Source organism: Haliea sp. E1-2-M8, assembly GCF_030649675.1.
GTDB lineage: Bacteria > Pseudomonadota > Gammaproteobacteria > Pseudomonadales > Halieaceae > Haliea.
Window position 1 is genome coordinate 57140 of the sequence record NZ_JAUTDR010000011.1, and the last position, 55500, is coordinate 112639.

Here is a 55500-nt window from a genome sequence, read left to right on the forward strand (position 1 = left end):
AGTCATCGCCGCTGAAGGGCAGGTCGTAGTTGATAACCGTGTCGATACCTTCGATATCGAGGCCGCGAGCCGCCAGATCACTCGCCGTGACAATGTCGATGACACCCTGGGTGAAGCGGCTGACTACCACCTTGCGCTCCTCGGTACTCATCTCTCCGTGCAGGCACGCAGCGCGCACGCCGTGATGCTGCAACAGTCCGGCCAGACGAGCGGCGGTGGTGCGCTTGTTGGCGAATATCAGCTGCTTGCGGCCCCGGCTGTCGGCCAGCAGGGCCAGCAGCAGTTTGTCCTTGTGCTCCTGGCTGTCGGCGAGGATGCGCTGGTGAAAGATGTCCTTGTGCGCGGCGCGGATTTCGCCGCAGTTCACCGATTCCGGTTCATGCTGCAGGCTGGCGCTGATCTCGCCGAGGCCGCGCGCATGCAGGGTGGCGGAGAGCATCAGGGTCTGGCGGTCGGCGGAGCTGTAGCTGGCGATTTTCAACACATCCTCGCGGAAGCCCATCTCCAGCATGCGGTCCGCCTCGTCCAGCACCAGGATCCGCAGGCCACCGAGGTCGGCGCTTTTGCGTTCACAGTGTTCGAGCAGACGCCCGGGGGTGGCGATGATCACTTCCGGATTCTTGCGCAGCAGCGATTTCTGGTACTTGAAATCGGCGCCGCCGGTTAGCGCGTCGGCACGCAGGGTGCTTTTCCCCAGCAGTTGACGGCACTCCTTCAGCACCTGGCGCGCCAGCTCCCGGGTCGGCACCAGTACCAGGGCCAGGGTTCCGGCCTTGGGGGGCAGTGGCCTGGTCAACAGTTGCTGCACCACCGGCAGCAGGTAAGCCAGGGTCTTGCCGCTGCCCGTCGGCGCACTGACCCGAAGGTCCCTGCCGGCCAGTGCCAGCGGAATGACCTGCTCCTGGACAGCGGTGGCTTCGGTGTGGGCCAGCTCAGCCAGGGCGAGCTGCAGGCTGTGGTCGAGTTCCAGTTGTTCAAGCACGGGGCGGGGTTCCAGAGTGATGAGAGGCAGTTTTCGCGGGCAGGTGCAGTGTAACACGGTCGCGGAGGCTTCTTGCCGGCGAGTGGTCGAGGTGCGGCGACCGTGCCTCCCTTGCCCGTGATGTGGCACACTGGCGGCTTATCTGGCGAGGGCGTTTGCCCGGGGAGGCGGGGCATGGTCAAGGCGGTACGGATAACAGCAACGGGTGGTCCCGAAATCATGCAGGTGGTGGATGTAGATCCCGGTCCACCCGGGCCGGGCATGGTGACGGTGGCCAATCGTGCCATTGGGCTCAACTTCATCGACACCTACCATCGCAGCGGCCTGTACCCCATTGCCCTGCCCAGCGGGCTTGGCATGGAGGGAGCTGGCGTGGTCGCGGCGGTGGGAGAGGGGGTCGAGTTTGCCGTCGGGGACCGCATCGCCTATTGCTCCGCCGGGTTCGGTGCCTATGCCGAGGCACTCAACCTGCCCGCGGCGCGGCTGGTGCCGGTTCCCGTGGAGATTGACTTTGAAACCGCAGCAGCGGCACTGCTCAAGGGCCAGACTGTCGAGTACCTGTTGCAGCGGACCTTTCCCCTGCAAGCCGGCCAGACCTGCCTGTTCCACGCGGCGGCGGGGGGTGTCGGCCTGCTGTTCGGGCAGTGGGCCCACAGCCTCGGCGTCACCGTCATCGGTACCGTGGGCTCCGGGGAGAAAGCGGAGCTGGCCCGCGCCCACGGCTATCACCATGTCATCAATTACCGGCAGGAGGATGTGGCCGCACGGGTCCGGGAGTTGACCGACGGCGTGGGAGTGCCGGTGGTATACGACGGCATAGGTCGCGACACGTTCGAGGCCTCTCTCGCCAGCCTGCAACCCCGGGGCCTGCTGGTCAGCTTCGGCAACAGCTCCGGCAAGCCGGAGCCGCTGGACCTGCAGGTGCTGGCGGCGGGCGGATCTCTCTATGTCACCCGGCCCACCCTGATTACCTACACCGCGACCACGGCAGAGCTGCGCGCTTCGGCGGCCGCGGTGTTTGAGCGCATCCAGGCGGGCAGCCTGCGGGTTGAGATCAACCAGCGCTTTGCCCTGGCCGATATCGCGGCGGCCCATGTTGCGCTGGAAGGGCGCGCCACGACTGGATCTACGGTGGTGCTGCCGTGACCCTGCCGGCAGAGCCTCAGGTGGGAGCCCGCAGTTTGCGCGGTGCGCATATCCGCCTTGAACCCCTGTCCCGGGATCACGCCCAGGGGCTGTTCAATCGCGGTCGCCACGCCCCGGACTGGCAGTACATGCCGCGCAGCTGTTTTATCGACCTCGCGGACACCCGGCAATGGATAGATGAGGCCCTGGCGGCCGGGGACCAGCAACCCTGGGCGATCGTGGAAAACGGCAAGAACAAGATTGTGGGCAGCACCCGTTACCTGAACATCCGGCCCGAGCATCGCAGCCTGGAGATAGGCTGGACCTGGCTGGGTCAGGAGTGGCAGCGCACCGGCGTCAACACCGAGGCCAAGGCCCTGCTGCTGGCCAACGCATTTGAGCGCCTGCACTGCCTGCGGGTGGAGTTCAAGGTCGACGCCCGCAATCTGCGCTCGCAGCGCGCGCTGGAGCGCATCGGCGCGATCCGCGAGGGTGTTTTGCGCAAGCACATGGTGGTGCAGCGGGATTTCGCCCGGGATTCGGTGTACTTCAGCGTCATTGATACCGAGTGGGAGGACGTCAAGCGCCGCCTGGCGCTGTTGCAGGAGGGCCGCTGATCGCCCTCCCTGCCGTTCACTGCACCAGTTCGTTGTCGCTGAATGTGCCCTCGAACAGTGGCGCACTGAGGTAGCGTTCGCCGGAATCCGGCAATACCACCACCACCATCTTGCCCGCGTATTCCGGTTCCCGCGACACCCGGTCGGCGACCGCCATGGCGGCACCGCAGGATACCCCGGCCAGGATGCCTTCCCCCTGCATGAGTTTGTGCGCCCAGGCCATGGCGTCCTCGTTGCTTACCTGTTCCACCCGGTCGACCATTGCCAGGTCGAGATTGCGGGGCAGGAAGCCGGCACCGATACCCTGGATCTTGTGCGGCCCGTGGGTGGGCTCCTCGCCGGCCTTGGCCGCCGTGATCACGGTGCTGCTGGCGGGTTCCACGGCGACGGTCAAAATGGCCTTGCCCTCGGTGTGCTTGATATAGCGGGACACGCCGGTAAGCGTGCCCCCGGTGCCTACCCCGGCGACCAGAATGTCGACCTGGCCGTCGGTATCCTGCCAGATCTCGGGGCCGGTGGTGGTTTCGTGGATAGCCGGGTTGGCCGGATTCTCGAATTGCCGCGCACCCCAGTGCTTTGCCGGCTCGGAGGCGATGATTTCCTCGGCCTTGTCAATCGCGGCCGGCATGCCCTTGGCGCCGTCTGTCAGGACGATATCGGCCCCCAGTGCCTTCATCAGCTTGCGCCGCTCCAGGCTCATGGTGTTCGGCATGGTAAGGGTGCAACCGTAACCCCGCGCGGCAGCGACAAAGGCGAGAGCGATGCCGGTATTGCCGCTGGTCGGCTCGACAATGGTCATTCCCGGACGCAGGCTGCCGTCCCGCTCGGCCGCCAGTACCATACTGGTACCTATGCGGCACTTCACTGACATGGCCGGGTTGCGGTTCTCCAGCTTGGCGTAGACATTGCCCGTGCTGATACGATTGATCCGGACCAGCGGCGTACCGCCAATGGTCGCGGAATTGTCCTCGAAAATGTGACTCATGGGCACCTCCTGCGGGGTGGGGTCGCGTGCTCGCAAGCGTAGACAAGTGGGGCTTCCATGTCCATGGGCCGGCACTGGCGGAATATTTTTTACCGCCAAGGGAACTTGCGGTAAAAGTGGCGTGTCTCAATCGCTACAGACAGTGTAGTGCGGGCAATGGAGGTCGGCACTCGTAATACAGCACTGTCCTTGATTGTTACCGTTCAGGTCCTCAATCCCCCTTGTAGAGACTCCATCTCTAGACCGGCTTCCGAGCCGGTTTTTTTTACCCCGGATTCGGCACTGTCACACGACTGTCACATAAATGCCACGAGAGTGTCACGGTTTTATCTTTTAATGGCGCACCCTATAATCGGGTCACTCCAGCATCCGCATCGCGCCCCACGGGCGCTCATAATCAGGAGAGTGCCTTGGCCGCTGATCGGCTCAGTTACCGCAGTGTCGCGACCCGGGCTCCGGAATGGCTACAGGTTGGCGTGACGTCCCTGGCGGAGCCCGCCAACAGCCGCCGATTGCGTTGGGCGCTGGTGGTGCTGCTATCTGTCTGGCTGTTGTCCGCACTGGCCCAGCTGATGTGGGCACTGTTCCCACAGGCCGCTTCCCAGCCTGCTGATGGGCGCATTATCAACCCGCCAGTGCTGAGTGTTGGCGGTACCGCGTCCGACCCGGTTGATATCGACGCCCTGCGCGGCTGGCCCCTGTTCGGCGAACCCGGCGCGGCCATGACCGTGGAGCCCGAACTCGAGCCCATTGCGGCGAGCACCGAGCGGGAGGGGATTGAGAAAGGCGCCAGGGAGACCCGCCTGGACCTGACGCTGCGCGGTATTATCGCTTTCAACGACGACGGCGCGGGCAGTGCAATCATCGAGCACCGGGGTCGGCAGGATGTATATTCGGTGGACGACACGCTGCCGGTCTCCGCCCGGGTGACCCTGGCCAAGGTCATGCCCTCCCAGGTAGTGCTGGATAACGGCGGCACCTACGAGCTGCTGTTGCTGCACCAGCCCAGCGATCTGGACGCACAGCTGGCGGGCTCGCGCCAGGCGTCAGCCGTGCCCCCCCGGACCGCACAGCCCGCATCGGCCGCCGTCCAGGTGGTGGACAAGCGCGCAGACGCCGACGCCACCGCGCTGGCACGGGGCTATCGTGAGCAGCTGTATCAGGATCCGCAATCCCTGGCCGAGCTGGTGCGGATCGCGGCGGTGCGGGATGGGGGCGAGTTGCAGGGTTATCGCCTGACTCCCGGCCGCGACCGGGAGCAGTTCGAACGGCTGGGCTTCCGCAGCGGCGACCTGGTGGTGGCCGTCAATGGCATGCCCCTGTCCGACCCGGCCAATACCATGCGACTCTACCAGGCCATGCGTTCCGCCAGCGAAGCCTCATTCGATTTGCTGCGCAGCGGCGAGGCTGTCGCCGTCAACGTCAGTCTGGGTGCTGCCGCCGGTGATCAGTGATAGAGTCACGACACTTCAGCAGAGGATAGTTATACAGTGAGAATCACGTCGCGGGCGCTTCGGGCCCCCCTGCTAGTTTTGCTCGTCGCGCTGGGTTCTGGTGGTGCCAATGCCCAGGAATTCTCTGGCGGTAACAATGCCCAAAAATTCACTGTAAATCTAAAAGAAACCGATATCCAGGAGCTGATCAAGTTCGTTGCCGAGGCCACGGAGACCACGATCGTGGTAGACCCCGCGGTCAAGGGCAAGGTCATGGTGGTGTCGGCCAAGCCTGTATCCCGCAGCGAGCTCTACGACCTGTTCCTCTCCATTCTGGAAGTCCACGGCTACACCGCGGTCCGCTCCGGCGGCGTGGTGCGGGTGATCCAGAGCAAGGATGCCCGCTCGGCACCGGTGACGGTGCGCGACGATGAGGGTCAGCGGGGCAATGACGAATACGTCACCCAGGTCATGCGGCTAAAGAATATCTCCGCGGCTAAACTGATCCCGGTGCTGCGCCCGCTGGTGCCCCAGCAGGCTCACATGGCGGCCTATGCCCCCAGCAACGCCATCATCATTTCCGATGTCGCCTCGAACATCGACCGAATCGCCGCGATCATTGAACGCATGGACCGCACCGCGGTGCAGGAGGCCGAGGTTATCAAGCTCAAGTACGGTGTCGCCGAGGATGTGGTGCGCATGCTGGAGCAGCTTAACAAGTCCGAGGCCCAGCAGGGCACCGAGGTGGAGGTGCTGCTGGTGGCGGACTCCCGCACCAACAGTGTCCTGGTGAGCGCCGATGAACTGGAGCGGGCCCGCATGACGCGCCTGATTCGCTACCTGGATACGCCGCTGGAGCAGAGTGGCAATGTCAAGGTGATCTACCTGCAATATGCCAAGGCCGAAGATATCGCCGAAGTCCTGACCCGGGTGATGCAGAATATCACCCAGGGTGAGGGCGCCGAGGGCGGGCGGCCACAGCGCAGCAACAGCAACAGCGCCATGATCGAAGCGGACAAGCACACCAACGCCCTCATCATCACCGCGCCCACCGATGAAATGGCATCGCTGGAGGCGGTCATTACCCGGCTGGATATACGCCGGGCCCAGGTGCTGGTAGAGGCAATCATCGTCGAACTGGAGGTCCGTGACGGCCAGGATCTCGGCCTGCAGTGGCTGTTTGCCAACGACGACGGCTTCTATGGCGGCAATATCAATCCCAACGACCCCCGGGCCGCCCGGATAGCCGGGGCGATCTTGCCGGAGGATGGCGGCGGCGAGGACAGTGACGGCGGTACCACCACGGGCGACTTCAATGTCGGCGCCCTGGCGGGAGCCATCGCCGGGTCCCCGGGCCTGTCCCTGGGCTGGGGCGTGGTCGACGATGACTTGTCCATGACGGTCATTCTCAATGCCCTCAATCGACAGTCCAATGCCAATATCCTGTCCACACCCAGCCTGCTGACCCTGGACAATCAGGAGGCCTACATCACCGTGGGCCAGAACGTGCCCTTTGTGACCGGCTCCTTCACCAGCACCGGAACCGGCGACGGCGCCCAGAACCCGTTCCAGACTATTGAACGCCAGAACGTGGGCATTACCCTGAAAGTCACGCCACACATCAACGAAGGCGATTCGGTGGTACTGGATATTTCCCAGGAGGTGTCCAGCCTGAGCAACACCTCCGCGGCGCTGGATGCTTCGGATCTGATTACCAACGAGCGCATCCTGCAGACCAAGGTACTGGCGGCAAATGGGCGCATGGTGGTGCTGGGTGGCCTGATCAAGGACGACGTCCAGGACGGCAGCCAGAAAGTGCCGCTGCTGGGCGATATTCCGCTGCTGGGCCGTCTGTTTCGTAGCGATGCGGTGTCGGTGGTGAAGACCAACCTGCTGATCTTTATTCGCCCGACCATCATCCGCGATGACCAGCAACTCGCCGGCGCCACCGCGGAGAAATACCGTTTCATCCGCGATCAGCAGGTGCTGCGACGCGAGCGCGGCCTGATGTTCCTGGACGACGAATACGTGCCGGTGCTGCCGGAATGGGAAGACGAGATCCGGCAGCTGGAGCAAATCCGGGACGAAGCGCAGAACACTCCCGCCCCGGCGGGGGGCAGCTGATGGTAGTGGCGACAGCATCGCCGGCGGCCAGTCCTGAGCCACTGCGGGTGCTGCCGTTCGGGTTTGCCAAGCAGTACGGGGTGCTGGTGCACGCTCGCCCGGAGGGCGTTGTGGTCAGTTACCGCGCCGAGCCCGGCCCCCAGGTATTGCTGGAGTTGCGGCGCTGGCTGGGCGGCCCCTTTGCCCTCGAGGCGGTGTCCGAGGGCGAATTCCAGCGCCGCCTGTCCCTGGCCTACCAGCGCGACAACAACGCGGCGGTACAGATGGCGGAGGACATCAGCGCCGACGTCGACCTGAGCCGCCTGGCTGACGAGATTCCCGACGCCGGCGACCTGATGGACGCGGAGGATGATGCCCCCATCATCCGCCTGATCAACGCCATCCTGTCCCAGGCGGTGCGCGAGCAGGCCTCGGATATCCACATAGAAACCTTTGAGGACCGCCTCAGCGTGCGTTACCGCATCGACGGCATACTGGCTGAAATCCTGTCCCCCAAGCGGATGCTGGCGCCGCTGCTGGTGTCCCGGCTCAAGGTCATGGCCCGACTCGATATCGCCGAGAAACGCGTACCCCAGGACGGCCGCATCTCGGTGCGTATCGCCGGACACGCAGTGGACATCCGCATGTCGACCATGCCCTCCGCGCACGGTGAGCGGGTTGTGCTGCGCCTGCTCGACAAACAGGCGGGCCAATTGGAATTGAAGCAACTGGCGATGAACGAACAGGTGCTGGCGAGCTACGAAAAAGCCCTGCGCAGCCCCCACGGCATCATTCTGGTGACCGGCCCTACCGGCTCCGGCAAGACCACGACCCTGTACGCGGGGTTGTCGCATATCAACCAGACCACCCGCAATATCCTCACTATCGAAGACCCGATTGAATACATGCTGCCCGGCGTCGGCCAGACCCAGGTCAACCCCAAGGTCGACATGACCTTTGCCCGGGGCCTGCGCGCCATCTTGCGCCAGGATCCGGATGTGGTGATGGTGGGCGAAATCCGCGACCTGGAGACGGCGGAGATTGCGGTGCAGGCTTCTCTCACCGGGCACCTGGTGCTGTCTACCCTGCACACCAACACCGCCATCGGTGCAGTCACCCGGCTGCAGGACATGGGTATCGAACCTTTTCTCCTGTCGTCCAGCCTGATTGGTGTAATGGCCCAGCGGCTGGTGCGCCTGCTGTGCAAGGACTGCAAGCTGGCCTATGAACCGCCGATGTCGGAGCGGACGCTGTTGGGTGTCGACCAGGACGCGGGCGACCGGCTGGAAATCTGCCGGGCAGTGGGCTGCGAGCACTGCAACTACGGCGGCTATCGCGGCCGCACCGGCATCTATGAGTTGATCGAGGTCAACGACGCCCTGCGCCTGATGATCCACGAAGGCGCCAGCGAACAGCAGATGCTGCAGGAGGCGCGCAAGCTGTACCCCGGCATTCAGGAAGATGGCCGCCGCCGGATTCTGGCGGGTGACACCAGCATCGAAGAAGTACTGCGCGTCACCGCAGTCACCTGAGAGCGGTAGCGGGCGATGACGGCGTATCGATATCGGGCACTCAACCCTGGCGGCAAGCTGGTCAAGGGGGTACTGGAGGGCGACTCCGAACGGCAGGTGCGCAGCCAGCTGCGCAGCCAGAAGCTGCGGCCGGTGGAAGTGGAGGTGGCCAACCGCCAGGCGGCCAATCAACCCCGCTTCAACTTTTCGTTTCTACAGCCGCGGATCAGCGTATCCGAACTGGCCCTGGTCACGCGCCAGCTGGCGACCCTGGTGCAGTCGAACCTGCCGTTGGACGAATGCCTGCAGGCCGCCGCCGAGCAGAGCCGCAAGGGTCGCACCAAGGGCCTGCTGTTGCAGGTGCGCTCCCGGGTCGCGGAGGGGCACACGCTGGCCTACGCCATGGGCGAGTTTCCCCTGGTGTTCAACGAGATGTACCGGGCCATGGTGAATGCCGGCGAGCATGCGGGCTACCTGGGCCCGGTGCTGGCGCAGCTGGCGGACTACAACGAGCAGCGCCAGTACACGGCGCAGAAAATGAAGATGGCGATGATCTACCCCTTTATCCTGGTGGGGGTGGCCGTCGCCGTGGTGGTGGCGCTGATGGTCTTCGTGGTGCCGGAGCTGATCGGGATTTTCGCCCACACCAACCGCGAGCTGCCGCTGCTGACCCGCGGCCTGATCGCCGCCAGCGACTTTTCCCGGGACTATGCCCTGTGGGTTCTGCTGGCAGTGGTCACCCTGGTAATCGGCCTGCGCCGCTGGCTGCGCCCGCCCGCCCGGCGCAAGCGCTGGCACGGCCTGCTGCTGCGCCTGCCCGGGATATCCCGGCTGGTCATTGCTGTGGATACCGCCCGCTTTGCCTCCACCCTCAGCATTCTGATGGCCAGCGGTGTGCCCCTGCTGCAGTCCTTGCATATCGCCGGCCAGGTCTTGACCAACCTGGTATTGCGGGATGACAGTGCCCGGGTGGCGGAGCGGGTGCAGGAAGGCAGCAGCCTGCACCGCGCCCTGCGCGAAAACGGCCGCTTTCCGCCGATGATGGTGCATATGGTGGCCAGCGGCGAAACCAGCGGCGAGCTGGAAACCATGCTGCAGCGCTCCGCCACCAATCAGGAGCGCGAGCTGGAAATGACCCTGGGTACGATGATGAGCCTGCTGGAACCCCTGCTGGTCGTCTTCATGGGGGCAATGGTGCTGGTCATTGTCATGGCCATCCTGCTGCCTATTTTTGATCTCAACACAATGGTGCGATAGCGATATGAATATCCCGAAAAAGACGGCACAGGCCGGCTTCTCGCTGGTTGAAATTCTGGTGGTGCTGGTGATCATGGGGCTGCTGATCAGCGTGGTGGCGCCAACAGTGCTGAACCGGGCCGATGAAGCCCGCATCCAGAAGGCCTACGCCGATTTCAAGGCCATTGAGACTGCGCTCAAGATCTACCGGCTCGACAACTATGTGTATCCCACGACCGAGCAGGGCCTGGACGCGCTGGTCTCTCCCAGCAATCTCGATCCGCAACCGCGGAATTTCAAGGACGGTGGTTACCTGCAGGAAGTTCCGCTGGACCCCTGGGGTCGTCCCTATCTGTACATGAGCCCCGGCGAGAACAGCGAGGTGGATATCTACACCCTGGGTGCCGACGGCCTGTCTGGCGGTGAGGGCCAGAATGCGGATATCGGCAACTGGAAAGAGGAGGGCTGAGCCAGTGAGCCGCCCGCTGCCGGCGGCTTTGGTCGGTGTTGGCGCCCTTCGCGGGAGGGCGCCCGACGGATCGCCGCCCGACGGATCGCCGCCCGACGGATCGCCGCCCGACGGAAGGCCGCCCCGCGGATCGCCGCCCGAAGGCTTCAGCCTGCTGGAGTTGCTGGTGGTGCTGTTCGTGGTGGTGCTGGTCACCTCGCTGGCCACTTTGAATGTCGGCTCGGGCAATCAGGATCTGCGGCTGGAAGCCCAGGTACGCGAGATTCAGAATATCGCCCTGTTTGCCCTCGATGAGGCCCAGATGTCTGGTCGCGACATGGGGCTGCTGCTGTTTCTTGACGCTCGCGGTCCGGAAACCACCTTTGGTTACGCCTGGCGGGAGCGGCGGCCCGAGGGCTGGCGCCAGCCCCAGGTGGCCAGCGAAGTTTTCGCCGGGCAAACGCTGCCGCCGGAGGTGGATCTGTCCCTGATGCTGGAAGACGTCACGGCAACCGATTTGCTGCCCGCGCCGGTGCCGCCGGATGCTGCCCCGCAAGTGGTGTTCTACGCCAGCGGCGAGGTGGTTCCCGGTGAGTTGGAACTGCGCCGCCGCGACAATGGCGAGGTGCTGTGGCGTCTGCAGTGGGACCTGCTGGGGCGAATGACCTTGCTGCGGCGCGGCGAGGTAGCTGATGACTTTGACCGTAGCTAAGCGGCAGCGCCAGCCCGGTTTCACCCTGGTGGAGGTCATGGTGGCGCTGGCGGTGGTCGCCCTGGCACTGCCGGCCCTGATGTTTGCCCTGTACCAGCAGGTGGACGGCACCGGCTACCTGCGCGACAAGTCCCTGGCACAGATGGTGGCCAGCAACAAGCTGGTGGAATTGCGGCTGCTGACCGCGGCCCGGTCCGGGCTCTTCAGCGGTGTCGACAGCGGCGTCGAAGAACTGGCGGGAAGGCAGTGGCACTGGCGCCTTGCCAGCAGTGCCACCCAGGTCCAGTCCTTCTATCGGGTGGAGATTGCAGTGCGCGAAGGGGAGGAGGAGAGCGGTCTGCCGCTGTACACCCTGGTCGCTTTCATGTTTCAGGATCCGCGCCAGGCTGCGGAGGTGCCGGGTGAAGAGTAGCGGTTTTACCCTGGTGGAAGTCCTGATCGCCCTGGCGATCACCGCCTTCGTGGCGGCGATTTCCTATACCGGATTGTCGACGGTGATCAGCGGTGTGGAAAGCACGCGAGCTGTGGCCGAGCGCACCTGGGAGGTCAACCGCGCCCTGATGATCCTCAACCGCGACCTGCGGCACTTTGTCGACCGCCCGGTGCGGGACGAGTTTGGCGAGGAGGAGCCGGCGCTGATCGGCGGCCGGGCGGCACGTTTCATGCTGAGTTTCACCCGCAGCGGCTGGCACAATTCTGCCGGGCACCCGAGGAGCAACCTGCAGCGCGTCAACTACCTGTGGCTGGAGGACAGCCTGTGGCGGGAGAGTTACCCGGTGTTGGACCGCGCCTCGGTGACAGAACCGCAGCGGGTATTGTTGCTGGAAGGGGTCACGCATCTGCGCCTGCTATTCCTCGACTCCCCGGATTCTCTGCGCCCGGGTGCCCGTGGCACAGTGGTGGACACCCGCAACTGGCCGGAGAACTGGGTCGCGGACACCAGCCAGCCCGGTGTGGAGCTACCGCCACCGGCGGCCCTTGAACTGGTTATTGAACTGGAGGACCTCGGCGAACTGAGGAGCCTGCATGCACTGCCGCCTCTCTGAACCGCGCCACCCCGACGCCCAGCGCGGTGTGGCGCTGGTGGTGGCCCTGCTGGTGTTCGGCCTGTCTGCGGCCCTGCTGGTCGCCATGCAAAGTGAGTTCACCCTGTTCTACCAGCGCGGGTCCAACCTGTTTCTGGCCGAGCAGGGCCATGCCTACCTGCGCGGTGCAGAGGAACTGGCAACGCTGGTTCTGGTAACGGACTACGATGCCGACCAGTCCCGGGAGCAGCCGCGGGATGACCTCGGCGAAATCTGGGCCCAGCAGGCAACGCCCTATCCGCTGGACGAGGGCGGCTGGTTGCTAGGCTCCCTGCAGGACCTGCAGGGGCGCTTTAACCTCAACTGGCTGGCGACATCGACCGCGGATGTCGATGAGAGCGGGGAGGATAGCGCCCGCTTCACGCCCGCGCAGGCCTTTTTCATCCGCTTGTTGCAGGCCCTGCCGGAAGTGCCGCTCGGGTCGCAGGAGGCAATTGCGGTAACCCAGGCCATCGGCGACTGGCTGGACCCGGATACCATCACCCGCCCGCTCGGGGCCGAGGATGATTTTTACAGCGGTCAAAGCCCTTCCTACCGCAGCGCCAACCGGCCCATGGCCAGCGTCAGCGAGCTGCGCGCAGTGGCGAATATGACCCCGGAGTTGTACCACGCTTTGGCGCCGCTGGTGACGGTTTGGCCGCAAACCCCCGCGCCGCTGAATGTTCACACAGCGGCATTGCCGTTGTTGCGGGCAGTCAATGGCGATGGCGAACTGCTGCCTCTGGGCGAAGTGGAGGGTGAGTCCCTGTTCCAGCGCCAGCGCAGTGAAGGCGGTTTTGTCAGCCTCGAGGACTTGCTGGAGGATCCGGTCTTCACCGACAAGAATATGCAGGGAGTGAGCAGCCTGCTGGGGGAAAGCTCTGCCTGGTTTCTGCTGTCGGCGGAGGTCGAAGTTGCCGATCGCAACATGCGCTTGTACAGTGTGCTGCACCGCGACGGGCGCACGGTGCGGGCAGTTGCCCGCGCATCCGGCAGTCTGTGAATTGAGGACTGCGGGATGTTCGCAATAGTGACAACAACGGAGAACACGGTTTGCAGAATCTAGCCGTCGTGCGCTTGCTTGACGACGTCCTCGCCTGGTACCCACCGGGTGCCGGTGAGCAGCCGCGCCTGCTCGACAGCCCGGAAGCAGTAGCCCGGTTCAGGGAAACCCTCAAAGGCTCGCGCCTGCAGGCCTGCTTTGCCGCGCCAGGCACAGAAGTACGCCTGCTGCAGTTGACCGTGAGCCCGGAGGAAAAAAAGCATCTGCAACAGGCGCTGCCTTTCCTGCTGGAAGAGCAGCTCGCCGAGGATATCGAGCAGCTGCATTTCGCGACCTGCCCACTGGACAAAAACACCTTCGGTGTCGCGCTGTGTCGGAACACGACCATGGCGGCCTGGGAGGACCTGTTGGCGGACCTGCCCGACCTGCCGCAGTGGTTGCCGGAACCGTTGCTGCTACCCTGGCAGCCGGGTGAATGGTGCCTGGTGTTGGCCGCCGATGCCGTGATTGTGCGCAGCGGCAAATGCGAGGGCTACACGGTTGAGCCCGAACTGCTGCCCATGCTGCTGGCGGCGGCAGCCGAAGACGCGCCACCGCAGGTGGTGGTGGTTTACGGCAGCGACCAGGAACGCGACCTGGCCCTGATACCGGCGTCGCTGCAGGACCGGGTGCAGTGGCGCCAGGGCAATCTGTGCAGCGCGCTGATGCTGGCGCAGGATGAGCACCCGTTGAATCTGCGCCAGGGCCCCTACGCAGCCCGGCTGCCGCTGGCGCGCTGGTGGCAGCAGTGGCGCGTCGCCGCCGCAGTGCTGGGGGTGGCATTTGCCCTGCAGCTGGCGGCAACCTGGGCAGATTACCGGGCGCTCAGCAGAGAAAACCTGGCGCTGCGGGCGGCCATTGAGTCCAGCTACCGACAGGCCATGCCCGAGGGCGCCCTGGTGGACGCCGAGCGCCAGCTGCGGCGGCAACTGGATGGCCTGCGCGGTGGTGCCGGAGGCGGAGGCTTTGTGCGCCTGCTGGAACAGGCCGGGAGCATCATCGCCCAGCGCCCTGGTACCAGCGTTGTCAGTATCAATTACAGCCAGCGGGGCGGTGAAATGCGGCTCAATATTGTCGCCAGGGACTTCGCGGCGGTGGAGCAGCTCCGTGCGGGCCTGGCGGGCGCCGGCCTGGCCGCGGTAATGGAGAGCAGCAGCGCCCAGGGTGACGGCGTCCGCGCCCGGATCCGGGTAGGGGGCGCCTGATGCAGGCCTGGTTTGCGCGCCTTGACCGGCGCGAGCAGTTGAGCCTGCTGGTGCTGGCCGTAGTGGTCGGTCTGTACCTGGTGTGGGTATTGCTGTGGTCACCGCTTGCGGCGATGCGGGATCGCATGGCGGAGCAGAACACGGCGACGGCCGCAGCCCTGGTGCGGGTCGATACCCTGGTCGCTGAATTGCAGCAGGCGCGCACAGCGGCGGGTCCCGGCGGGCAGCAGCGCAGCAACCTGACGGCGCTGGTAAACCAGAGCACCGGGCGCTTTGGCCTGTCGGTGAATCGCCTGCAACCCGGCAGCAGGGGCGACCTGCAGGTGCGGCTGGAAAATGCCCGCTTTGCCGACCTGATAGCCTGGCTGCACCAACTGGAGCTGGGGGAGGGCTTGCTGCTGGAGGAAGTGGCGATTACCCAGGCCGGCAGTGCCGGCTTCGTCAACGCCACCATCCGGATCGGGCAGGGCCTGTGACCGGCGGCCGCTGGCTGGCCGGCGTGCTGGCTCTGGTGTTGCTGTTGCTGCTGCTGGCCATCAGTGCGCCAGCCCATCTGCTGCTGCGGCTGCTGGAAAACACGCCGGTTACGGCTGAGGGCCTGCAGGGTACGGTCTGGCGGGGCAGCGCCGGCAGGGTACTGGTGGCTACTGATGTCGGCCTGCTGCACCTGGGCGAAGTCAGTTGGTCGCTGCAGCCCTGGTCGCTGTTGACACTGGCGCCCCGGCTCGAAGTGGAGAGCCACTGGGGCGGCCAGCGCCTGCAGGCAGAGGTGCAGCTGCGCGGGCGCGATGACATCAGTCTGGAGCACCTCGACGCCAGCTTCGATGCGGCGCTGATACGCCACCTGGCCCCGGTAGCCCTGCAGGGTGTGGTCTCGCTACAGGCGCAGCAGCTGCACCTGCGCGATGGTCTGCCAGTGCAGGCGCAGGGCCGCGTGCTATGGCAGCAGGCGGTGTGGGACTCGCCCCGGGGCATGCTGCCGTTGGGCAGCTATGTACTGGAGATTGCCCAGCCCCGCGGCGGCGAGCTGACCGGCGAGGTGCTGACTTTGGAAGGCCCGGTGCGGGCCACGGGTCAGTTGCAGTTGGCGCGGTCGAGTTATAGCATCGCGGTTTTGATCTCTAATGACGGCAACTGGGATCCGCAGTTGCAGGAAGCACTTTCGCTGCTGGCGCGGCCGGTGGCCGAGGGCTACGACTTGCGCCTGGAGGGTCAGCTGCCGGTACCCGGCACCTGAGTGCAGGTGCCATCTCTTTCCAATCCCGACGAGGAATCTGCGCCGATGAGCGACGCTGACTACCGCAAATACGAATGTGTAATCTGTGGCTTCATCTACGACGAAGCAGTGGGCATCCCGGACGATGGTATCCCCCCGGGTACGCGCTGGGAGGATTTGCCCGAAACCTGGGAGTGCCCGGACTGCGGTATCTCCAAATCCGATTTTGACCTGATGGAAGACTGAGTTCTCCCACCCCACCGGACACTGAACATGACAACAGCCGAACGGCTTACCGCCCTGCGCCAACTGCTGGCGGAGCGGGACTATGACGCCCTCGTGATCCCCCGGGCGGACGAGCACCTGGGCGAATATATTCCCCTGCACAACGAGCGCCTGCTGTGGGCGACAGGCTTTACCGGTTCTGCCGGCATGGCCGTGGTCCGGCGCGAGGGCGCCGGAATTTTTGTCGATGGCCGCTATACCGTACAGGTCCGGCAGCAAGTGCCGGCCGCGGACTTCAGCTACCACCATCTGCTGGAGGAGCCGCCATTGCAGTGGCTGCTGGCCCGCCTGCAGCCCGGTGCCCGGGTGGCGGTAGACCCGCGCCTGCACAACCTGCAGTGGCTGCGGCAGGCCGAGGCCGAGCTTGCGGCGGGGGGGTTGGTGGTGTGTCTGGATACCGACAACCTGGTGGACCGCTGCTGGCAGGATCGCCCGGCCGCGCAGATCGAGCCCGCCCTGCTATTGGACGAATCGCATACCGGCGAATCCAGTGTCAGCAAAAGGACCCGTATCGGTGCCGCAGTCAAGGCGCAGGGCGCGGACGGCGCCTTGGTGTTTGCCCCCGATTCCGTGTCCTGGCTACTCAACCTGCGCGGGCGCGATGTTCCCTGCCTCCCGGTGCTGCAGTCCCTGGCGCTGCTGTGGGCAGACGGTTCGGTGGACCTGGTGGTGGAGTCGGCGCGGATGCCGGCCGGTTGGCAACAGCACTGTGGCGGTGAGGTGCGCCTGCACGCCCCGGCGGAAGCCGAAGCGCTGCTCGGCGCACAGGCGGGCAAACGGGTGCTGGCGGACCCGGTTACCGCGAATGCCTGGTCACAGCGGCTGCTGGAGCAGGGCGGCGCAACGCTGGTGGCGGGCACTGACCCGGCACTCATGCCCAAGGCGTGCAAGAATCCCGTGGAGATTGCCGGCGCCCGGGCCGCCCACATCCGCGACGGGGCGGCGGTAATACGTTTCCTGGCCTGGCTGGATGCCGAGCAGGCTGCCGGGCGCCTTTACGATGAGGCCGAGCTGGCGGACCGCTTGCTGGGGTTCAGGTCCGGAGGGGAGCACTTCCAGGGTCCTTCCTTTGACACTATCTCCGCCGCCGGCAGCAATGCCGCCATGTGCCACTACAACCACCGCAATGGCACCCCCGCCAGGCTGCCGCCGGATTCGGCCTACCTGGTCGATTCCGGTGCCCAGTACACTGACGGCACCACCGATATTACCCGCACCGTGGCCATCGGCGATCCCGGTGCCGAGGTGCGGCGCCTGTTCACGCTGGTGCTGAAAGGTCACATCGCCCTGGATCAGGCGCGGTTTCCCAAGGGAACCACCGGCACTCATCTCGATGTGCTGGCACGCCAGTATCTGTGGCGGGAGGGTCACGACTACGACCACGGCACCGGCCACGGAGTCGGCGCCTTCCTCAGCGTACACGAGGGCCCCCAGCGCATTGCCAAGGCCTGGGCGCCGGTGCCCCTGCAGCCGGGCATGATCGTCAGCAACGAGCCCGGTTATTACCGGGACGGCGCCTTTGGTATCCGCTGCGAGAATCTGGTTGTGGTGACAGAGGTGGCGGGGGAGCTGGAAACGCCGATGTACGGTTTCGAGGCATTGACCCTGGTCCCCTTCGACCGCCGCCTGCTCGACCTGGCGCTGCTGGATGCGCGGGAGCAGCAGTGGCTGGATGCCTATCATGTACGGGTCGCCAGCGCGGTGGGGCCGCTGTTATCGGCCACAGACCGGGCCTGGCTGCAGCAGGCCTGCGCACCGTTGGCCGCCGATAGCTGATCCGCGGCGGGCTTTTGTGTACACTGCCGAGAATAATGACAACAGCTGGAGTTTGACCCTATGGCAATAGCGGCAGCAGACCACTGGTCCTCGCGCTTTGCTTTTCTCATGGCCGCGGTTGGCTTCGCGGTCGGTCTTGGCAATATCTGGCGCTTTCCCTATATCACCGGTGAAAACGGTGGCGCCGCCTTTGTCATCATCTACCTGGTCTGCGCGTTCGGTATCGGTGTCCCCATTCTTATCGCCGAGCTGATGGTCGGCCGCAGGGGTCAGTCCAGCCCGCCGGAGTCGCTGGCGGTGGTTGCGGTGGAAAGCCGGCGCAGCCGCCAGTGGCAGTGGGTAGGGGGCATGGGGCTGTTGGCTGCCTACAGCATCGAAATTGTCTACGCGGCCATAGTCGGCTGGGTGCTGTGGTACCTGTTCAAGGCGATCACCACCGGGTTTGCCGATGTCGACGCGCTCAACGCCAGCAGCCAGTTCGCGGCGGTGCTGGATGATACCGCGGGCATGTTGTTCTGGACCCTGGTCGGGCTGCTGATTACCGGGCTGATCATCTATGCGGGGGTCAAGGAGGGCATCGAGCGCGCCGTGGTGGTGATGATGCCGCTGATGTTTCTGCTGCTTGTCGGGCTTGCTACCTACAATTATTTCGTCGGTGGTTTCAGCGAGGCGGTCACCTGGCTGTTCACCCCGGATTTCACCAAGATCGGCCCGGAAGTGTTCCTGGTGGCGATCGGCCAGGCATTTTTCTCCATCGGCGTCGCCATGGGCGGGATGTTGATCTACGGCTCCTACCTGCCAAAGTCCATTTCCATCGGCCAGTCCGTGCTGATCATCGTGGTGGCTGATACCGCAGTGGCGCTGCTCGCTGGGCTGGTGATTTTCCCTGCCGTTTTCCACCACGGCCTGGATCCGGCGGCCGGCGCGGGCCTGATTTTCCAGACCCTGCCGGTGGCGTTTGCGCAGATGCCCGGCGGCCACCTGTTCAGTGTCCTGTTCTTCACCATGCTCGCGGTGGCAGGCATCACCTCCATGGTCGGGCTGGTAGAGTGCGTCAACGCCTGGATTGAGGAGCGCTTTGGCATGCCGCGGCACCACAGTGCGGTGCTGGTGATAGGCTCGGTGGCGGTCCTCAGCATCATCAGTATTCTCTCCTATAACGTGCTCGGGGAGATCAGCTTCGGTGGCCGCAATTTCAATGACACCATGGACTATTTCTCCAACCAGATCCTGTTGCCTTTGGGCGGCCTGTTTATCGCGGTGTTTGCCGGTTGGGTAATGACCCGGGATGCCAGCCGCGATGAGCTCAGTGGCATGGGCAACGGCAGTTATGTCCTCTGGCGTTTCATGATCCGCTTCGTGGTGCCGCCGGCGCTGATCATCATCTTTGCCTCGGGCATTGGCGGCTGAGTCACGCCGCCGCCGGGCGCCACCCCAACTGATTCCGGAGCCTCCATGCTGACTATCGTCAATGATTTTCTCTGGAGCCAGATCCTGATCGTGGTTCTGGTCGGCGTCGGGCTACTGTTTACTCTCGGGTCCCGCGGCGTGCAGTTCCGCTATTTCGGCCGCATGTTCAGCGTGTTGCGCGGTGGCCTGCACCATGAGCGCGGCCGTATCAGCTCCTTCCAGGCACTGGTGGTGTCCGTTGCCGGCCGGGTCGGCAGCGGCAATATCGCGGGGGTTGCGGTCGCCATCACCCTGGGCGGTCCCGGCGCGGTGTTCTGGATGTGGGTTATCGGGCTGATGGGCATGGCCACCAGCTTCTTCGAATGCTCCCTGGCCCAGCTGTTCAAGCGCGCCGAGCCCGACGGGACCTACCGCGGCGGACCGGCCTACTACCTCACCCACGGTATTCGCCAGCGCGGCCTCGCGGCGGTGTATTCGGTGCTGCTGCTGGTCACGTTCGGTCTGGGGTTCAATGCCGTCCAGTCCTATGTGGTGGCGACCTCGCTACAGGCGTCCTTCGGCGTCTCGACCTGGGTGACCGGGCTGGTGATGGTGGCCTTCCTCGGGGTAGTCATTTTTGGTGGGATCCGGCGCATCGCCCTGGTGGCGGAGGTGATCGTGCCGCTGATGGCGCTGCTCTACTTTCTCGCCGCGCTGCTGGTGATTGTGCTCAATATCAGCGCGGTGCCGGCAGCGCTCTGGTATATCGTCGAAAGCGCTTTCGGTCTGGAACAGGCGGTGGGTGGCGGCCTCGGCGCGGTGATCATGCAGGGGGTCAAGCGCGGCCTGTTCAGCAACGAAGCAGGGCTGGGCAGCGCTCCCAATGTGGCCGCCGTTGCCCATGTGCCGCATCCGGCCAACCAGGGTATCGTGCAGGCTTTCAGCGTATTCATCGACACCGTGATCATGTGTACCTGCACCGCGGTTATCATCCTGCTCTCGGATGTCTATCAGCCGGGGGCTGCGGGTGTCGACGGCGTCATTCTTACCCAGTCGGCGATGGGCAGTCATGTCGGTGCCTGGGGCGCGAGCTTTGTATCGGTCGCGCTGGTACTGTTTGCTTTCAGCTCCATCATGTACAACTACTATCTGGGTGACAACAGCCTCAGCTTCTTCAGCCACGACAATCCCGCGGTTGCCAACGTGTTCCGGGTCGCGGTGCTGGGCCTGGTGTTCTGGGGTTCACTGCAGGATCTGAGCACCGTGTTTGGCTTTGCCGAGCTCACCATGGGCCTGCTGGCGCTGGTCAACCTGGTTGGCCTGGTGTGGATGTACAAGATCGGGATGCGGCTGTTGCGGGATTACGATGCCCAGCTGCGCGCAGGAGCGGAGCCGCGCCTGCGGCTGGAGGACTGGCGCGACCTTGATATTGACGAGCAGGCCTGGCGGGACTAGACCGGCGGCGAAGGAATGAACTGGATGATGGCGAATGCCAGCAGGACGGCGGCCCCCAGGAGTTGTAACCAGGTTTTGCGGGACATACGGAGTTCCTCGGCCGGCGGCCCTCTAGTCGAGTAGTTCTGGGTGCGAACAGTGTAAACCTTTTCCCGGTGCCTGTTGTGCGCTGCTGGCTTTTGTATATTATGAAAACCTAATATAATTGCGCTAGAATAAGCTTGGAAGACGATCAGAAGCTAGCGATGATGGATGCCGATGCCATGGCCCTGCGCGCGGGAGAGGCCGCGCAGCTGCTCAAGCAGCTGGCCAATGAAAAGCGCCTGATGATTCTCTGCGCGCTGGTGGAGGGAGAGCAATCCGTGGGCGCACTCAATGCCGCCGTGGCCCTGTCCCAGTCCGCCCTGTCGCAGCATCTTGCGCGCCTGCGGGAAGCCGGGTTGGTAACCACCCGCCGCGACGGCCAGCTCATCTACTATGCGCTGGCGGGGGACAAGGTGCCGGCCATTCTGCACGTGCTGCACACAGTCTACTGCGCTGACTGATGGTGACCCGATGACACATCCCCTGGACAGGCTGGTTGCGCACACGCTCGGGGGAGGCCTGCCCAAGGCCCTGTTCTTTGTCGGCCTGCTGGTAGGGGTTCTCTCCCTGCTGTACACCCCGCGCGAGGAAGAGCCACAGATCGTGGTGCCGGTGGTGGATGTGTTTGTCGAAGCCCCCGGCCTGGATGCCAGTCAGGTCGAGCGCCAGGTTGCCATTCCGCTGGAAAAGCTGCTCGCCCAGATCCCCGGGGTGGAGCATGTGTACTCCACCACGACGCCGGGGCACACGGCGGTCACCCTGGCGTTCCATGTTGGAGAGGACCGCGAGGAGTCGCTGCTCAACACCTATAACAAGCTGTATTCCAACCAGCACCAGATTCCGGCCGTGGTGAGCAACTGGCATCTCCGCCCGGTGGAAGTCGATGACGTCGCGATTGTGGTACTCGCCCTCTGGTCCAGTGCCCCGGAGCGGTACAGCGACCATGACCTGCGGCGAGTGGCAGATGAACTCTCCACCCATCTGCAGCGGATTCCGGATTCGGGTGCAGTGACGGTGACCGGTGGGCGCGCACGGCAGGTGCAGATTTTGCTGGATCCGGAGGCCCTCGCGTCCCGCAGGACCACCGCCGCGGATATTGTTTCAGCGCTGAGTGTATCGAACCAGCTGCAACCCGCTGGCCGCTGGTCTTTCAATAACGAATCGATTCTGCTGGAGAGTGGCGACGCTCTGCGCAGCCCCGCTGACCTCCCCGGCCTGGTAGTCAACGTGATCGATGGCGCCCCGGTCTACCTGCAGGATGTGGGGCGCATCGTCGACGGCCCCGAAGAGCCGACCGCCTACACCTGGATTGCGTTCTCTGAGAGCGAATCGAGGGCGCTGGTGACCAGCGGCCAGCGCTATCCCATGGTTACCCTGAACGTGGCCAAGAAGCCCGGGACCAATGCCGTCAGCGTGGCTCAGCGGGTGCACGGGGAGATGGCCACGCTGCAGCGCGAACTATTACCCGCCGACCTGCATCTCGAGGTGCTGCGCGACTATGGCCAGACCGCGGACGAGAAGGTCAACAACCTCACCAGCAGCCTGGGCTTCGCCATTGTCACCGTGGTGGTTTTTATCAGCGTGTTTCTGGGCTGGCGGGCAGGCCTGGTGGTGGGCCTGGCGGTACCGATCTGCTACGGCATCACCCTGGCCCTGGACATGGCTTTCGGTTATACCATCAACCGGGTGACCCTGTTTGCCCTCATTCTGTCCCTGGGGCTGCTGGTGGACGACCCCATCACCGGCGTCGACAACATTGCCCGCAACTTTGCCGAAGGCCGGGGCCCGCGAGCCCGCCGTATTGTCGACGCCATGGCGGAAATCCGCATTCCCCTGCTGATGTCCACCCTTACCATCGTCTTTGCATTCCTGCCGCTGGCGTTCATCACCGGCATGATGGGCCCCTACATGGCCCCCATGGCCTTTAACGTCCCGGTGGCAGTAATCAGTAGTACCGCGGTGGCCTTCATGGTTACGCCCTGGCTGGCCAGCCGGCTGCTGCCTTCGGTGGACAGCGACGAGCTGGAAGCGCTGACTGGCGGCCCGGGCGGTGCCCGGGCTGACGGCACCTACGCCCGCTGGATGCGGCCGCTACTGGCCGGGCGCGGCAAGGCCAAAGCGGTGGTCTGGGTGGTGCTGGTGCTGTTTGTGCTTGCGGCGAGCCTGCCTCTGTTTCGCCTGGTGCCGTTGAAACTGCTGCCCTACGACAACAAGAACGAGGTGCAGGTGCTGGTGGATATGCCGGAGTCCGCCAGCCTGGAGCACACCGCCGCAGTCAGCCAGCGGGTGTCGCAGGCCCTGCTGCGGGTGCCGGAAGTGCGTGCGGTTGCGGCCTTTGTCGGGCAGCCCTCGCCCATTGACTTCAACGGCATGGTACGGCGCCATTACCAGCGCGAGGCACCCTATCTTGCTGATCTGCGCATAACCCTGGTCGACAAGGCCGAGCGCGAACATCAGTCCCATGCAGTGGTGTTGCGTATTCGCAAACTGCTGCAGCCCCTGCAGCGCGATGGAGTGAAACTGAAAGTGGTGGAGGTGCCGCCGGGTCCGCCGGTGATGAGCACCCTGGTCGCTGAAGTCTACGGCGAGACGCTGACCTCCTATGCCAGTCAGCGGCAGGCGGCACTGGTGCTGGCGCAGCGGCTGCAGCGCGAGGCCCATGTGGTGGAGGTGGATACCTCGGTGGAGGATCCGCACCAGCGTCTGCGCTTTGTCACCGACAAGACCAAGGCGGCGCTGTCCGGGATAGCCACCACCGATATCAACCAGATCATCGCCATGGCCAATCAGGGCTATGTGGCGGGATACCTGCAACAGCCGGGTGAGGCGCTGCCGCTGCCGGTGCTTATGCGGCTGGCACCGGAGCAGCGGGTGTCCCTGCATGACTTCGAGCGTCTGCAGGTGAAAGGCAGGGCGGGTATTACCCAGGCCAGCAGTGCCCAGGGCCTCGATGCCGCGCCGCAGCCGCTGGTGGCGCTGGGCGAACTGGGGACGTTCCAGCGCGCAGAGGCGGAACAGGCCATCCAGCGCAAGGACCTGCGGCCGGTAGTGTACGTGACCGCGGAGTTGTCGGGGCGCCCGCCGGCGGATGTCATTGCCGATCTGGTCGCAGACCGGGGTGCTGAACCCGGCGCCGCCAACCCCTGGCAGGGGCGCAGTTTCCTCAGCGCTGGTGGCGGCGACGGTTGGCAGGTGCCGGACGATATCGAGGTGAGCTGGACCGGAGAGGGGGAGTGGCGGATTACCGTCGACGTGTTCCGCGACATGGGTCTGGCCTTCGCCTTCGCCCTGGTCGCGATCTTCTTTGTGCTGCGGATACAGACTGCATCCTCAGCTCTGTCGCTGATCATCATGGCCGCGATTCCGCTGACCGTGATAGGCATCATGCCAGGCTTCTGGTTGCTGAACCTGGTCGGCGAGCGGGAGGTTGCCGGGGCGCCGGATCCGGCCCTGTTCACCGCTACCGCGATGATCGGCATGATTGCGCTGGCGGGGATCGTGGTGCGCAATTCCCTGATCCTGGTGGAGTTCGTGACCCAGGCCCGGGATCGCGGCGCCAGTGTTACCGAGGCCTTGCTGGAAGCGGGCCATGTGCGCATGCGGCCGGTGCTGCTGACCGCCGGAACGACGCTTCTGGGCAACCTGGTCATCATTCTCGACCCGGTGTTCAGTGGCCTCGCGCTGGCCATTATTTTTGGCATCATCGCCTCTACCCTGTTGACTCTGGTGGTGGTGCCGGTGGTGTACCTGCTGGTGTTTGACAAACCTGCCGAGGAGGCTGTTGCCAATGAATAGAATGCGGACCTGGCTGCCGGCCCTGGGCGCGGTGGTGCTGCTGGTGCTGCTGGTGGCCTGGATGGCGGGATTGTTTAGCGAGCGGTTGGCGCCGGGGCTGGAGCAACGTCGGGCTACAGGACCTGAGCCCGTATACACCGTCGAGTCGGAGGAGGTGCCGGTGACCGAGCCCGTGTCCGGCTCCGTGGAGGCCAAGCAGGCCACCGTTATTTCCTCGCGCATCATGTCCCGGATTCAGAGGATCCATGTGCGGGCCGGTGACCAGGTCAGCGAAGGCCAGGTCCTGGTGGAGCTGGAAAAGTCCGATCTCGAGGCTCGCGCCGCGCAGGCTACCGACCAGATCAACGTGGTCAGAGCGCGCCTGACCGAAGCTGAACGCAATTTGCAGCGGGCAGTGGAACTGCAGGGGCGTGGCCTGCTTTCCATGTCAGATCGGGACGCGGCCCAGGCCAACCGCGACACCCTGCAGGCCGAGTTGCATAGCGCGGAACAGGCGCTGGCGGAGTCTCGCGCAGCGCTTGCCTATGCTTCCATTCTGTCGCCCATCGCTGGCCGGGTAGTGGACCGTTTTGCCGAGCCAGGTGACACGGCCGCGCCCGGTTCCCGCCTGATTTCCCTGTACAACCCCCTGTCACTGCGGGTTGAGGCCCAGGTACGGGAACAGCTGGCGCTGGCCCTGGATATCGGCCAGCCGATACCGGTGAGCCTGCCGGCATTGGATCTGCATGTCGAAGGTGCGATCGAGGAGATAGTGCCGGCCGCCGAGCCCGGTTCGCGCAGCTTCCTGGTGAAGATTCGCCTGCCCTACGACGAGCGCCTGCTCCCCGGCATGTATGCCCGCGTTTTGGTGCCCGCGGGCTCGGAACAGCGGCTCTATGTACCGAGAGCGCTGCTGGCCCAGGTCGGGCAGCTGTGGGTGGTCAGCGTGGCGGGGCCGGAAGGGCCCGAGCGCCGTTTCCTGCGCCTGGGCCGGGAGGTCACTGGCGGCCGGGTCGAAGTGGTATCTGGGTTGGCCCCGGGGGATAAGGTATTACCTCTGGAATGAGCGCATCGCCGGCGTTACCCGGCGGCTGACAGACCCTCAGCTTTCGGTCTGCATGTTGTCGGGCCCCCAATAGGCTTTCATGCTGCTGATCTTGCCATCGGCAGCGAATTCGAACACATCGATAACATCCATCTGCATCCCCGGCATCAAAACCTGGAAGGGGAAGGCGACGGCGTTGCCGGCACAGCGGGCGGGGCCCGTGAGTTTCAGTTTCGCGCCGGCGCCCAGGGCGCCCGCATAGAACGCGCAGATTGCTTCCAGGCCACGGTGCGGCTCGCTACCGACCGGATCCTCGACCACGGCATCTTCCGCGTACATGCCGCGGATAATGTTCACATCACCCTGTGCAAAGGCTTCGACGTAGCGCTCTACCATGGCGATCTTGTCGCTGTTGTCCATAGTGTTCTCCCTGTGTTGGTTATTGTTGTTGCAAGTCAGTAGCCGCAGAGACTGGCGTAGCGATCCCTGTGGAACCCGGTATCGCCGAAGATTTGCATGGTGACACGGGCCCGCTTCAGAAAGAAGCCGATTTCCAGTTCATCGGTAACACCGATGCCGCCGTGCAACTGCACGGCTTCATTGGTTGCCAGCTTCACCAGTTCGTTCAGCTGCGCTTTCGCGAGGCTCGCGATCAGCGCCAGTTGCTGCGGGTTGTCGTCTACCGTGGCCAGAGCTTGCAGCACCACCGAACGCGCCAGTTCCAGTTCCGCCTGCAGGCGCGAGGCCCGGTGCTGCAGGGCCTGGAAGCTGCCGATCGGGACGCCGAACTGCACCCGTTCCTTGAGCCAGGCCACGGTGCGGGCAAACACTTCCTCGGCGCTGCCGAGCATCTCCGCCGCCAGGGCGACGCGGCCCCGGTCCAGCACCGTGTCCAGCCACTCCCCGGCTGCGCCCGGCTCGCCGAGGATTGCAGTCGCCGGAACAGTGACATTGTCGAAGCGGATGTTGGCCGCGTTGCGGCTGTCGACCATCAAGGTGCGCTGACAATCGACACCCACGCTGTCGCGCGGCACCAGCACAACACTCAGCCCCTCGCGGTCACCGGGTTCACCGGTAGTGCGCGCCACCACCAGCAGCAGGTCCGCTGAGTGGCCGTCGAGGACGAAGCATTTCTCGCCGTTTAGGCACAGGCTGTCGCCGTTGCGCTCGGCGCGGGTCGCAATATGGTAGGGGCGGTGGTGGTGGCTCTCCTCCAGGGCCAGGGCCAGGGTTAGCTCACCCGCCGCAAGCTGCGGCAAATACTCCTCCCGCTGTGCTTCCGTGCCCCCCAACAGGATGGCCGAGGCGCCGACCACCGCGGTGGCAAACAGCGGCGATGCGGTCAGGTTGCGCCCGGTTTCCTGCAGCAACACCCCGAGACCGGTGAAACCGAATTCCAGGCCGCCATGGCTTTCCGGCAGGATCACGCTGGCCCAGCCCAGCTCCGCCATCTGCTGCCACAGCGTCTGGCTGTAGCCGCTGGCATCGCGGCTGTCGCGCAGGGCGCGTAGTGCTGCAACCGGCGCGTGCTGCTCAAGGAAATCCCGCGCGGTCTCGGCCAGCAGGCGCTGTTCTTCGTTCAGTACCAATGCCATTACGGTCTCCTCAGGATTCTGTCGCTGCTTTCGGCGGCTGCGGCAACTGCAGGATGTTGCGCGCGATGACGTTGAGCTGCACCTCGGTAGTGCCGCCGGCAATGGTCATGGCCTTGGAGCCGGCCCAGAGACGGGTTGTGTCCAGTTCCTCGGGGGTGAAGCCGGGCGCTTCCCAGCCCAGGCCGCGGCTGCCCATGATGGCCAGAAGCAGTTCGCTTTTGTCCTTCACGGCCTCGGTGCCGAGGTATTTCATGCACAGGCCGACAGTGCTCTGCTGGCCATTGGCGCGCTCCTCGAAGCCGCGCATGTGGGTGAGGGCGATAGCGTGCATCCGCATCTCGAAACTGACCAGGTCACTGCGTAGCTGGCTGTTGGCGATACGCCCGTCGACAAATTCCAGGTAATCCCGGGCGGCATGTACCGGCGGCACTTCCTGGCGTGGGGATTCACTGCCCATCTCCGCCATCAGCTTGCGCTCGTGCACCAGCAGAGCCTTGGCCACCGACCAGCCCTTGTTCAGGCCGCCGACCAGATTCTCACCGGGCACCTCTACATTGTCGAAGAAGGTCTGGCAGAACTCGGACTCGCCGCTGATCAGCGCAATCGGCGTGGTGCTGACCCCGGGGCTGGCCATGTCGATCAGCAGAAAGCTGATGCCCTCCTGTTTCTTGACGGTCGTGTCTGTGCGCACCAGGCAAAAAATCCAGTCGGACTTGTCCGCGGCAGTGGTCCAGATTTTGCTGCCACTGACCAGGAAGTGGTCGCCCTTGTCGTCCGCGCGGGTCTGCAGGCTGGCGAGGTCGGAGCCGGCACCGGGCTCGGAATAGCCCTGGCACCAGCGCACCTCGCCATTGACGATGGCGCGCAGGTGCTTCTGCTTCTGTTCCTCGGTGCCGTATTCCAGCAGGGCCGGGCCCAGCATCCACAGGCCCAGGCTGTACAGTGGGCTGCGGGCCCGGATACGCTTCATCTCTTCCTTCAGCACCTGGCCCTGTTGCGGGGTCAGGCCGCCGCCGCCATAGGCGGTCGGCCACTCCGGCGCCGTCCAGCCGCGATCGCGCATGCGCTCAAACCAGAGCCGGCTGTCCGCGCTGGCGAACTCACCGCGGCGACCCCCCCAGTATTGCTCCTCGGGGGTGCTGGGCAGGCGCTGGGACGGCGGGCAGTTGGCTTCCAGCCACTGCCGGGTGTCCCCGCGAAATTGATCCAGGTCGTCCACGTGATGTCTCCTGTTGTGCGGCCGGTTGCCAAGGGTAATGGTCGCGGGGCCAGAAGCAACGACCTTTACCGCCGCGCCCGGCCCAGATCCCGGTCTGGTATAGAGCAGCAAACCCGCCCTGCCCAGGCAATCTCTCGCCTCGGGTTCAGCGCCGTGTACTGCCCGCGTTGACCACCGCGCCCGCGATGGTCATGCTCCGCGCTGGTCAATAATAGAGGGAACCGGGCGATGCAGCGATTTTCGGACAAGGTAGTACTGGTGACGGGTGCCGGCAGCGGTATCGGGCGGGCGGCGGCGCTGCGCATCGCCGCGGAGGGCGGCAGTGTCTACTGTCTGGACGTCAACCAGGCGGGCCTGGATGAGACCCTCGCCCTGATCGCGGCAGAGGGTGGCGCAGCCGCGGCCCAGCTTTGCGATATCAGCGATGAAGCACAGGTGCGCGCGGCGGTCGCAGCCTGCGTTGCCCGCTATGGCAGCCTGTATGCACTGGTGAACATGGCCGGCATCCTCCGCTTCGACGACACCGACGCCCTGGAAACCAGTGCCTGGCAGCGGGTCATTGACGTCAACCTGACCGGCACCATGATTCTGTGCCGGGAGGTCCTGCCGCATCTGCTGGCGAGCCGTGGCAGCATCGTCAATGCGGCCTCCACGGCTGCCCTGTCCGGTCTTCCCTGCGGCGCCGCCTATTCCGCCAGCAAGGGCGGGGTCCTGGCCATGACCCGCAGCATTGCGGTGGAGTATGCCAAGCGCGGGGTGCGCGCGAACTGCGTCTGCCCGGGCGATATCAACACCGGCATGACGGTGGATATCAAGTGGCCGCCGAACATGGACTTCGAGTTGATCGGGCGTATCTCCTCGCTTTCGGGGGCCAAGGGTCCGGAGGTCATGGCGGGAGTTATTGCCATGTTGGCCTCGGAAGACGGGATTCATGTCACCGGTGAGGATATCCGGGTGGACGGTGGCACCTTGTCCTGAAGCTACTGTGACTCGATCAGGGTAACCTTCACGTCCCGCTGTTCGTTACCATTGCGCAGGGTGACCGTTACCACATCGCCGGGTTGCCGGGTTTCCAGCAGGCTCAGGTAGTCGTCGTTGGTACGTACCGGCTTGCCGTTGACCGCCACGATGATGTCGCCGAGCTTGATTTCACCGCGTGCGTTGCGATACGCCCCGCGAATGCCTGCCTGCTCCGCGGGCAGACCCCGAAAGACACCGACCACCGGCAGCCCCTCGATCCGGAAACGTCGAATCCAGCTGTCGCTGGCGAGATCCAGGCCCATGATTGGCCGCAGCATGCGGCCGTAGCTGATCAGCTGGGGCACGACGTCTTTCACCGTGTTCACCGGGATTGCAAAGCCGATACCGGCATTGGCGCCGCTGGGGCTGTAGATGGCGGTATTCACGCCCACCAACTGGCCGAGGGAGTTCAGCAGTGGGCCGCCGGAATTACCGGGATTGATCGCGGCATCGGTCTGGATGACCCCGCGGATGGTGCGATTACCCGGTGCCCGGATCTCGCGCCCAAGGGCGCTGACCACGCCGGTAGTCAGGGTGGTATCAAGGCCAAAGGGGTTGCCGATCGCCAGGACCTTGCGCCCCACGCTGAGCTCCGATGAATCCCCCACTGGCAACCTGATCAGGCTTGTCGGCGGGTTGGCAATGCGCAGCACCGCGAGATCCTTCTCCGGAGCCACGCCGATCACTTCGGCGTCAAATTCGGTCTGGTCCTGCAGGGTGACCGTCAGGCGCTGGGCGCCGGCGATGACGTGGTAGTTGGTAACGATGAGGCCGCTGGTATCCCAGACAAAGCCGCTGCCAGAGCCGCGGGGTATCTCGTGTATGTTTAGCGAAAACATGTCCCGGCGCAGGGCCTTGTTGGTCACGAACACCACCGCCGGGCTCGCCTTGCGGAATATCTCGGTGCTGTTGGCTTCGTCCTCGGTGGCAAAGCTCAGGTAGTCCACTGCCGCTGTCGTTGCAGCCGGCACCAGCAGCAGTGCGAACAATAGCCTGCGCAGAGAACTGCAGATTCCTTGGCTCAATGCGGTCATGCGGGCTCAGGTTCCCTCTTGTTTGAACGCAGCGATAAACGCGCGAATACGTTTGGCGTTGGCACCGATATCACCGACGCCGACCCGTGATACAGAGCGCAGGTCGATCACGCTGCCTTCGGCCGTGGAGCGAACGCGGATGGCGATATCGTCTTTGAACGCCATGATGGCAGTAGTGTCCACAGCTTCAATATAAGCGCTCTCGGGATCCTGCCAGACAATGTCCCAGCCCAGTCCGGCCGCCACTTCCAGGGCGTGGCGGTAGGCATTGCTGGCGCTGCGCTCACTGCGCAGGCTCTCCAGGTCGGGGTAGGCTTCGCGCTGTACACCCAGAGTGTCTGGCTTGACCGCCAGAGTGTTGCTGTCCGGCCCGCGCAGGGTGGTTGCATGGGTGAACACGGGCGGGTCACTCAGGTCAGTGGTAATGTCGTGGATGGGCGGGTAGTAACCCCGGGTAGCCAGCACTGACAGGAACAGCAGGGTGCCGGGCAGCACCAGCGCTGCGCCCAGCCAGATCTGGCGGCTTCGTTGCCGGTACCGTGGCAACGCCAGCAACAGCACCAGCAGCAACAGGACAACGGCCGCGGCGAGACAGCTGATGGCGTAAAGCATCAGCCCCTGTTGCCAGAGGCCGGCCCTCACCATCAGTACCGCCAGCGGCAGGGCCAGCAGCAGGGCCAGGGCGAGATAGGTCAGTACCGTGAGCAGTCGCGATGAACCCGGAGACTGTTGCATGAGGGTGCTCCACAATTAATAGGATTGCGCAAGAATACTATTCCTGCGCGCGAGGTGCGAGGCTCGCAACCGGTTCAACAGAGCAGTCACGAGCATCGCTTTTGTCACTGCCTGATTGAGCTTTAGGGGGGCATTTGCTTAACTCCGGCGCTCTTATTCAACAACAAGCCCCAGCGGGGCGAGGGAGCGTTCAGATGGGCAGAGTGGCAGGCAAGGTGGCGATCGTCACGGGCGGGGCCAGCGGCATGGGCAAGGCGGATGCGATCCTGCTGGCGCAGGAAGGCGCCGCGGTCGTGGTTGCGGACCTCAACGAAACCGACGGCAATGCCGTGGCTGAAAGCATTGGTGAGAAGGCCCGTTTCATGCGCCTGGATGTCACCGATGAAGATAACTGGCGCAGTGTGATTGCCGCTACCGTGGCCGAGTTCGGGCGCCTGGATATCCTGATCAACAACGCCGGACTGCTGACCGCGGCCTCGGTAGTGGACACCGATCTCGCGACCTTCCGCAAGGTGCAGGCCGTCAACTCAGAGGGGGTTTTCCTCGGTTGCAAGCACGCCATTCCGGCGATGGAACAGAGCGGTGGCGGTTCCATCGTCAACATGTCTTCGGTGGCGGCGATGCAGGGCGTCTCCTTTGCCGCGGCCTACAGCGCCAGCAAGGGCGCCGTGCGCGCGCTCACCAAATCGGTGGCCATGTACTGCAAGGAAAAGGGCAACCGCATCCGCTGCAACTCGGTGCACCCGGACGGCGTCAGAACCCCCATGGTGGCAAAGCTGGCGATGGGCAAGGAAGCCGTGAGTGCGGAAGATCTGGCGTCCCTGCAGGGCAATAACATGTGCAACCCCGAGGACGTGGCCCACATGGTGCTGTACCTGGCCGCGGATGAATCCTGGTTCGTGAACGGCGCCGAGATGCTGATCGACAACTGCGCCACCATCACCCCGCCGATCGGGCTGTCCTGAGGAGCGACCATGGAAAAGGTAATCTTTTGCCTGTGGCGCCAGGACGCGGTTGCGGCGGATGACTTCGGGGCAGGCCTGCGGCAGCAGTTGGTGCCGCAGCTGGAGGCTCTCCCGGCGCTGCGCGGGCTGCGGCTGGCGGTAGCCGACGGCGCGGTCGCAGCGGCCGCGGACAAGCGCATGCAGACAACCGGCCCGTTGCCCGACGCGCTGCTGTCCCTGTGGCTGGATGACGCCTGGCGGCGGCCGGATCCCGCAGCGCTGGCGCCGGAACTGGTAGCCCGTAGCTGCGCCTGGCTGGTGGCCGAGGCCGAGCCCCTTGTGAATACCACGCAGCTTCCCGGCGCAGACGCCCGGGTGCCGGGCTTTTGTCAGGTGGCGCTACTGCAGCGGCCGCCGCGCCTGGACGAGCAGACCTGGCTCGGAATCTGGAAGGGCAGCCACGGCCGGGTCGCGATCGACACCCAGTCCACGTTCGCCTATCGCCAGAATCTGGTGGTGTGCGCGCTGGACGCGGATGCACCGCTGCTGCACGCCGTCGTCGAGGAAAACTTCCCCGACGCGGCAATGACATCCAGGCATGAATTCTATGCGGCGGCGGACGATGCCACCCTCACCGCCAACGAGGCCGCGATGATGGAGAGCTGCGCCCGCTTCATTGACTTCGACAAGATCGATGTCGTGCCGATGAGTGAGTACCTGTTCAGCGCTGCTGCAGCGCCCTGATCCGGTCCTCCAGTGGCGGGTGCGAGCGAAACAGCCCGGACAGTCCCTCCTTCAGCTGTTCGCTGATGCCGAAGGCGGTCAGCTCACCGGGCAGGTCCTGGGGCAGGCCCTGCTCCGCCCGCAGCCGCTGCAGGGCGCCGATCATTGCCGCATTGCCCGCCAGGCTGGCGCCGGCGGCGTCCGCCCGGTACTCGCGCCAGCGCGAGAACCAGAACACGATCATGCTGGCGAGGATGCTGAGTACTATCTGGGCGACGAACGACACCACGTAGTAACCGATGCCGTAGCCGCGCTCGGTCTTGAAGATCACCCGGTCCACTGTATGGCCGATAATCCGCGCGAAGAACAGTACAAAGGTGTTGATCACCCCCTGGATCAGGGTGAGGGTCACCATGTCGCCGTTGGCGACGTGACCGATTTCATGGGCCATGACGGCGCGGGCTTCGTCGCGACTGAAGCGCTGCAACAGGCCGCTGCTAACGGCGACTAACGCCGCGTTGCGGTTCCAGCCGGTGGCGAAGGCGTTTGAGGCCTCGGATGGGAAAATACCGACCTCGGGCATGCCGATGCCGGCCTCCCCGGCAAGTTCGCGCACAGTCTCTACCAGCCACTGTTCGTCGCGGGTACGCGGATTTTCAATGATCCGGGTCCCGGTGCCGCGCTTTGCCATCCACTTGGACAGGAACAGGGAGATCAGGGAGCCCCCAAAGCCGAACAAGGCGCAGAAGATCAGCAGTGAGCCCAGGTTCAGGTCCACGCCATTGTCGGCGAGGATACCGTCCAGCCCCAGCAGGCTGAAGATAAGACTGACCAGTACCAGCACGGCAACGTTGGTGGCCAGGAAAAGCAGGATTCTCATGTTCGTATTGCGCCTCGTAAGGGTAGTTGTTCAAGCCCCGGTTTGACCGTCAACCAGCGCTTCGTGTTCCGTTCCTGCAGCCACGTTGGGCTCGTCCGGCGCGGTCGGCTGGGGCAGGGGGTTGTTGCTCGGCTCGAGCAGCGGCTCGCCGCGATCGTCCACCGCTGCGGTGACAACCTCGCCGCGCAGGTCCACATCCTTGCTGCTGAGCTCGAACAGCAGGTTGACCGCCTCGTCCTGGTGCTTCAGGCGTTGTGCCGCCCGGGCGTCGCGGCCGTCAATCCAGGCCTTGCTCTTGCCCCAGTAGTGGCCCAGCTGGTTGCGGATAACAAATACGTCGCTCATGGTAAACCGTGTTCCTCTGTGGTGGTGTGGGAGTGTAGTGTCCGGCGCGTCAGCCGAGCAGAAAATCCTTTGCCTGGTTGACCTTGGCGGCCAGGTAATCATTGCCGCCGCGGTCCGGGTGCAGCTTCTGCATCAATTTCCGGTGCGCCTGGACAATGTCCTCGTCACTGGCATTGTCCTCGAGGCCCAGTACCGCCAGCGCCTCGGCGCGGGACAGTCCGCTGCCGGTGTCCGGTGCTGCCTGCTGTTGCCTGCCGAAGTCGGCTTCCCCGGGAAAGCGTTGCTCCAGATAACTGAGCAGCAATTGCACGGAGTCGTTGTCTTCCTGTTGGCAGTAGCGCAGAAGGTCCTCCAGCTGACTGCGATCCAGCTCATCCAGCCGCCAGTCCTGCAGTGGTCCGCGCAGCACTTCGCCGCTGAGCTTGCCGGACTCGTGGTCCAGATGCATCCGCAGGATGGCTGATTCCACGGTGGAGTGCTGGCCCGGCCCCGCAGCGCTCGCCTTGTTGCGCAGGGAAGACAACATGGGAAACAGACGGATCAGCAGCGGCAGCAGCTGGCGCGCGCCGACCAGCAGGCCGGTCAGCGCGGCGCCGACCCAGTGCATGCGCCCGGTCAGGGTCAGGAACACTACGGCACCCACGGCAATGACGATGCCCAGCTTCAGGTACTGGGCCTTGCGCTGGTGGGGGGGCAGGGCCTGGGCGCGGATGAACAGGATGTAGAGGGCGAGCGCGATGGCCAGCAGCAGCAAGAGTTTCGGCACGTCGGTCCTCAGGGCTTGAGTTGTTGGAGCAGCAGTTTAGCACCCTCCCCGGGGTTATTCTCCAACGCAGCCCGGCCGCCCGCGGCATAGCGCGCCACGGCTCCCAGCAGTTCCGCCAGGGTGTGGGCGCTGCTATGATCGAACCGCGCCCAGGCACCACCGCTGAGTTTTGCCATACTCTGGAAAGTGCTGCGCACCAGGGGGTCGTCGCCCTCCTGAAAGAGGAATAGCGGCAATTTCAGCAGCCCGCACTGTCCCGCCTGGTTGCACAGGCTGTCGGGCAGCTCCTCTACGGCGTCGCCAATAAAAACGAGCGCACGCACCGGCGTTTCCCGGTGTATCCTTTGGGCGTGGCGCAACAGGCGGCCGATCTGGGTATGCCCACCCTCGCAGCTCACCGTCGCCATCTGGCTGGCGAGGGCCTGGGCGTCGCGCAACCAGGGGCTGGCGTGGAATTCCTGAAAGCCACGGTAGTAGCAGAGCTGGATCGAGAGTGAGGCTATGCGGCCAGCGCTTGCGAACATGTCGGACTGGAGTTGACGGGCTACGGCCCAGGTGGGCTCGCGACTGGCGGTGGCATCGATGGCAAACAGGAGACGTGGATGCTTGTCCGCAAACGTGGCCACCGCCTTGCTCTTGCTGAGGAAGGCCTGTATGTCAGTGCTGCTGGCCTTGCGGGCAGGGGGTTTTGCCATGGGAGTTTGAGGCTAGTGCCGACGCTCCAGCTTGCCGAGGCGCTCCAGTTCGGCGAGGTAGTGGCGGCGTTCCGCGAGCTCGGCAATGGCCTTTTGCAGGCTGCCCTCGTCGAGAGCCTGGTTGTTTTCCTGGCCGGCAACGATGCGCCAAAGCTTGCGGCTGCACAACTCGCCCGGGTCGAAAGTGGTGTTATGTGTTGTCATGTTTTGATTCCTTCTCATCAGCAGCTGAGACCGCCGCCGCTGGTAATGGTTCGCGGCCTGGCGGTTCCGGGATTGCTGCAGACTAGGGCAAAAATGTGACAGCTCTATGGCGCAGCTGAAAACTGTCCCGCTCATGAGCTTACACCGGCTACACCGGGGAGGGGAAGGGCAGTACACTGAAGCCTGTGCTTTATAGAGGTCACAAGAATGAGCCTGTTTGAGATTCGCAAGAAACGCGCCATACCCACTGCCGACTCGGCCCTGCCCGGCCGGTCGGCGCCGATGCCGGTGCCGGCCGCACATTATGTCAATACCAACCCGCTGTCCGGGCCGTTCCCGGCGCATCTGCAGCAGGCGGTGTTTGGCATGGGCTGCTTCTGGGGCGTGGAGCGCCTGTTCTGGCTGTTGCCCGGGGTTTTCACCACGGCGGCCGGCTACGCCGGCGGCCATACCCCCAACCCCACCTACCAGGAAGTGTGCAGCGGCCAGACCGGCCACACCGAAGCGGTGCTGGTGGTGTTCGATCCAGCGCGCATCAGCTATACCGAGCTGTTGCAGCATTTCTGGGAAGGTCACGACCCCACCCAGGGCATGGGCCAGGGCAATGACCTCGGCACCCAGTATCGCTCGGCGATCTACACCTTCGGCACGGAACAGCAGCAGCAGGCTGAACTCAGCCGCGAGCAATTCCAGGCCGCTCTGGATCGCGCCGGTTACGGCGCCATCACCACCGAGATTCTGCCCGCACCCCCCTTCTACTATGCCGAGGAGTATCACCAGCAGTATCTGGCCAAGAATCCGGGTGGTTACTGTGGCCTGGGTGGCACTGGCGTGTCCTGTCCGGCGGGGCTTGCCACTGGTAGTGTAAGTTGAACCAGCCGCAGCAATCCGGCGGCGCGGAACAGGCTTCTCCAGTCGCGGTAATTTGCCGCCTTGCTGTAACGCCTGAAAGGCTGCTTTAATCTGGACTAATTGTCGTTAGTGACTAGCGCAAGCGAAACATAACAATAAACAGAGAGGTACGGTTGATGTTGAAGCGTGGTGCAAGGCCTTCGTCTGTGATGTCCGTAGCGGTGCTGGCCGCGCTTGTGAGCACTGTTCCGGTGCCGGTGCTGGCCCAGGGAATGGTGCTTGAGGAGGTCATGGTCACGGCTCGCAAGCGTGCGGAGAGCCTGCAGGAGGCTCCGCTGGCGGTAACGGCACTGGACGCAACGGCACTGCGTGAGGCCGGTGTCCGCAATCTGGCGGATCTGAACAGCCTGGCACCCAATATCGACGTGGTCGAAGCCAACGGCGCGGCGCCTCTCGCCAGCGTCTACATACGAGGTGTCGGCCAGCGCAATACCGGTGAGAACATTGATTCCGGGGTCGGCATTTACATCGATGACATCTATCTGGGGCGTCCCGATGGTGCCCTGCTTGATCTGAACGACATCCAGTCGGTACAGGTGCTGCGCGGCCCTCAGGGCACCCTGTTCGGCAAGAACACAACGGGCGGCGCCCTGGTCTTCACCACCAACAAGCCAGTCGAGGAATTCGAGGGCTCGGTGGGCGTCCGGGTGGGCAACTACGACCGCCTCGATACCGAGTTTGTCCTCAACCTGCCGCTGACAGATACCCTGTGGACGCGCTTTTCCGGGGTTACCCGCAAACGCGACGGGCATATCGAGAACCTTTTCGACGGCAAGGACTACATGGACGAGGACCGCCAGAGCATCATCTGGCAGACCCGCTGGGCCGCCAGCGACGATCTCACACTGGATCTCAACCTGAACTGGGCCGATACCGACCAGCGCATGCGGCCCATGAAATGCATCAATGTTAACGATGATGGTTGGCAGGCAACGCTGTTCAACGCGCTGGCAATTGGCCCCGCCACGGGCCGTACCCTCGCGGACTTCTGTCAGGATTCCACCGAGGCGGGTGGGGGCGATCCGCGCACAGTCATTTCCGACCTCGGCGGTGAATACAAGGCCGAGAACCGGGGTGCCTCTCTGGTGGCCGAATGGGCCCTCAGCCCCGACCTCTCGCTCAAGAGCATCAGCGGTTACCGCTACACCGAGGCCTCGCAGAATGACGAGCTGGACCACACGGGTATCCCTTTCCTGCACCGCACCAATACCGTGCACCCGCAGGGTGGCGCTGGCGAAAGCGACCAGTACAGCCAGGAGTTCCAGCTGATCGGCAGTGCTTTCGACGACCGCCTGCAGTATGTGACTGGCCTGTACTGGTTCGAGGAGGAGAGCAAGGGGCGCCAGAGCATCAGCTTCCTGGGACCCTTCGAGCCCGCCATCGCCAACCTGTTCTTTCTCAATCTCTCCGCGGACACCCAGACCGCCAACAATGATGCGGTGGCGGCCTACGCCCAATTGGAGTGGGAGTTGACCCCAGAGTGGCGTGCAACCCTGGGCTTGCGTTACACCGACGAGAGCCGTGAGCTCAAGATCCAGGATCTGGCGATCGACCCGGCTACCCTGGATCTCAACGGCGGTCCGGCCATTCCCGTGGGCGGTGGCCTGTTTGTGGTCCAGCGTCCCGGCTTCGAATATAACCCCGCGTTCAGCTTCGTTGAGGCCGGCGTGCGCCAGCGCAAGGTCTCGAATAACGATGTTACGCCGATGGCCAGCATCCAGTACCTGATCGGCGAGAACCGCGTTCTGGACCAGGGTAGCCTGTACCTGACCTACAGCGAAGGGTTCCTGTCCGGCGGTCTGTCCGAGTCTCCGACCGGTGAACTGGAGCGCTTCGAACCCGAGGAAGTCGAGAATATCGAACTGGGTTTCAAACTCGATCTGCTGCAGCGCCGCCTGCGCCTCAACGGAGCCCTGTTCTACACGGACTACACCAATCGGCAGCTCACCACCCTGGTGATCAACCCTGAAGTCAATTCACCTTCACCGGCGACCATCAACGCGGCCGAATCCACCATCAAGGGCTTTGAGCTGGAGAGCACCTGGCTGGCCACGGACAACCTGATCATCGGCTTCAATGCCACCATCACCGATGGTGACATCAAGGAGTTCATGGACGAGCAGATCACGATTGCCGATGCCTCCGTAGCCCCGGGCCCCGGCTGTGTACGTGCCAACCTGACCCTGCTGCAGGTCGATTCCTGCCCCAATGACCGGTCCGGTGAAAACCTGCCGCGGCTGGCCGAGCAGAGCTATCTGCTGTCTGCCCAGTACAACCTGGAAACAGCCTACGGCACCTTCACGCCGCGGCTGCAGGGGAGCTGGAAGTTCGACATGGAGTTCTGCTTCGACGCGCTCAGCTGCACCACCGGCCTCTGGTTTGAGGACGAGCAGTTCGAGCTGAGCGCCCGCCTGGGGTGGGTCTCCCCGGATGAGCGCTGGGTCGGCTCCCTGTTCGGCACCAACCTGACCGACGAGGACTACCTCAACGGCGGCACTGCGCTGGTGGAGTCCTCGGGGACCGGCGGCTACGCGGTGGCGCCGCCGCGGATGTATGGCGCGGAGATCCAGTACCGGTTCTGATTCGGACCAGCTGGTTAATGCCGGCGAGAGTGCCGGAGAGCCACGGCAGGGTAATGGGACACGCCGTTAATACGTCCATGTAGGCTCGGTGACGGCATCCATGCCGTCAACGGTCCCAGTACCCCGCCATGACTCCCCGGCACCGGTGGCTACTCGGTGGCGCCTCGTTGGTCTAAAACAAGGCCGCCGAGGATCGAAGCTCCTCTGGTTGGTAGCGGGCGGGGGAGCGGCCGGTGCACCCGCGACTCCTGACAGCATGGATGCTGTCAAGAAGCCTACAGGGACGTATCCACGGCGTGTCGCGGGTGGATCGGTCGCGCCCTCGCCCAGCAACGCACCATATCAAGACTCATATGGCCCTTCCCAACAGCGCCGCGACGGCGTTCTCCACGCGCAGGATGCGCGGTCCCAGGGAGACCTGGCGGCAACCTGCGGCCAGCAGTTTGTCGACTTCGTAGGGGATGAAGCCGCCCTCGGGGCCCACTGCCAGAAGCGTCGGCTGGGTGAAGCCGGTCGGGGCGAGGGGGGTGTCCCCGGGGTGGGCGAGGAGGGCGTCGCGGCCGGTGATGAGGCAGGGTAGCTGGTCTTCGACGAAGGGCTTGAAGCGGGGGTGCAGGTGGACGGGGGGCAGGACGGTGTCGCGGGACTGTTCCAGGCCCTGCAGGAGGTGGTCGCGGATGGTGGCGGGGGCGAGTACCGGGGTTTGCCAGTAGCTTTTCTCGACCCGGTAGCTGTTGAGGAGGTGGATTTCCGCGGCACCGAATTCGGCTGCGGCGCGCAGGATGCGGCGCAGCATTTTGGGTCGCGGCAGGGCCAGCAGCAGGGTTACGGGAAGCTTGGGCGGTGGCGGGCTGTGCAAGGTTATCTGCAGTTCGGCGCTGTGCTTGTCGATGGCGCTGACGGTACCGCGGCCAATCCGGCCATTGATCTCGCCAACCTGTAACTCGTCACCGGGCCTGGCCCGCAGCACCTGGCGCAGGTGCCCGGCGCGGCGGCCGGTGAGGCGCAGGAGGCCTTCGCCCGTGCATTCGCCGGCGGCGAATAGCAGCAGGTTCACGGTGTGGTCAGCCTGCCCAGAGGTCGTAGTCGTCGGCGGCAGTGACCTCCGCTTCAACAAAATCACCCGGTTGCAGGTCGGTGATGCCTTCGAGGTAGACCTTGCCGTCTATTTCTGGGGCATCGGCAGTGGAGCGGCCGATGGCGCCTTCCTCATCGACGGCATCGATCAGGATCTCGATGGTCCGGCCCACTTTGGCCTGCAGCCTGGCCGCGCTGATTTCCTGTTGCAGGGCCATGAACCGGTCCCAGCGTTCCTGCTTCACCGCTTCCGGTACCTGGTCGGGCAGGTCGTTCGCGGGAGCGCCGGCCACGGGGGAGTACTGGAAGCAGCCGACCCGGTCCAGCTGTGCCTCTTCGAGAAAGTCCAGCAGGACCTCGAAATCCGCATCGGTTTCCCCCGGGAAGCCGACGATAAAGGTGCTGCGCAGGGTAATGTCCGGGCAGATCTGGCGCCAGTGCTGGATGCGCTCCAGGGACTTCTCCGCGGCCGCGGGGCGCTTCATGCGTTTGAGCACGCTGGGGCTGCCGTGCTGGAAGGGGATGTCGAGGTAGGGCAGGATCTTGCCGTCCGCCATCAGCGGCAGGATATTGTCCACGTGCGGGTAGGGGTAGACGTAGTGCAGCCGCACCCAGATCCCGAGTTCCGCCAGCCCCTCGCACAGTGACTGCATGCTGGTTTTCATCGGGCGGCCGTTCCAGAAGCCGGTGCGGTATTTCAGGTCCACGCCGTAGGCGCTGGTGTCCTGGGAGATGACCAGCAGCTCGCGTACCCCGGCCTTGACCAGGCGCTCCGCCTCCTCCATGACCTCGCCGATAGGGCGACTCACCAGGTCGCCGCGCATGTGCGGGATGATGCAGAAGCTGCAGCGGTGGTTGCAGCCCTCGGAAATCTTCAGGTAGGCGTAGTGCCGCGGGGTCAGCTTGACCCCCTGGGGCGGTACCAGGTCCACATAGGGGTCGTGCACCTGGGTGTGGGGCACGTACTGGTGCACGGCGCTGACCACTTCCTCGTACGCTGCCGGCCCGGTGACGCTGAGCACCTTCGGGTGCAGCTGCAGGATGGACTCGGCATCGGCGCCCTTGCCCATGCAGCCAGTCACGATCACCCGGCCGTTTTCGCTGATGGCCTCGCCGATGGCCTCCAGCGACTCCTGCTTGGCGCTGTCGATAAAGCCGCAGGTGTTGACCACCACCAGCTCGGCATCCTGGTAGCTGGGCACGATTTCGTAGCCGTCCAGCTTGAGTTGGGTCAGGATGCGCTCGGAATCAACCAGGGCCTTGGGGCAGCCCAGGCTGACGAAGCCGACTTTGTTGCTGGACATGGCGGTGATCCGGGGAATTACAGGGCCGCAGAGTATACAGGTGCCAGCGCCTTCACCCAATGGCCAGGGGCGGCGGGTAAAAACGGGCTCAGAAGGCGTGGCTGGCCCGTTCGCCGTAGCCCAGCACGCGCAGCTCCTGCCGCAGGTGCTGCTGCAGGGCCAGGCCGTCCTCGCGGTTGAGGAACTCGCCGACACTGATTCTCTCCCCGGCGCACTGCAGGCAGAGGCCCGGGGCGTCCCAGGGGTGGCGTTCGGGTTCGATGCTGAGGCCGGTAGCGTCGCGGGCAAAGCTCCAGCTTTGGCTCGGCAGGTAGAACCCCTTGTCTATCTGCACGGCGTCCGGGGCGAAGGTAATCACGTGGCGGTACTGCAGCTTCCAGTTGACGTAATACAGGGAGCCCCCCAGGGCCGTAAGCTCGAGCCCGGCAAAAGGCAGGATTGGCCAGGCCCCGGCGAGGGCAAAGCCGATGGCGGCGCCGAGGGAAGGCACCGACAGGGCCAGGAGCACCAGCATGTTACTGCGCCAGGTCGCGGACTGGTTGGGTTTGGCGACGATGGTGACGGTGTTGCCATCACTGCTGTGGATGACCACGGCGTATGCTCCGGATTATTTCCCTGATTCTAGTACAGTCGCCGGCTGGAGGCAGCTGTGTTCCGTTTCTGTTCAATGCCAGTCTCTCTCGCCCTGGCGGTGACCTGACGCTACACTGCCAATTCGACCATGGATCGTGGGGGCACAGCCTGTGCTGGATATTGCGGAACTGTCCGCCGGCGTGGACGCGGTCATCATCGACTGCCGGTTTGTGCTTGGCAAGCCCGACGCCGGACGTGAACAATACCTCGCGGGGCACATCCCCGGGGCCCATTACCTGCACCTGGAAGAGGATCTTTCCGGGCCCGTGGGGCGCCACGGAGGCCGCCACCCGCTGCCGCAGCCGGACCAGCTGGCGGCGCGACTTGCGGGGCTGGGCATCGGCCTGGAAACGCCGGTAGTGGCCTACGACGACTCCCGCTTTGCCTTTGCCGCCCGGTTCTGGTGGCTGTTGCGGGCGCTGGGCTACCGCCCGCCCCGCTTGCTCAACGGTGGTTACCAGGCCTGGGTCGCTGCGGGCGGCGCGGTGTCCACCACCGTGCCGGTGCCTCGGCCCTGTCCGCAGCCCGCCGTGGGCGACTATCGCGGGTACTGTGGTATTGAGGATTTGAGTCAGCTGCAGGCGGCGGGGGCGGTGCTGCTCGATTCCCGTGAGCCGCGCCGCTTTGCCGGTCTGGAGGAGCCGATTGATCCGGTGGCCGGGCATATCCCCGGTGCGCTCAATGTGCCCTGGCAGCGGGTCAGTGATGACCAGGGCCGACTGCGGGACGCGGCCGCTTTGGCGGAACATTTTGCCGCGGTTCCCGAGGGTTCGCAGCGGGTGGTTTACTGCGGCTCCGGGGTGTCCGCCTGCGTCAATCTTTACGCCCTGGCACAGTTGGGCGATACCGAAGCTCTGCTTTACCCCGGCAGCTGGTCGGACTGGTGTACCTATCTCCCGGCTCCGGATTGAGGATCAGAAATCCGCCGGGCATTCCTCCTGCAGCCAGCCGCCGGTGGCGGGGTGGGTGAATCCCAGCTCCGTGGCGTGCAGCAGCAGCCGCGGTGACAGCGCCAGCGCCGCGGGGTCGGCATACATGTCGCAGCCGAGGATTGGGTGGCCGAGTTCGCGGCAGTGGATGCGCAGCTGGTGCGAGCGGCCGGTCTGTGGCGTCAGTTGCAGCCTGGTGCGATCCTGCCCGCGTTCCATAACCTCGAACCAGGTAATCGCCTCGCGGCCTGTCTCATGGCAGATTTTCTGCAGCGGGCGCCGCTCCCAGTCGGAGACGATGGGCAGATTGATCTCGCCACTGTCGGCCTCAACCACGCCCCAGACCACGGCCTCGTACTGTTTGTACACCAGCCGCTCCTGGAATTGGCGGCTGATGTGGGCGTGGGTGGGTTTGTCCAGCGGCACGACCATGATCCCGGAGGTATCCAGGTCCAGACGGTGGACGATACTGGCGCCGGGATAGTCCTGCTGCAGCCGGGTTACCAGGCAGTCCTTATTGAGGCGGTGGCGCCCCGGCACGCTCAGCAGCAGGTGGGGCTTGCGCACCAGCAGCAGGTGTTCGTCCTGGTACAGAATGCGGATGGGCTCCTGGCTGTGGGGCACCAGGTACGGGGGCAGGTCTTCGTCCATGGAGGTTGTTCAGGCGGCGGCGTCAGGCACGGTCTTGCCGAGGGCGCGCTGATAGGCGGCGACGGCGCGACTCAGGCCCATGCTCAGGGCATCGACCGTCAGCGCGTGGCCTATGGACACTTCCAGCAGGTTCGGGACCCGGGTGAACAGGGGCAGGTTGTGCAGGTCCAGGTCGTGGCCGGCATTCAGGCCCAGCCCCGCGTCCGCGGCCACTTCGGCCGCCTTGATAAAGCGCTGCAGTACCGCTTCGACATCCCCGTCGTTGGCAAAGGCGCGGGCATAGCTCTCCGTGTAGAGCTCAATACGGTCGGTACCGGTCTGGGCCGCGAGACGTATCTGCTCCGGGTCCGGGTCCATGAACAGGCTGGTGCGGATGCCCAGGGCCTGCAGTTCCTGTACCAGGGGCGCAACGATGTCGCCGTCACGCTTGAGGTCGAAGCCGTGGTCCGAGGTAAGCTGGTTGTCACCATCCGGGACCAGGGTGCACTGGGCCGGGCGGATCTCTTTGACCAGGGCCATGAACCCCGGATAGTCGCTGACGCCCCGTCGGCCGCTCTGGCGCGGGCCGGTCATCGGATTGCCTTCCATGTTGAACTCCACCGTCAGCATCGCGGCCAGATCGTGACAGTCCTGCACCCGGATGTGACGCTGGTCCGGCCGCGGATGCACGGTGATGCCGTCGGCACCGGCGTCGATGCAGATCTGCGCGTGCCGCGGGATATCCGGATTGCGGGTGTCCCGGGAATTGCGGATCAGGGCGATCTTGTTGAGGTTGACGCTGAGAGCAGTCATAGCAGCGGCTTGCGGACGATTTCCTTGATCATTATCGGCTCCGTCGGTACGTCACTGAGGCCGTTCAGCTTCTGCACCGGGCTGGAGGCAATGTAGTCGACCACCGCCATGCCGTCCGTCACTTCGCCAAACACAGTGTATCCCTCCTGCCCCGGCGTCCAATCCAGCCGCAGGTTGGTGCGCTGGTTGATGAAAAACTGCGCCGTGGCAGAGTCGGGTTCGGCGGTGCGAGCCATGGCGATGGTGCCGCGCACATTGTGCAGGCGGTTGCGCGATTCGTTGACGATGGGCTCGCCGGTTTCCTTCTCGGTCATGTCGGGCAGGAAGCCGCCGCCCTGGATCATGAAATTGGGAATGACGCGATGGAAAATGGTGCCATTGTAGTGGCCAGCGTCCACGTAGGCGAGGAAGTTGGCGACGGTGATCGGTGCCTTGTCGCGAAACAGGCGCAGGGTAACCTCGCCCTCATTGGTCTTGATCACGACCTGGGGGTTGGGCAGCGGGGTTTCCTCCGCACTTGTCGCTGCCAGGGGTAGCAAAAACAGCAGGGACAGGCTCAGGGCGCGTAACATGGTCAGGTCCTTTCATTGCAGTTGGTTGGCCGGGTGTCAGCCCCAGCCGTCATTGCGCCGGCGCTTGGGCCAGAGGCGGGGTGCCACCAGCGCAATGACAACACCCAGCAGCACTGCCAGGGCTCCGTCCAGGAAGGCGCTGCTGCGCAGGTTATCCTGCAGGCGCTGGTTCTCGGCACCGAGCATGTCGGCTTCGGCGCGCAGGGTCTCGGCCTCCACCACCAGGCGCCGGTTGTCCGCATCCAGTTGCAGCGAGCGGCCCGAAATCTGTTTCAGCTGCGTCAGTTCCTCGGTCAGGGCTTGCAGGGAGCTGTCGGCGGTGTTGACGTCCCCCTCCAGTTCCGCGCGCTCTGCCTTGAGGGCGGCCAGTTCCCGGGACAGCTCCGCGTTCTCCGCGGCCAGCTGCTCCGCGCGCGCAGCGGCTGCTGCGACCTGGTTCCTGGCGGGAAGCTCGGCCATCAGGTGCTGGGTGCGCACCCAGCCGCTGGTGCCGTTCTCGGTGGTGACTTCAGACCACTCGCCATCCGCGGAAGTTTGCCCAACCGTCAAACGGGTTCCAGAGGGAATCCCGCGGTGGACGATGCGGAACTCATTGCCCGCGCCGCTGCGGACCGGAACGTACTGGGTGTCACTGATATAGCGCACTTCCTGCGCCTGCACCGGGGCAGTGAGCAGTAGGGCCAACAGGGAAATAATCAGGGTGAGCTGCAAGACGCTGTCCTTCTGGCCGGAGCTGAATATGAGGTCGCGGAGTTTATCACGCTGCCGCCGGTTCAGGGCAGTACGCGCTTGTAGGGTTTGACCACTACCCGGCGGAATACGCCGGCGTCGACGTAGGGGTCGGAGTCCGCCCAGGCGGTGGCGGCTTCCAGACTATCGAACTCGGCAATGATCAGGCTGCCCGTAAAACCCGCCTCGCCCGGGTCCTCGGTATCCAGCGCCGGGTGCGGGCCCGCGACCAGCAGGCGCCCGTCATCCACCAGCTGCTGAATCCGCGCCAGGTGCGCCGGGCGCGCCCGCTGCCGCAGTGGCAGGCTGTTGTCTACGTCTTCACACAGAATCGCGTACAGCATGCGCTGACTACTCCTGGTTGTTGGCGGGCTGATCTTTCAGGTGGGGTGCAACGATCCAGGCGGTCAGGCCAGTCAGGAACACGGTAAAAAGTATGGCGGAGTACATTTTGTAGCTGACCCAGGTGGCCTCGCTGTAGCCGTAGGCGACCACCAGGTTGAGGGCTCCCACAACGGTGAAATGGGCGACCCAAAGCAGATTGAGGCGGGCCCAGATCCGGTGCGGCAGCTGGATCTGGCTGCCCAGGGTGCGCTCCATCAGGTTGCGCTGGCCGAAGAACTGGGACGCGCCGAAGACCAGCGCCAGTACCCAGTTGAAGATGGTCGGCTTCCACATGATGAACATCTCGTTGCGCAGCAGCAGGGTTGCCGCGCCAAAACCCAGCACGGCGAGGCCGACCCAGAGCAGGCGCTTTTCCAGTTGCCGGGTCAGAGCCCAGGTGGCAAGCACCTGGAGTACGGTCGCGACCATCAGCACCGCGGTGGCGCTGAAAATGCCGTCCACCGTATGGCTCCAGCCATACAGGGTCACGGTGTCGCCATCCATCTGGTACACGATGAAGAACAGGACGATGGGAATGAATTCCAGCAGTTGTCTCATGAAAAACGGCCTTGCTCCAGCATGTTAGGATGTGCGTAAGGGTCGACACTGCCGGGCCCGCACCAGGCCATGGCAGTTGCAGCGATGACGGAGTGTAGAGTTTGTGTTGATTGACTTCCACACCCATACCACCGCCTCGGACGGCGCCCTCAGCCCCGAGCAGCTGGTGGACAGGGCACGCAGCAGGGGAATCCGCCTGTTCGCCATAACCGATCACGATACTGTGAGCGGCTATGAGGCCGCAGCAGCCTATTATAGCCCGAGTGAGGGGGAAATGAGTCTGGTGGCCGGGTTGGAATTCTCCTGTGTCTGGTCTGGCGCCACCATTCACGTGGTGGGCCTCGGCGTGGATTGCGACCATCCGCTGCTGCGGCAGGGTGTGGCGCGGCTGCTGGCCGCCCGCTATGACCGTGGTCAGGTGATTGCGGAGCGGCTGGCGAAACTCGGTTTTCCGGGGGCCATGCAGGGTGCGCTGCTGGAGGCGGGGGACAGCCAGCTGGGGCGGCCGCACTTTGCCGGCTGGATGGTGGGGCAGGGCCACGCCAAGGACACGGGGGCGGCCTTTGACCGCTACCTGGGGCGGGGCAAGCCCGGGGATGTGAAGGCCTTCTGGCCTGAGCTTGCGGAGGTGACAGAGTGGATTGTCGCCGCCGGTGGCGTTGCGGTGCTGGCGCATCCCCTCAAGTACAAGCTGACCCGCAGCAAGCTGCAGCGGCTGGTGGCGGACTTCAAGCGCGCCGGCGGAGAGGCGGTAGAAGTGGTCAACGGCCGGCAGACACCGGAGCAGACCCGCCAGCTGTGCCGGCTCGCGCTGGAGTGCGGCCTGGAGGTTTCGATTGGCAGCGATTTTCACCGGGACAGCCCCTGGGGGCCGCAGCTGGGTGTAGAATTGCGCCACTTGGGCAATCTGCGCGGCGTATGGGAGCGCTGGCTGCCTGCGACCCGCTCACCAGGAGAAGCACTGTGAGCCAGTTTTTCCAGATTCACCCCGACAATCCGCAGGCGCGGCTGATCCGTCAGGCCGCGGATATTATTCGCGCCGGCGGTGTGGTGGTCTACCCCACCGATTCCGCCTATGCCCTCGGCTGCCAAATCGGCGACAAGGCCGCGCTGGACCGGATCCGCCGTATCCGCCGCCTGGATGATCGCCACAACTTCACCCTGGTGTGTCGCGACCTGTCAGACATCGCCAACTACGCCCGGGTGGACAACACGGTATATCGCCTGCTCAAGGCCAGTACCCCCGGCCCCTATACCTTTATCCTGCGCGCCACCTCCGAGGTGCCGCGGCGGCTGATGCACCCCAAGCGCAAGACCGTGGGTCTGCGTATTCCCGACAACGTAGTGGCAATGGCCCTGCTGGCGGATCTCGGCGAGCCCCTGATGAGTGTCACCCTGATCATGCCGGATGACGAGTTGCCTCTCATTGACCCCTACGACATCCGCGAAGTGCTGGAGCACGATGTCGACCTGGTGATTGACGGGGGCTACTGTGGCCTGGAGCCTACCACCGTGGTGGATCTGGCGGATGACGTGCCCCTGATCCTGCGGGTCGGCAAGGGCGATGTGACGCCATTTGAGTCCTGATCGGGTATACTCGCGCCCTGAATGAGTACAGGATATTCCGTGAACGATACGCCGCCGATAACCCCCCCCGCAGGCTCTGCAGTCGCCGACTCCCAGCGCCCGCAGCAGGGTGAAATGCCCTTTGCCGTCGTGCTCGGCAAGGCCATGACGGAGATACCGAGGGACCTGTATATCCCGCCCCAGGCGCTGGAGGTGTTCCTGGAAGCCTTCGAGGGGCCGCTGGACCTGCTCCTGTACCTGATCAGGCGCCAGAACCTGGACATTCTCGAGATCGACGTTTCCGAAATTACCGCCCAGTACATGCGCTATGTCGAACTCATGGACGCCATGCAGTTTGAACTGGCGGCGGAGTACCTGCTGATGGCGGCGGTACTGGCGGAGATAAAGTCGCGCATGCTGCTGCCTCGGGCCAGCAGCGTGGAGGAGGATGAAGAAGATCCCCGGGCGCAGCTGATCCGCCGCTTGCAGGAGTACGAGCGCTTCAAGAAAGCCGCCGAGGACATTGAGGAGTTGCCGCGGCTGGAGCGGGATACCTGGGTCGGCAGCGCCGAGCCCCCGGATCTGAACCGCGCGCGGCCCGATCCGGAGGTGGATATGCGCGAGCTGCTGCTGGTGCTGAGCGAAGTGCTGCGCCGCGCTGACATGTTCGAGAGCCACCACATCCAGCGCGAGGCCCTGTCGACCCGGGAGCGCATGTCGGAGGTGCTGGAGAGGCTGTCGGGGCGCCAGTTTGTGCCATTTGTGGCGCTCTTTTCCGCGAAGGAAGGCCGTCTGGGAGTCGTGGTTACCTTCCTGGCGGTGATGGAACTGATCAAGGAATCCCTGGTGGAGATTGTGCAAACCGAGAATTTTGGCCCGATCCACGTCAAGGCAAGGTCTGAGTAAGATGTCGGAAACAGATTCCATCCTGGTGCAGATTGTCGAGGGCGCGCTGCTGGCAGCCGGCCGGCCGCTGACCGTGGTCCAGCTGGGAGAGCTGTTTGAAGAGCACGAGCGGCCCGCGCCCGCTGCAATCCGCGAGGCCCTGGCCGCCGCTGCCGAGCGCTGTGCGGATCGCGGCTACGAGTTGCGCGAGGTGGCCAGCGGTTTCCGCTACCAGGTGCGCCAGTCCCTCGCCCCCTGGGTGGCCAGGCTGTGGCAGGAGCGGCCGCAGAAGTATTCCCGCGCCCTGCTGGAAACCCTGTCGCTGATTGCCTACCGCCAGCCCATTACCCGCGGCGAGATCGAGGAGATCCGCGGCGTGGCGGTGAGCTCCAACATTATCAGAACCCTGCACGAGCGCGAGTGGATCCGCGTCGTCGGCCACCGCGATGTCCCCGGTCGCCCGGCGATGTATGCCACTACCCGCCAGTTTCTCGACTATTTTAATCTCAAGAACCTGGACCAGCTGCCGGCACTGGCGGAAATTCGTGACCTGGAGACCCTGAACGCCGAGCTGGGGTTCAACGATCCCCTGGAGGCCGCCGCCAACGATGCGGGCCTCACGGACACGCCTGCTGCCACGGAAAATGAGCCAGCTGCTGACGCCGCTGGCAGCGATGAACTGCCACCTGACCCGGACCAAATCCATTGAGCAAACGCAAGCTTGAGGCTCCACCTGCCGCGGAGGTCGCCCCTCGCGCGACCACAGTCGCCGGCGAGAAACTGCAGAAAGTCCTGGCCCGCACCGGCCTGGGTTCGCGCCGGGAAATGGAGCGCTGGATCGAGGAGGGCCGGGTCGAGGTCGAGGGCAAGCGCGCCTCCCTCGGCGACCGGGTGAGCGAGCGCGACCGCATCAGCATCGACGGCAAGCCGCTGGAACCGGTCCCCGCGGAGCAGACCCGCTGCATCCTCTACCACAAGCCCACCGGCGAGGTCTGCAGCCGCAAGGATCCCCAGGGCCGGCGCACAGTGTTCGAGCGCCTGCCCAAGATCAAGTCGGGGCGCTGGATTTCCATCGGCCGGCTCGATTTCAATACATCCGGTCTGTTGCTGTTCACCACGGATGGCGAACTGGCCAACGCCCTGATGCACCCCTCCGCCAATATCGAACGGGAATACATGGTGCGGGTCATGGGTGCCGTCGACGAGGACGTGCTCGCACGCCTGCTGGAGGGGGTGATGCTGGATGACGGTGTCGCGCGCTTCAGCGATATCCAGGACGGCGGCGGCGACGGCATCAACCACTGGTACTACGTGGTGCTGATGGAGGGCCGCAACCGCGAGGTGCGGCGCCTGTGGGAATCCCAGGGTCTTACGGTCTCCCGCCTGAAGCGGGTGCGCTATGGCAATGTCTTCATTCCCTCCAAGGTCAAGCAGGGTCAGTGGGCGGAGATGGACCCGAAGGAAGTAAAGGCGCTGTACCAGCTGGCGAAACTTGAACCGAAAAAGGTCAAGCGCAACACGGTCAAGGAAAAGGAAGTCATGGAACGCCAGTTCGGCAAGCGCAAGGGGCCAGTGCCAACTGCGCCCGGCCGGCGCTCACCGCGCAAGCCGGGCAAGCGATAAGTTGACCGGAAATCAGGACTGGGCGTTCACGGCCTGCCCGGTCACGCCGACGCTGTCGTCCCCCATCAGGTACAGATAGGCCGGCATGATGACCGCCGGTGACGGGTTTTTCGTCGGCGTTTCCGCCGGGTAGGCGGTGCGGCGCATGGCGGTGTTGGTGGCGCCGGGGTTGAGACTGTTGACCCGGATCCGCGACGTGTTTTCCAGTTCGTCCGCCAGCACCTGCATCAGCCCCTCGGTGGCGAATTTCGACACCGCGTAAGCCCCCCAGTAGGCGCGGCCGCGGCGCCCGACACCGGATGAGGTGAACACGATCGAAGCCCTGGGCGCCTGCTCCAGCAGCGGCAGCAGCGCTTTGCTCAGCAAAAACTGCGCGTTGACGTTGACCTGCATCACCTCCGCCCAGGCGGGCCAGGTTGCGCTGGCGATTGGACGCCGTTCACCCAGCAGGCCGGCGTTGTGCAGCAGGCCGTCGAGGTGCCCGAAGGTGCCGGCCACGGCCTCTGCCAGGTTGGCGTAGTCTGCCTCGGTGGCGCTGGCGAGATCCATCGGGAACAGGGCGGGCTGGGCACCGCCCGCCGCTTCAATGGCGTCATATACCGCTTCCAGTTTGGCCACGGTGCGCCCCAGCAGGACGACGGTGGCGCCGTGGGCCGCGTAGCTTTCGGCGGCGGCGCGGCCAATGCCGTCACCGGCGCCGGTGATCAGGATTACCTTGTCCTGCAACAGATCTTGCGCAGGGCTGTAGTCGGTGGGGATGGTGTGGCTGTCCATGCTTGCTCCAATGCTAGTGGGGGGCCAGGATCAGGTCCTGCAGTTGCGTGCTGCAGTCAACGCTCGCATCCGCGCCCCACAGGGCCGGATTGTCGTCTGCCTCGATATAGCCATACAGCGCGGCAATGGTGAACATGCCGGCGCGCAGGCCTGCCTCGATATCGCGCATGTGGTCACCCACGTAGATCGCCTGCTGCGGCTGGCAGCCGAGCTCAAGGCAATTGCGCAGCAGTGACTCCGGGTGCGGCTTGCGCTCGACAACATCATCGGGACAGACCAGGCTGCCCAGGGGCGGCTGCAGGGCGAGGTGCGCCATCAGCGGCGCGGCATAGGCCCGGGGCTTGTTGGTGGACACGCCCCAGCCGATACCGCGCTGCGCCAGCTCCGCCAGCAAGCCCTCAATACCGGGATAGGGGCGCGCGCTGCTGCCCAGCACTTCGCTGTACAGGTCCAGCAGCCGCAGCCGCTGCGATTCAAAGGCCGGATCGGTTTCCACAGAGCCCAGAGCGAGGGTCACCAGGGCGCGGGCGCCGTTGGACACGCTGGCGCGGATGCGCTCGGGCTCCAGCGGCGGCAGGTCGTATTCGGCGCGCAGTGCCTGCACCACCACCACGAACTCGCTGGCGGTGTCCACCAGGGTACCGTCGAGGTCGAAGATGACCGCCCTGAGCGCGGCCGGGTCAGGGCGCTTCATGCCGCAGCCGGTTTGACGGCCCGCACCATGTAGTTCACCGAGACGTCCCGGGGGTGCAGGCGGTATTGTTTGCTGAGAGGGTTGTAGACCAGGCCGGTCATTCCCTCCAGGCTCAGCCCCGCCGCCCGTATCCAGGCCGCCAGTTCCGAGGGCTTGATGAACTTGCTGTATTCGTGGGTGCCGGCGGGCAGCAGTTTCAGCACATACTCGGCGCCGACAATGGCGAAGGCGAACGCCTTGGGGTTGCGGTTGATGGTGGAGAAGTACAGGGAGGCCCCCGGGGTTGCCAGCGCCGCACAGGCCGCGACCACCGCGGCGGGGTCGGGTACATGCTCCAGCATCTCCAGACAGCAGACCACGTCATAGTGGCCGGGTTGCTCCGCTGCCAGATCCTCCGCCGTGGTCTGGCGGTAGTCCACATCGACGCCGGATTCCAGCTGGTGAATACGCGCCACTGCCAGCGGCGCTTCGCCCATGTCGATGCCGGTGACCCGGGCGCCGCGATGGGCCATGGACTCCGCCAGGATACCGCCGCCGCAGCCCACATCCACCAGGGTCTTGCCGGCCACTGGTGAATGCTCGTCGATGTAGTTGGCGCGGAGGGGGTTGATGTCATGCAGGGGTTTGAACTCGCTGTTGCGGTCCCACCAGCGCGAGGCCAGTGCTTCAAATTTGGCGATTTCCTTCGGGTCGACGTTCGCTTGTGCGGTCATGCGTGTGTTCCTGTAATCCGTTGTTGCCAGTGGCGGCCGCGTTGACCCAGGGCCTCCAGATCAAAACCTGTGAGTTGCCGGTCGCGCAGCCGCAACTCGCCGCCAATCCAGCTGTGGGTTACCTGGCTGCCGTTGCAGGCGTAGACGATTTGCGAGAGAGGGTTGTACAGAGGCTGGGTTTCCGGGCCGCTGAGGTCTACCGCGATCATGTCGGCGAGCTTGCCGGGCTCCAGACTGCCGATCTGCTCGTCCAGTCCCAGGGCGCGGGCGCCGCCCAGGGTCGCCATGGTTAGCGCCTGCGCGGCCGGCAGAGCGCTGGCATCGCCGGCGGTCAGCTTGGCCAGCAGTGCGGCGGTCTGCATTTCGCCGAACAGGTTGAGGTCGTTGTTGCTGGCAGCGCTGTCGGTACCCAGCGCGACATTGACCCCGGCGGCCAGCAGCTTGCTGACCGGGCAGCTGCCCGAGGCCAGCTTCATGTTGGACTGGGGGCAGTGCACCACGTGCGCGCCGGTCTCGGCGAGCAGGGCAATATCCTGGTCCCCGAGATCGGTCATGTGCACACACTGGGTGCGCGGTCCCAGCAGGCCCAAACGGTGCAGGGTGTCCAGCGGCCGCTCACCATTGGTTTCCACCGCCTGCAGCACTTCGCCGCGAGTCTCGTGCAGGTGGATCTGCACCGGCACATCCAGCTCCGCCGCAAGCGTGGCGACCCGGGCCAGGGTGGACTGGCTGACGGTGTAGGGCGCGTGGGGGCCGAAGCCGAGGCTGACCAGCTTGCTGTGCTTGAGGGTGTCCCGCAGCGCCAGGCCCTTGTTGATGTACTCGTCCGCATCCCGCGCCCAGGGCGAGGGAAAGTCAAGGATGGGGAAAGTGATCTGGCAGCGCATGCCCCGGGCCTCTGCCACCCGGGCACAGGCCTCCGGGAAAAAGTACATGTCGGAGAAGGTGGTGGTGCCGGCCCGCAGCATCTCGGCGACAGCCAGCTCCACCCCGTCAGCGACGAAGGCATCGCTCACGTGCCTGCCTTCGGCGGGCCAGATGTGCTGCTCCAGCCAGGGCATCAGCGGCAGGTCGTCAGCGTAGCCCCGCAGCAGGCACATGGCCGCGTGGCCGTGGGCATTGACCAGGCCGGGCAGCAGCGCGTGGTCGGGCAGCTCGAATACTTCGCCGGCGACCAGGTGGGCGGTCTCTGGGCGCGGCAGGACGGCGGCGATGCGGCCGCTGCTGACCGCCAGGCTGTAGCCGGTGAGCACGGCGCCGGATGGCACAATGGGCAGGATCCAGCCCGGGTGGATGAGGGTGTCGACGGTGTCTGGTAGCGCGGTCATGAAGCCTCGGCCCGGGGTAATCGTGAACGCTGTCGGCGCGCTTCAGGCAGGTTCTGGCCGCCGCAACTTGCGAGCTGGCAAGTATAACCGGAAATCCCCGATCACTGCCCGAACGGCGGCCAAAATCTGCAAAAACATGGCGGCAGCCGGGCTTCTCCCGTATAATTCCGGGTTTGTGCCGGGGCCGGCTGAGGCCTGTGTCCGGCCGCCGGGCAGCCGCCCGGAGCCGTTCCGTGCAGCGCATCAGGAACGCTCATCGCAGGTAATTTAAGGAAGCTGTAGTACATGGGTGAATTAGCCAAGGAAATTCTTCCCGTCAACATTGAGGACGAGCTCAAGCAGTCCTACCTCGATTACGCCATGAGCGTGATTGTGGGGCGCGCCCTCCCGGACGTGCGCGATGGCCTCAAGCCGGTGCACCGGCGCGTGTTGTTTGCGATGAACGAGCTCAACAACGACTGGAACAAGGGCTACAAGAAGTCTGCCCGCATCGTCGGTGACGTGATCGGTAAGTACCACCCCCATGGTGACTCGGCGGTCTACGACACGATTGTGCGCATGGCCCAGTCCTTTTCCATGCGTTACATGCTGGTGGACGGCCAGGGTAACTTCGGCTCCGTCGACGGCGACTCCGCGGCTGCCATGCGGTACACCGAAATCCGCATGCGCAAGATTTCCCACGCCATCCTCGCGGACCTGGACAAGGAAACCGTCGACTTTGTCGACAATTACGACGGTACCGAGCGGATCCCGGCGGTCATGCCCACCCGGGTGCCCAACCTGCTGATCAACGGGTCCTCCGGGATCGCGGTCGGCATGGCCACCAACATTCCCCCGCACAACCTGCGCGAAGTGGTCAGCGGCTGCCTGGCTCTGATGGGCAATCCGGATATGACTGTCGATGAGCTCATGGACCACATTCCGGGTCCGGATTTCCCTACCGGCGCCACCATCAATGGTCGCGCGGGCATCATCCAGGCTTACCGCACGGGTCGCGGCCGCATCTATGTGCGGGCCAAGGCCGAGGTGATCCGCGAGGAGAACAAGGGCCGCGACGTGATCATCATTCACGAGCTACCCTACCAGCTGAACAAGGCGCGCCTGATCGAGCGTATTGCCGAGTTGGTGAAGGAAAAGAAGATCGAGG

58 protein-coding genes (2 of these 58 only partly in view) are annotated in these 55500 nt (G+C 64.6%); 33 read left to right on the forward strand and 25 right to left on the reverse strand.

Annotation, left to right across the window (positions count from 1 at the left end):
- Nucleotides 1-982, reverse strand: partial view of a DEAD/DEAH box helicase gene (locus tag Q6D67_RS10835; protein WP_304705629.1) — the 5' portion only. 350 nt of this gene lie to the left of the window's left edge; the window shows 982 of its 1332 coding nt (coding positions 1-982); the start codon lies at nucleotides 980-982; its stop codon lies off the left edge, out of view.
- Between the two features lie 174 nt (nucleotides 983-1156).
- Here Q6D67_RS10835 and Q6D67_RS10840 point away from each other — a divergent pair, with 174 nt between their 5' ends.
- Together Q6D67_RS10840 and Q6D67_RS10845 are read left to right on the forward strand one after the other, a co-directional pair.
- Complete coding sequence (locus tag Q6D67_RS10840; protein WP_304705630.1) at nucleotides 1157-2128, forward strand: quinone oxidoreductase; 972 nt, start codon at nucleotides 1157-1159, stop codon at nucleotides 2126-2128.
- Nucleotides 2125-2724 carry a GNAT family N-acetyltransferase gene (locus tag Q6D67_RS10845; protein WP_304705631.1) on the forward strand — a complete coding sequence of 200 codons (600 nt, stop codon included), beginning with the start codon at nucleotides 2125-2127 and terminating at the stop codon, nucleotides 2722-2724. Before Q6D67_RS10840 ends, Q6D67_RS10845 begins: the two co-directional genes overlap by 4 nt.
- Nucleotides 2725-2740: 16 nt before the next feature.
- On the opposite strand, the gene cysK is transcribed toward Q6D67_RS10845, so the two are convergent.
- Nucleotides 2741-3709, reverse strand: coding sequence for a cysteine synthase A (gene cysK / locus Q6D67_RS10850; RefSeq protein WP_304705632.1), 969 nt, complete (start codon nucleotides 3707-3709; stop codon nucleotides 2741-2743).
- Between the two features lie 410 nt (nucleotides 3710-4119).
- Here cysK and gspC point away from each other — a divergent pair, with 410 nt between their 5' ends.
- The 19 genes from gspC to Q6D67_RS10945 all read left to right on the forward strand — a co-directional run bounded on the left by gspC (nucleotide 4120) and on the right by Q6D67_RS10945 (nucleotide 25508).
- Nucleotides 4120-5163, forward strand: a complete 1044-nt coding sequence (gene gspC / locus Q6D67_RS10855) for a type II secretion system protein GspC (RefSeq protein ID WP_304705633.1) — start codon at nucleotides 4120-4122, stop codon at nucleotides 5161-5163.
- A gap of 36 nt (nucleotides 5164-5199) precedes the next feature.
- Nucleotides 5200-7266, forward strand: coding sequence for a type II secretion system secretin GspD (gspD, locus tag Q6D67_RS10860; protein WP_304705634.1), 2067 nt, complete (start codon nucleotides 5200-5202; stop codon nucleotides 7264-7266).
- Entirely contained in the window at nucleotides 7266-8777 is a 1512-nt protein-coding gene (gene gspE / locus Q6D67_RS10865; protein ID WP_304705635.1) for a type II secretion system ATPase GspE, read from the forward strand. Before gspD ends, gspE begins: the two co-directional genes overlap by 1 nt.
- A 15-nt stretch (nucleotides 8778-8792) precedes the next feature.
- A complete protein-coding gene (gene gspF / locus Q6D67_RS10870; RefSeq protein WP_304705636.1) occupies nucleotides 8793-10013 on the forward strand; it encodes a type II secretion system inner membrane protein GspF in 1221 nt (406 codons plus the stop codon).
- 4 nt (nucleotides 10014-10017) lie between these two features.
- Nucleotides 10018-10461: a type II secretion system major pseudopilin GspG gene (gene gspG / locus Q6D67_RS10875; protein WP_304705637.1), complete on the forward strand. Its 444-nt coding sequence runs from the start codon at nucleotides 10018-10020 to the stop codon at nucleotides 10459-10461.
- 4 nt (nucleotides 10462-10465) lie between these two features.
- Nucleotides 10466-11152, forward strand: a complete 687-nt coding sequence (locus tag Q6D67_RS10880) for a GspH/FimT family pseudopilin (RefSeq protein ID WP_304705638.1) — start codon at nucleotides 10466-10468, stop codon at nucleotides 11150-11152.
- Nucleotides 11133-11564: a type II secretion system minor pseudopilin GspI gene (gspI, locus tag Q6D67_RS10885; protein WP_304705639.1), complete on the forward strand. Its 432-nt coding sequence runs from the start codon at nucleotides 11133-11135 to the stop codon at nucleotides 11562-11564. The genes Q6D67_RS10880 and gspI overlap by 20 nt, the downstream gene beginning before the upstream one ends.
- The gene (gspJ, locus tag Q6D67_RS10890; RefSeq protein WP_304705640.1) at nucleotides 11554-12198 is read left to right on the forward strand and encodes a type II secretion system minor pseudopilin GspJ; all 645 of its coding nucleotides are present in this window, start codon (nucleotides 11554-11556) and stop codon (nucleotides 12196-12198) included. Before gspI ends, gspJ begins: the two co-directional genes overlap by 11 nt.
- Nucleotides 12179-13219: a type II secretion system minor pseudopilin GspK gene (gene gspK / locus Q6D67_RS10895; RefSeq protein WP_304705641.1), complete on the forward strand. Its 1041-nt coding sequence runs from the start codon at nucleotides 12179-12181 to the stop codon at nucleotides 13217-13219. The genes gspJ and gspK overlap by 20 nt, the downstream gene beginning before the upstream one ends.
- Nucleotides 13220-13269: 50 nt before the next feature.
- Nucleotides 13270-14463 carry a type II secretion system protein GspL gene (gene gspL / locus Q6D67_RS10900; RefSeq protein WP_304705642.1) on the forward strand — a complete coding sequence of 398 codons (1194 nt, stop codon included), beginning with the start codon at nucleotides 13270-13272 and terminating at the stop codon, nucleotides 14461-14463.
- Nucleotides 14463-14939, forward strand: coding sequence for a type II secretion system protein GspM (gene gspM, locus Q6D67_RS10905; protein ID WP_304705643.1), 477 nt, complete (start codon nucleotides 14463-14465; stop codon nucleotides 14937-14939). Before gspL ends, gspM begins: the two co-directional genes overlap by 1 nt.
- Complete coding sequence (locus tag Q6D67_RS10910; RefSeq protein ID WP_304705644.1) at nucleotides 14936-15700, forward strand: type II secretion system protein N; 765 nt, start codon at nucleotides 14936-14938, stop codon at nucleotides 15698-15700. Before gspM ends, Q6D67_RS10910 begins: the two co-directional genes overlap by 4 nt.
- Before the next feature lie 45 nt (nucleotides 15701-15745).
- Nucleotides 15746-15925, forward strand: a complete 180-nt coding sequence (locus Q6D67_RS10915) for a rubredoxin (RefSeq protein ID WP_304705645.1) — start codon at nucleotides 15746-15748, stop codon at nucleotides 15923-15925.
- 27 nt (nucleotides 15926-15952) lie between these two features.
- A complete protein-coding gene (locus Q6D67_RS10920; RefSeq protein ID WP_304705646.1) occupies nucleotides 15953-17740 on the forward strand; it encodes an aminopeptidase P family protein in 1788 nt (595 codons plus the stop codon).
- A gap of 60 nt (nucleotides 17741-17800) precedes the next feature.
- Nucleotides 17801-19150 carry a sodium-dependent transporter gene (locus Q6D67_RS10925; protein ID WP_304705647.1) on the forward strand — a complete coding sequence of 450 codons (1350 nt, stop codon included), beginning with the start codon at nucleotides 17801-17803 and terminating at the stop codon, nucleotides 19148-19150.
- Between the two features lie 45 nt (nucleotides 19151-19195).
- A complete protein-coding gene (locus tag Q6D67_RS10930) occupies nucleotides 19196-20584 on the forward strand; it encodes a sodium:alanine symporter family protein (RefSeq protein ID WP_304705648.1) in 1389 nt (462 codons plus the stop codon).
- A gap of 221 nt (nucleotides 20585-20805) precedes the next feature.
- Complete coding sequence (locus Q6D67_RS10935) at nucleotides 20806-21129, forward strand: ArsR/SmtB family transcription factor (RefSeq protein ID WP_370551948.1); 324 nt, start codon at nucleotides 20806-20808, stop codon at nucleotides 21127-21129.
- Between the two features lie 10 nt (nucleotides 21130-21139).
- Entirely contained in the window at nucleotides 21140-24463 is a 3324-nt protein-coding gene (locus Q6D67_RS10940) for an efflux RND transporter permease subunit (RefSeq protein ID WP_304705649.1), read from the forward strand.
- Nucleotides 24456-25508 (forward strand): efflux RND transporter periplasmic adaptor subunit, encoded by a 1053-nt coding sequence (locus Q6D67_RS10945; protein WP_304705650.1) that lies wholly within the window; start codon nucleotides 24456-24458, stop codon nucleotides 25506-25508. Before Q6D67_RS10940 ends, Q6D67_RS10945 begins: the two co-directional genes overlap by 8 nt.
- A gap of 36 nt (nucleotides 25509-25544) precedes the next feature.
- Here Q6D67_RS10945 and Q6D67_RS10950 read toward each other — a convergent pair whose 3' ends face one another.
- Genes Q6D67_RS10950 through Q6D67_RS10960 form a run of 3 tightly spaced genes read right to left on the reverse strand, consistent with a single transcriptional unit; the run spans nucleotide 25545 to nucleotide 28301 of the window.
- Nucleotides 25545-25907: a nuclear transport factor 2 family protein gene (locus Q6D67_RS10950; protein WP_304705651.1), complete on the reverse strand. Its 363-nt coding sequence runs from the start codon at nucleotides 25905-25907 to the stop codon at nucleotides 25545-25547.
- Between the two features lie 35 nt (nucleotides 25908-25942).
- A complete protein-coding gene (locus tag Q6D67_RS10955) occupies nucleotides 25943-27082 on the reverse strand; it encodes an acyl-CoA dehydrogenase family protein (protein ID WP_304705652.1) in 1140 nt (379 codons plus the stop codon).
- A 10-nt stretch (nucleotides 27083-27092) separates the two neighbouring features.
- Nucleotides 27093-28301: an acyl-CoA dehydrogenase family protein gene (locus Q6D67_RS10960; RefSeq protein WP_304705653.1), complete on the reverse strand. Its 1209-nt coding sequence runs from the start codon at nucleotides 28299-28301 to the stop codon at nucleotides 27093-27095.
- Nucleotides 28302-28529: 228 nt separating this feature from the next.
- On the opposite strand from Q6D67_RS10960, the gene Q6D67_RS10965 reads away from it, so the two are divergent.
- Nucleotides 28530-29279: an SDR family NAD(P)-dependent oxidoreductase gene (locus tag Q6D67_RS10965; protein WP_304705654.1), complete on the forward strand. Its 750-nt coding sequence runs from the start codon at nucleotides 28530-28532 to the stop codon at nucleotides 29277-29279.
- A 2-nt stretch (nucleotides 29280-29281) separates the two neighbouring features.
- Here the strand turns inward: Q6D67_RS10965 and Q6D67_RS10970 are convergent, their stop codons facing one another.
- Together Q6D67_RS10970 and Q6D67_RS10975 are read right to left on the reverse strand one after the other, a co-directional pair.
- Nucleotides 29282-30355: a S1C family serine protease gene (locus Q6D67_RS10970; RefSeq protein ID WP_304705655.1), complete on the reverse strand. Its 1074-nt coding sequence runs from the start codon at nucleotides 30353-30355 to the stop codon at nucleotides 29282-29284.
- 6 nt (nucleotides 30356-30361) lie between these two features.
- Entirely contained in the window at nucleotides 30362-31090 is a 729-nt protein-coding gene (locus Q6D67_RS10975; protein WP_304705656.1) for a DUF1499 domain-containing protein, read from the reverse strand.
- Between the two features lie 194 nt (nucleotides 31091-31284).
- On the opposite strand from Q6D67_RS10975, the gene Q6D67_RS10980 reads away from it, so the two are divergent.
- Together Q6D67_RS10980 and Q6D67_RS10985 are read left to right on the forward strand one after the other, a co-directional pair.
- Nucleotides 31285-32055 carry a glucose 1-dehydrogenase gene (locus Q6D67_RS10980; protein WP_304705657.1) on the forward strand — a complete coding sequence of 257 codons (771 nt, stop codon included), beginning with the start codon at nucleotides 31285-31287 and terminating at the stop codon, nucleotides 32053-32055.
- A 9-nt stretch (nucleotides 32056-32064) separates the two neighbouring features.
- Nucleotides 32065-32778 (forward strand): hypothetical protein, encoded by a 714-nt coding sequence (locus tag Q6D67_RS10985; protein ID WP_304705658.1) that lies wholly within the window; start codon nucleotides 32065-32067, stop codon nucleotides 32776-32778.
- Here Q6D67_RS10985 and htpX read toward each other — a convergent pair.
- The 5 genes from htpX to Q6D67_RS11010 are packed head-to-tail and all read right to left on the reverse strand — an operon-like array spanning nucleotide 32756 to nucleotide 35647.
- The gene (gene htpX, locus Q6D67_RS10990; protein WP_304705659.1) at nucleotides 32756-33637 is read right to left on the reverse strand and encodes a protease HtpX; all 882 of its coding nucleotides are present in this window, start codon (nucleotides 33635-33637) and stop codon (nucleotides 32756-32758) included. The genes Q6D67_RS10985 and htpX overlap by 23 nt on opposite strands.
- 30 nt (nucleotides 33638-33667) lie before the next feature.
- Nucleotides 33668-33982, reverse strand: a complete 315-nt coding sequence (locus Q6D67_RS10995; protein ID WP_304705660.1) for a hypothetical protein — start codon at nucleotides 33980-33982, stop codon at nucleotides 33668-33670.
- 49 nt (nucleotides 33983-34031) lie between these two features.
- Nucleotides 34032-34748, reverse strand: a complete 717-nt coding sequence (locus Q6D67_RS11000) for a DnaJ domain-containing protein (protein WP_304705661.1) — start codon at nucleotides 34746-34748, stop codon at nucleotides 34032-34034.
- 8 nt (nucleotides 34749-34756) lie between these two features.
- On the reverse strand, nucleotides 34757-35443 hold the full coding sequence (locus Q6D67_RS11005) for a VWA domain-containing protein (RefSeq protein WP_304705662.1): 687 nt from the start codon (nucleotides 35441-35443) through the stop codon (nucleotides 34757-34759).
- Nucleotides 35444-35455: 12 nt separating this feature from the next.
- Nucleotides 35456-35647 carry a hypothetical protein gene (locus tag Q6D67_RS11010; protein ID WP_304705663.1) on the reverse strand — a complete coding sequence of 64 codons (192 nt, stop codon included), beginning with the start codon at nucleotides 35645-35647 and terminating at the stop codon, nucleotides 35456-35458.
- A gap of 207 nt (nucleotides 35648-35854) precedes the next feature.
- On the opposite strand from Q6D67_RS11010, the gene msrA reads away from it, so the two are divergent.
- Both msrA and Q6D67_RS11020 read left to right on the forward strand, forming a co-directional pair.
- The gene (gene msrA, locus Q6D67_RS11015; RefSeq protein WP_304705664.1) at nucleotides 35855-36520 is read left to right on the forward strand and encodes a peptide-methionine (S)-S-oxide reductase MsrA; all 666 of its coding nucleotides are present in this window, start codon (nucleotides 35855-35857) and stop codon (nucleotides 36518-36520) included.
- A 155-nt stretch (nucleotides 36521-36675) separates the two neighbouring features.
- Complete coding sequence (locus Q6D67_RS11020) at nucleotides 36676-39141, forward strand: TonB-dependent receptor (RefSeq protein ID WP_304705665.1); 2466 nt, start codon at nucleotides 36676-36678, stop codon at nucleotides 39139-39141.
- 349 nt (nucleotides 39142-39490) lie between these two features.
- Here Q6D67_RS11020 and Q6D67_RS11025 read toward each other — a convergent pair whose 3' ends face one another.
- From Q6D67_RS11025 to Q6D67_RS11035, 3 genes are all read right to left on the reverse strand, one after another.
- A complete protein-coding gene (locus tag Q6D67_RS11025; protein ID WP_304705666.1) occupies nucleotides 39491-40198 on the reverse strand; it encodes a 16S rRNA (uracil(1498)-N(3))-methyltransferase in 708 nt (235 codons plus the stop codon).
- A 7-nt stretch (nucleotides 40199-40205) separates the two neighbouring features.
- Complete coding sequence (rimO, locus tag Q6D67_RS11030; protein ID WP_304705667.1) at nucleotides 40206-41522, reverse strand: 30S ribosomal protein S12 methylthiotransferase RimO; 1317 nt, start codon at nucleotides 41520-41522, stop codon at nucleotides 40206-40208.
- A gap of 88 nt (nucleotides 41523-41610) precedes the next feature.
- The gene (locus Q6D67_RS11035) at nucleotides 41611-42114 is read right to left on the reverse strand and encodes a DUF2244 domain-containing protein (protein WP_304705668.1); all 504 of its coding nucleotides are present in this window, start codon (nucleotides 42112-42114) and stop codon (nucleotides 41611-41613) included.
- A gap of 151 nt (nucleotides 42115-42265) precedes the next feature.
- On the opposite strand from Q6D67_RS11035, the gene Q6D67_RS11040 reads away from it, so the two are divergent.
- Complete coding sequence (locus Q6D67_RS11040) at nucleotides 42266-43066, forward strand: sulfurtransferase (protein WP_304705669.1); 801 nt, start codon at nucleotides 42266-42268, stop codon at nucleotides 43064-43066.
- Between the two features lie 3 nt (nucleotides 43067-43069).
- Here Q6D67_RS11040 and Q6D67_RS11045 read toward each other — a convergent pair whose 3' ends face one another.
- The 6 genes from Q6D67_RS11045 to Q6D67_RS11070 all read right to left on the reverse strand — a co-directional run bounded on the left by Q6D67_RS11045 (nucleotide 43070) and on the right by Q6D67_RS11070 (nucleotide 46770).
- Nucleotides 43070-43735: a pseudouridine synthase gene (locus tag Q6D67_RS11045; RefSeq protein WP_304705670.1), complete on the reverse strand. Its 666-nt coding sequence runs from the start codon at nucleotides 43733-43735 to the stop codon at nucleotides 43070-43072.
- Nucleotides 43736-43744: 9 nt separating this feature from the next.
- Nucleotides 43745-44527: a pyridoxine 5'-phosphate synthase gene (locus Q6D67_RS11050; RefSeq protein WP_304705671.1), complete on the reverse strand. Its 783-nt coding sequence runs from the start codon at nucleotides 44525-44527 to the stop codon at nucleotides 43745-43747.
- Nucleotides 44524-45099 (reverse strand): peptidylprolyl isomerase, encoded by a 576-nt coding sequence (locus Q6D67_RS11055; protein ID WP_304705672.1) that lies wholly within the window; start codon nucleotides 45097-45099, stop codon nucleotides 44524-44526. The genes Q6D67_RS11050 and Q6D67_RS11055 overlap by 4 nt, the downstream gene beginning before the upstream one ends.
- Before the next feature lie 36 nt (nucleotides 45100-45135).
- Nucleotides 45136-45810 carry a TIGR04211 family SH3 domain-containing protein gene (locus Q6D67_RS11060; RefSeq protein WP_304705673.1) on the reverse strand — a complete coding sequence of 225 codons (675 nt, stop codon included), beginning with the start codon at nucleotides 45808-45810 and terminating at the stop codon, nucleotides 45136-45138.
- Nucleotides 45811-45872: 62 nt separating this feature from the next.
- The gene (locus tag Q6D67_RS11065) at nucleotides 45873-46172 is read right to left on the reverse strand and encodes a YciI family protein (protein ID WP_304705674.1); all 300 of its coding nucleotides are present in this window, start codon (nucleotides 46170-46172) and stop codon (nucleotides 45873-45875) included.
- 7 nt (nucleotides 46173-46179) lie between these two features.
- Complete coding sequence (locus Q6D67_RS11070) at nucleotides 46180-46770, reverse strand: inner membrane-spanning protein YciB (protein WP_304705675.1); 591 nt, start codon at nucleotides 46768-46770, stop codon at nucleotides 46180-46182.
- A 103-nt stretch (nucleotides 46771-46873) separates the two neighbouring features.
- On the opposite strand from Q6D67_RS11070, the gene Q6D67_RS11075 reads away from it, so the two are divergent.
- From Q6D67_RS11075 to rluB, 5 genes are read left to right on the forward strand one after another with little or no spacing between them, the layout of a single operon-like run.
- Nucleotides 46874-47737, forward strand: a complete 864-nt coding sequence (locus tag Q6D67_RS11075) for a PHP domain-containing protein (RefSeq protein WP_304705676.1) — start codon at nucleotides 46874-46876, stop codon at nucleotides 47735-47737.
- Nucleotides 47734-48357 (forward strand): L-threonylcarbamoyladenylate synthase, encoded by a 624-nt coding sequence (locus Q6D67_RS11080; protein ID WP_304705677.1) that lies wholly within the window; start codon nucleotides 47734-47736, stop codon nucleotides 48355-48357. The genes Q6D67_RS11075 and Q6D67_RS11080 overlap by 4 nt, the downstream gene beginning before the upstream one ends.
- A 39-nt stretch (nucleotides 48358-48396) precedes the next feature.
- Nucleotides 48397-49242 carry a ScpA family protein gene (locus Q6D67_RS11085; protein WP_304705678.1) on the forward strand — a complete coding sequence of 282 codons (846 nt, stop codon included), beginning with the start codon at nucleotides 48397-48399 and terminating at the stop codon, nucleotides 49240-49242.
- Nucleotide 49243: 1 nt separating this feature from the next.
- A complete protein-coding gene (scpB, locus tag Q6D67_RS11090) occupies nucleotides 49244-49930 on the forward strand; it encodes an SMC-Scp complex subunit ScpB (protein WP_370551949.1) in 687 nt (228 codons plus the stop codon).
- Nucleotides 49927-50844 (forward strand): 23S rRNA pseudouridine(2605) synthase RluB, encoded by a 918-nt coding sequence (gene rluB / locus Q6D67_RS11095; protein ID WP_370551950.1) that lies wholly within the window; start codon nucleotides 49927-49929, stop codon nucleotides 50842-50844. Before scpB ends, rluB begins: the two co-directional genes overlap by 4 nt.
- 12 nt (nucleotides 50845-50856) lie before the next feature.
- Here rluB and Q6D67_RS11100 read toward each other — a convergent pair whose 3' ends face one another.
- Genes Q6D67_RS11100 through Q6D67_RS11115 form a run of 4 tightly spaced genes read right to left on the reverse strand, consistent with a single transcriptional unit; the run spans nucleotide 50857 to nucleotide 54353 of the window.
- Entirely contained in the window at nucleotides 50857-51618 is a 762-nt protein-coding gene (locus Q6D67_RS11100; protein ID WP_304705679.1) for a YciK family oxidoreductase, read from the reverse strand.
- A gap of 13 nt (nucleotides 51619-51631) precedes the next feature.
- A complete protein-coding gene (locus Q6D67_RS11105) occupies nucleotides 51632-52312 on the reverse strand; it encodes an HAD family hydrolase (RefSeq protein ID WP_304705680.1) in 681 nt (226 codons plus the stop codon).
- On the reverse strand, nucleotides 52309-53025 hold the full coding sequence (gene ubiG / locus Q6D67_RS11110) for a bifunctional 2-polyprenyl-6-hydroxyphenol methylase/3-demethylubiquinol 3-O-methyltransferase UbiG (protein ID WP_304705681.1): 717 nt from the start codon (nucleotides 53023-53025) through the stop codon (nucleotides 52309-52311). The genes Q6D67_RS11105 and ubiG overlap by 4 nt, the downstream gene beginning before the upstream one ends.
- Entirely contained in the window at nucleotides 53022-54353 is a 1332-nt protein-coding gene (locus Q6D67_RS11115) for a TRZ/ATZ family hydrolase (protein WP_304705682.1), read from the reverse strand. The genes ubiG and Q6D67_RS11115 overlap by 4 nt, the downstream gene beginning before the upstream one ends.
- 285 nt (nucleotides 54354-54638) lie before the next feature.
- Between Q6D67_RS11115 and gyrA the strand changes: the two genes are divergently transcribed.
- A protein-coding gene (gyrA, locus tag Q6D67_RS11120) for a DNA gyrase subunit A (RefSeq protein ID WP_304705683.1) crosses the window boundary here: on the forward strand, nucleotides 54639-55500 show its 5' end (the start). 1706 nt of this gene lie beyond the right edge of the window; only the first 862 of its 2568 coding nucleotides appear in the window; the start codon lies at nucleotides 54639-54641; the stop codon falls past the right edge of the window.

What these genes read in the sequence shown, in the direction of transcription:
- Q6D67_RS10840 (WP_304705630.1), top strand. Translation starts at nt 1,157, where the DNA reads ATGGTCAAGGCGGTACGGATAACAGCAACGGGTGGTCCCGAAATCATG.
- cysK (WP_304705632.1), bottom strand. Translation starts at nt 3,709, where the DNA reads ATGAGTCACATTTTCGAGGACAATTCCGCGACCATTGGCGGTACGCCG.
- gspE (WP_304705635.1), top strand. Translation starts at nt 7,266, where the DNA reads ATGGTAGTGGCGACAGCATCGCCGGCGGCCAGTCCTGAGCCACTGCGG.
- gspF (WP_304705636.1), top strand. Translation starts at nt 8,793, where the DNA reads ATGACGGCGTATCGATATCGGGCACTCAACCCTGGCGGCAAGCTGGTC.
- gspG (WP_304705637.1), top strand. Translation starts at nt 10,018, where the DNA reads ATGAATATCCCGAAAAAGACGGCACAGGCCGGCTTCTCGCTGGTTGAA.
- gspI (WP_304705639.1), top strand. Translation starts at nt 11,133, where the DNA reads ATGACTTTGACCGTAGCTAAGCGGCAGCGCCAGCCCGGTTTCACCCTG.
- gspK (WP_304705641.1), top strand. Translation starts at nt 12,179, where the DNA reads ATGCACTGCCGCCTCTCTGAACCGCGCCACCCCGACGCCCAGCGCGGT.
- gspM (WP_304705643.1), top strand. Translation starts at nt 14,463, where the DNA reads ATGCAGGCCTGGTTTGCGCGCCTTGACCGGCGCGAGCAGTTGAGCCTG.
- Q6D67_RS10915 (WP_304705645.1), top strand. Translation starts at nt 15,746, where the DNA reads ATGAGCGACGCTGACTACCGCAAATACGAATGTGTAATCTGTGGCTTC.
- Q6D67_RS10920 (WP_304705646.1), top strand. Translation starts at nt 15,953, where the DNA reads ATGACAACAGCCGAACGGCTTACCGCCCTGCGCCAACTGCTGGCGGAG.
- Q6D67_RS10925 (WP_304705647.1), top strand. Translation starts at nt 17,801, where the DNA reads ATGGCAATAGCGGCAGCAGACCACTGGTCCTCGCGCTTTGCTTTTCTC.
- Q6D67_RS10930 (WP_304705648.1), top strand. Translation starts at nt 19,196, where the DNA reads ATGCTGACTATCGTCAATGATTTTCTCTGGAGCCAGATCCTGATCGTG.
- Q6D67_RS10940 (WP_304705649.1), top strand. Translation starts at nt 21,140, where the DNA reads ATGACACATCCCCTGGACAGGCTGGTTGCGCACACGCTCGGGGGAGGC.
- Q6D67_RS10945 (WP_304705650.1), top strand. Translation starts at nt 24,456, where the DNA reads ATGAATAGAATGCGGACCTGGCTGCCGGCCCTGGGCGCGGTGGTGCTG.
- Q6D67_RS10950 (WP_304705651.1), bottom strand. Translation starts at nt 25,907, where the DNA reads ATGGACAACAGCGACAAGATCGCCATGGTAGAGCGCTACGTCGAAGCC.
- Q6D67_RS10955 (WP_304705652.1), bottom strand. Translation starts at nt 27,082, where the DNA reads ATGGCATTGGTACTGAACGAAGAACAGCGCCTGCTGGCCGAGACCGCG.
- Q6D67_RS10965 (WP_304705654.1), top strand. Translation starts at nt 28,530, where the DNA reads ATGCAGCGATTTTCGGACAAGGTAGTACTGGTGACGGGTGCCGGCAGC.
- Q6D67_RS10970 (WP_304705655.1), bottom strand. Translation starts at nt 30,355, where the DNA reads ATGACCGCATTGAGCCAAGGAATCTGCAGTTCTCTGCGCAGGCTATTG.
- Q6D67_RS10975 (WP_304705656.1), bottom strand. Translation starts at nt 31,090, where the DNA reads ATGCAACAGTCTCCGGGTTCATCGCGACTGCTCACGGTACTGACCTAT.
- Q6D67_RS10980 (WP_304705657.1), top strand. Translation starts at nt 31,285, where the DNA reads ATGGGCAGAGTGGCAGGCAAGGTGGCGATCGTCACGGGCGGGGCCAGC.
- Q6D67_RS10985 (WP_304705658.1), top strand. Translation starts at nt 32,065, where the DNA reads ATGGAAAAGGTAATCTTTTGCCTGTGGCGCCAGGACGCGGTTGCGGCG.
- htpX (WP_304705659.1), bottom strand. Translation starts at nt 33,637, where the DNA reads ATGAGAATCCTGCTTTTCCTGGCCACCAACGTTGCCGTGCTGGTACTG.
- Q6D67_RS10995 (WP_304705660.1), bottom strand. Translation starts at nt 33,982, where the DNA reads ATGAGCGACGTATTTGTTATCCGCAACCAGCTGGGCCACTACTGGGGC.
- Q6D67_RS11005 (WP_304705662.1), bottom strand. Translation starts at nt 35,443, where the DNA reads ATGGCAAAACCCCCTGCCCGCAAGGCCAGCAGCACTGACATACAGGCC.
- Q6D67_RS11010 (WP_304705663.1), bottom strand. Translation starts at nt 35,647, where the DNA reads ATGACAACACATAACACCACTTTCGACCCGGGCGAGTTGTGCAGCCGC.
- msrA (WP_304705664.1), top strand. Translation starts at nt 35,855, where the DNA reads ATGAGCCTGTTTGAGATTCGCAAGAAACGCGCCATACCCACTGCCGAC.
- Q6D67_RS11020 (WP_304705665.1), top strand. Translation starts at nt 36,676, where the DNA reads ATGTTGAAGCGTGGTGCAAGGCCTTCGTCTGTGATGTCCGTAGCGGTG.
- rimO (WP_304705667.1), bottom strand. Translation starts at nt 41,522, where the DNA reads ATGTCCAGCAACAAAGTCGGCTTCGTCAGCCTGGGCTGCCCCAAGGCC.
- Q6D67_RS11045 (WP_304705670.1), bottom strand. Translation starts at nt 43,735, where the DNA reads ATGGACGAAGACCTGCCCCCGTACCTGGTGCCCCACAGCCAGGAGCCC.
- Q6D67_RS11050 (WP_304705671.1), bottom strand. Translation starts at nt 44,527, where the DNA reads ATGACTGCTCTCAGCGTCAACCTCAACAAGATCGCCCTGATCCGCAAT.
- Q6D67_RS11055 (WP_304705672.1), bottom strand. Translation starts at nt 45,099, where the DNA reads ATGTTACGCGCCCTGAGCCTGTCCCTGCTGTTTTTGCTACCCCTGGCA.
- Q6D67_RS11065 (WP_304705674.1), bottom strand. Translation starts at nt 46,172, where the DNA reads ATGCTGTACGCGATTCTGTGTGAAGACGTAGACAACAGCCTGCCACTG.
- Q6D67_RS11070 (WP_304705675.1), bottom strand. Translation starts at nt 46,770, where the DNA reads ATGAGACAACTGCTGGAATTCATTCCCATCGTCCTGTTCTTCATCGTG.
- scpB (WP_370551949.1), top strand. Translation starts at nt 49,244, where the DNA reads ATGTCGGAAACAGATTCCATCCTGGTGCAGATTGTCGAGGGCGCGCTG.
- Q6D67_RS11100 (WP_304705679.1), bottom strand. Translation starts at nt 51,618, where the DNA reads ATGGACAGCCACACCATCCCCACCGACTACAGCCCTGCGCAAGATCTG.
- Q6D67_RS11105 (WP_304705680.1), bottom strand. Translation starts at nt 52,312, where the DNA reads ATGAAGCGCCCTGACCCGGCCGCGCTCAGGGCGGTCATCTTCGACCTC.
- ubiG (WP_304705681.1), bottom strand. Translation starts at nt 53,025, where the DNA reads ATGACCGCACAAGCGAACGTCGACCCGAAGGAAATCGCCAAATTTGAA.
- Q6D67_RS11115 (WP_304705682.1), bottom strand. Translation starts at nt 54,353, where the DNA reads ATGACCGCGCTACCAGACACCGTCGACACCCTCATCCACCCGGGCTGG.